Origin of the sequence: Hansschlegelia zhihuaiae (genome assembly GCF_004103825.1) — a bacterium.
Taxonomy (GTDB): Bacteria; Pseudomonadota; Alphaproteobacteria; order Rhizobiales; family Methylopilaceae; genus Methylopila; species Methylopila zhihuaiae.
On sequence record NZ_RYFI01000001.1, the window covers coordinates 4,238 to 61,908 of the forward strand.

Below are 57,671 nucleotides of genomic sequence, written 5' to 3' on the forward strand. Positions count from 1 at the left end.
GCGGTTCGAGGAATGGGACGCCATGCGGCCCCAGACCGTCCATGTCTCCGCGACGCCGGGGACATGGGAGATGGAGCAGACCGGCGGCGTGTTCGTCGAGCAGGTGATCCGGCCGACCGGCCTGATCGACCCGGTAGTGGAGCAGCGGCCAGCGCGCAGCCAGGTCGACGACCTGCTGGGCGAGGTGCGCGAGGTCGCGGCCAGGGGTTATCGCTCGCTGGTCACGGTGCTGACCAAGCGCATGGCCGAGGACCTGACCGAATATCTCCACGAGCAGGGCGTCAGGGTGCGCTACATGCATTCCGACATCGACACGCTGGAGCGCATCGAGATCATCCGGGACCTCAGGCTCGGGGCCTACGACGTGCTGGTCGGCATCAACCTGCTGCGCGAGGGGCTGGACATCCCGGAATGCGCGCTGGTCGCGATCCTTGACGCCGACAAGGAAGGGTTTCTGCGGTCCGAGACCTCGCTGGTCCAGACCATCGGCCGCGCGGCCCGCAACGTCGACGGCAGGGTCATCCTCTACGCCGACCACGAGACCGGCTCGATGAAGCGCGCGATCGCCGAGACCGACCGCCGCCGCGAGAAGCAGCTCGCCTACAACGCCGAACACGGCATCACGCCGGAGAGCGTCCGACGGGAGATCGGCGACATCATGAACTCGGTCTATGAGCGCGACCGGGTCACGGTCGACAAGGGCTTCTCCGAAGACGCGCCGAAGATCGGCCACAACCTCAAGGCCACGATCGCGGACCTCGAAAACCGGATGCGCAAGGCCGCGGCCGATCTGGAGTTCGAGACCGCGGCGCGGCTGCGCGACGAGATCAAGCGGCTGCAGGAGACCGAACTCGCGCTCGCCGACGACCCGATGGCGCGGCAGGCCGCGGTCGAGACCCGCGCCGGCGCCTATTCGGGCGAGCGCAAATATGGCCGCTCGGCCAACACGCCGCCGAAGGGCTCGAGGCTCGCCGCCCCGAACCTCGACGACATGGGGCCGGGCACCGACCGCGTCACGCCGCTCGCCGAGGGCGACGCCCCGCGCCGCGAGCGGCCCGACATGATGACCAAGAACTTCCGGCCCGGCGGGCGGCGGCAGGGGCCGCGGCGGCGCGGGTGACGCGCGTCGCAGTCGGCGCTTTTTTTCATGTGTCAGATTCGGCAGGAATCTGAGAAAGCCGCGCAGACATCTACAAGACGCGGCCTTCCCGACCCGCTTCCATCCCGTCAGGGGGAACCGGAGGGAAGAAACATGCAATTACACTTAAATCTCAGAGCCGCGCGTGAAGCGGCCCGACCAGCGCTGGCGATCCTCGCCGTCGCCGCCGTGAGCGGACTAGCGTCTCAGTCGGCCCTGGCCGACGACAAGAAGAGCGAGCCGATCGTCATCCAGGACCAGGGCGCCTTCGCGTTCGCGGGCAAGACGATCTCGAACAATGACGGCGGGACGCTGCACTGCGACCACGGCTATGCGCAGTACAACATCCCGGTGAAGCCGCGCGACCTGCCATTGGTGATGTGGCACAGCGCGAGCTCGATCACCTGGGAGCACTCGCCAGACGGCCGCGACGGCTTCCAGCAGATTTTCCTTCGGAAGAAATACCCGGTCTACATCATCGACCTGCCGCGGCAGGGAAAGGCCAGCTGGGCCTGCGTGCCGACGGCCTATGAGCCGGAGATTGGACGCGACCAGGCGACCTTCGAAGGCTGGCGCTTCGGCACCTGGCCGCTCGGCGGCAAGCCCAAGTTCTTCGACGGGGTTCAGGCGCCCACGAACGATCCGCAATGGCTCGACCAGTTGCTGCGCGCGCGCTACCCCGAGTTCGAGGACGCCGCAGCCGACCAGTTCGAGGCCGACTCCGTCGCCGACCTCCTGAAGAAGATCGGGCCGTCGGTGCTGATCACCCACTCCGGCTCCGGCGTGCGCGGCTGGGTCACGGCGCTCACCACGCCGAGGGTGAAGGGCATCGTCTCCTTCGAGCCGAGCGTGTTCCGCTTCCCGAAGGGCGAGGCGCCGAAGCCGATCAAGAGCGCGGCGAATGGCGACGTCATCCCGCCCGGCGAGGAGGTCTCGGAGAAGGAGTTCAAGAAGCTCACGCGGATCCCGATCCAGATCATCGTCGGCGACTACGTCCCCAACAAGCCGAGCGAGCTGGCGGGGCCCGAGCGGCGCCGCATCACGGTGGTCTACGCCAAGGCCTTCATCAAGGCGATCAACGACCGCGGCGGCGACGCCGAGCTGGTCGAGCTGCCGAAGAAGGGCCTGACCGGCAACACGCATCTCATGATGCTCGACCTCAACAACGACAAGGTCGCGGAGATCGTGGCGGACTTTCTCAAGAAGAAGAATCTCGACAAGCGGACCAGCGCCGACTGAGTCGAGCAGGGGCGCCCGCTGAGCTCGGGCCATCCTTTCAAGCGTGAACTTCGGGCCGTCCGCGCTGCGGGCGGCCCATTTTCGACGGACACGCGCGTCCGGACAGCGGTCCGTTCGAATGTGCGCAAGTTTCTGACAAGCGCGCAGGATCATGAAATACGCCGCGCGGCCGGCTCCCTAAGACCTCCCCATCAACAAAACAAAAAAGGGGGAGGACCGATGTCAGACCACGACCATGAAGTGCCGGGTCACGACCATCACGATTGCTGCGGCGGCGCCACGCGCCGCGGCGTGCTGGGGGCCGGCCTTGCGGTCGGCGCCGGCGCGTTCCTGTCGCAGATCGTGTCCGGGGAGGTGAAGGCCGCGCCCTCGGACGCCACGCTGTCGGCGCTCGCACGGGCCGGCTCCTCAGCCCCGATCCTGCTCAAGGGCGGGATCGTGCTGAGCATGGATCCCAAGGTGGGGAACTTCGAGAAGGGCGACGTGCTGATCCGCAACGGCAAGATCAAGGCCGTCGGACCGAAGATCGACGCCCATGCGCTCGAGATCGACGCCCGGGGCATGATCGTCATGCCGGGCTTCATCGACACCCATCACCACCAGTACGAGACCGCGCTGCGCAGCATACTGGCCGACGGCCTGCTGTCCTCGACCGAGGACATGCCGGTGAGCTACATCTCGCTGATCCAAGGGGTCTATACGCCGCTTTACACGCCCGACGACGCGTATATGTCGGTGCTGGTCGCCTCGCTTAGCCAGCTGAACAACGGCACGACGACGACCGTCGACACCTCGCAGGTCAACAACTCGCCCGAGCATACCGACGCCATGGTCAAGGCGTTGCGGGACTCCGGCCGCCGCGCGCTGTTCGCCTATTCCGGGGGCGTCGGTCCCGACGCGAAGTTCCCGCAGGACATCGTCCGGGTGAAGGAACAGTACTTCTCCTCGAAGGACCAGCTTCTGACGCTCGGGCTCGGAACCGGCACGGACCAGACCCTGTGGGCGCTCGCCCGCTCGATCGACGTGCCGATCATCTCGCACATCGTCGGGCCGTTCGGCTCGGAGCCCGGCCTGATGGCGGCCTACAAGGCCGGCGCGATGGGGCCGGACAACGAATACATCCACTGCACCGAGCTGTCCGACGACATGTGGAAGGCGATCGCCGACACCGGCGGCAAGGTCTCGATCGGGCCCGCCATCGAGATGCAGATGCGCCACGGCATGCCGCCCTTCCTCAAGGCGCTGAGCCTCAAGGTTCCGCTCAGCCTCAGCGTCGACGTCGAATGCAACATGACGGCCGACATGTTCACCATCATGCGCTCGGCCTTCACGCTGCAGCGCGCGCTCGTCAACCAGAAGCGTCTGAACGGCCAGACCAGGACCCAGCCGCTGCTGACCTGCAACGACACGATCAAGCTCGCGACGCTCGGCGGCGCCGACTGCGCGCATCTCGCCGACAAGGTGGGCTCGCTGACGCCGGGCAAGGAAGCCGACGTCATCCTGCTCAACGCCAATCTCATCAACGTCTTCCCGCTCAACAACGCGCCCGGCGCGGTGGTGACGCTGATGGACACCAGCAATGTCGACACGGTGTTCGTCGCCGGCAAGCTGAAGAAGTGGCGGGGCCGCCTGGTCGACGTCGACATCGGCGCGTTGCGGCGGCGCATCGACGCCTCGCGCGACAGCCTGCTGGCCAAGGCGGGGCTCAGCCTCGACCTGTTCGGCTCCTGTTGCCAGGCCAAAGGCGCGCTGGATTAGGGCGTTATCCGACCGGTTTGGATCGGGGTTGGATTCCCGAGGGCGTTCTATCGCGATTCAGACTGCCGGCCGGAAGGAGGCCGGCAGTCATGGCGACGCCTCTTTCGACAGGGTGTTCAAGGTCACCGGCATGGACGTCTTTGAAGTCCACGTGCGCTGTACGCCGATAAATGTTCGCTACGCGCCAAGTCGAAATAGTTCCGGACGTTTATCGTAGTCATGCATATGTGCAAATATAATCTACCGGTTGGCGGCAATAATAATGCACATGCGCAAGGATAGGCTATCAGCGAATAGCCAAAATAATGAAACGCCTGCCAGCGCCGCATCGGTCGACGGCCCGTCGCGCGAGGCGCCCGTTCGTTCACAAAAAACTCGATACGGGAGGAAATGCAGATGCGTCGGAGATCGAGATTGATGGCTGCCGCGGTCGCGGCCGTCGCGGCGACCATAATGCTTGGAAATCAATCGGTGCGCGCCCAGTCCGGCGGCATCGATCCGGACACCTGGGTGTACGGGCCGCGCAACGACGACACGACAGGCGGCCTGATCTGGAACCCCGCCAAGAAGCAAATGAACAAGGGTAGAATCGTCATCGGCCGCACGGTCAGCACCTCTGACCTCAGCGCGATGAATGAGACGTACTGCTCCCAGGCGAGTCAGGGCAACGCCGACTTCACCTGGACCGAGATGCAGCATTCGGCGATCGACTGGGGCGACGCCTGGCGGATGTGGGCCTATGGATCGTCGGACAAATGCGCCGGCCGGAAGGCTGTGCCGGGGGTCCGCGTCGCCTACACCGACGAGCGCGAGATCCAGCATGCGCTCGATGGCGGCGCCATGGTGCTGGTCGTGCCGACGGTCGACACCGTGGAGGAGGCCCGCGAAGTCGTGCAGTGGGCCTATTTCCCGCCCATGGGACGACGCAGCCAGGGCGGCAGCCAGACCGCGACCGTGCTCGCTCCCTGGCTCCCCGCCGACGTGAGCTACCGACAGACGTTCAACAACAACCTCGTGCTGATCGTGATGATCGAAACCATCGAGGGCGTGAAGAACGCGGCCAAGATCGCCCAGGTTCCGGGGATCGACGGCGTGTTCGCGGCCTCGAGCGACCTCGGCAACTTCTCGGGCTATATCGAGGGAGACCCGCAATACGAAAAGCTGATCAAGCACATCAGCAAGAGCACGCTGGGGGCGGGCAAGCGCCTGTGCGGGCCGGTGCGCTGGAAGGGCGTTCGGCCGGGATTCACCTGCTTCCAGGAATGACCGCGCGCGCCTGACGGGTCGAGCGACGACACGACCGTCGCTGGTCGACGGAGGCTGCGTCCGGCGTTTGACCGGACGCAGCCGGATCATTTTCGCGAGCGCCAGAAGCGCGCTCCGCTGTCGGACGCCGGTTTTCCCTCACGCCACGACTGGGGCGACGAGCCCTGCGATCCAAGTAGCTGGTGGACGCCAGACCACCGTCGGGCATGACGGCTGGGGCCCTACCCCTCCGTCGCCTGCAGCTGGTAGCGGCCAGGCGTCGTCCCGACCGCGCGGCGGAACGCGTAGGTGAAATGGCTTTGGTTGCAGAAGCCGACCGCCAGCCCGATCTCGGCGAGCGGCAGCCGCTTTTCCCGCAGCAGCCTTTCGCTCTCCCGGATGCGCTCCTGCATGACGAAGCGGTGGGGGCTGAGGCCGGTCGCCTTCTTGAACATGCGGGCGAACTCGAAGGGGCTCTGCCCGAGCAGCGCCGCGAGGCCCGCGAGGCTGATCTCGCTGTCGAGGTGTGACCGCACCCAGTCGCTGACCCGGGAGAGCTGCTCCGCCGACAGCCGCCGGTCGACCAGTTCGACCGAGCCCGCGCCCGAGTAGCGCGCCCGCAGATAGGACAGCAGCGAGAGCGAGGCGTATTCCGAGAAGGTCGGTCCCGAGGGGCAGCCGCGGTCGAGCTCGGCCAGCATCTCGTCGATGAAGCAGGACACCACTTTGTCCTCCTTCTTCACGAGATGCAGGAAGTTCGGCTTGGCGAAGCGCCTGTCGTCCCCGAACAGGCGGCCGACCAGCGGCCCGCTCAACTCGACCACGATGCGCTGGCGCTCACCCTCCACGCGGGGCGACTGGATCTCGTAATGTCTCGGACAGACGAACACTGTGCCGCGCGCCAGCCGGTAGTCGTGCGGCGTCCGCCCGGTCCCGTAGCGGACCCTGCCGGGGCCAGTGTGGATCATCAGGATGTCGCTCGGCAGCCAGACGCATCCGACCGGCTCGGTCCGCGCGGAGAGCTTCTCGATCAGGAAGCCCGACCATGGCGTGCGGTCGCTCGAGACGGGCGGATCGTCGACGCCCAGGCTCTCCTGAACGCCGTCCACGATTCTCTGGATGCGCCTCACGGTCTTTAGGCTCCGCCCTTGCCGCCCGACGAGAACAATAAATGACGACTGCGTGCGCAGCGCGCGTCAAATCTCTTTCTTGTTAACGACGAGATCCTGTCGCGCTTCATTGTCCTCGACTTACCCGTTCGAGTAGAAAACCGCATGATGTCTCCCGCGCGCCGACTCGAATATCGGGGAGATCATCGCCAGTGCGAGAACAAGACTTTTGCGCTGCACAAAATATATATCGCGGTGCGAGATTGGGGGAATCGGCGACCCCCTGCGGGCTGCGTCTTCACGCGGGGCGAGCCCGACGCGCCGACATCTCATGCGTGTAAGTACGTATTGAATACACGTAATGATTGTTTAACGTCTCGGCTTCAGCCGGGGCGCGCAGGTGGCGGACGAGGTCGGATCATTCATCGCCCGCTGGACCGGCCGGGAGGGCGGCGCCGAGCGGGCCAACTACCAGATGTTCCTGGCCGAGTTCTGCGACATCCTCGGCGTCGCGCGGCCCGAGCCCGCAGGGGCCGAACGGGAGCGCAACGATTACGCCTTCGAGCGGGCCGTGCTGCCGCGCGAGGCCGAGGGCGGCCGCAAGCGCATCGATCTCTACAAGCGCGGCTGCTTCATCCTGGAGGCCAAGCAGTCGCGCCTGCCGGGGGCCGCGAAGGCGCTGCCCGAACAGGCGTCGCTCTTCACGGACACGGCGCCGCTCGGCCGCCGCTCGGCGGCGCGCGGCTGGGACGTGATGATGCAGAACGCCCGCCGGCAGGCGGAGACTTACGTCTTCCTGCTCGATGCCGACCATCCGGCGCCGCCCTTCGTCATCGTCTGCGACGTTGGCCATTGCCTCGAGCTCTACGCCGACTTCAGCGGGACCGGCCGCGCCTATGGCTATTTCCCGCATCGGCAGGGCTTTCGGATCTATCTGGAGGACCTGCGCGGGCCCGAGGCCCGTCAGCTTCTCGCCACGGTCTGGACCGATCCGCTCTCGCTCGACCCGGCGCGGCAGGCCGCAAAAGTCACGCGCGACGTCGCGAGCCGCCTCGCGGCGGTGTCGAAGGCGCTGGAGAAGCATCGCCGCGCCGAGGACGTCGCGCATTTCCTCATGAGGTGCATCTTCACGATGTTCGCCGACGGGGTCGACCTCCTGCCGCGCGGCTCGTTCACGGCCTTGCTGGAGGAGTGCCTCGAAAATCCGGACGGCTTCGCCCCGATGCTGACGGAGCTCTGGGCGCGCATGGACGAGAAGGACGGCGAGCGCTTCTCCACCGCGCTCGGCCGGCATGTGCGCCACTTCAACGGCAATCTGTTCTCCGGCGCCCGCGCCTTCCCGCTCGCCCGCGAGGAGATCGGCGAGCTGCTGGCGGCGGCGAGATACAGCTGGACCGAGGTCGACCCCGCGATCTTCGGCGCCCTTCTCGAACAGGCGCTCGACAAGGACGAGCGGCGGCGGCTCGGCGCGCATTACACGCCGCGCGCCTATGTCCAGCGTCTGGTCGAGGCGACCGTGATGGTCGCGCTGCGCGCCGATTGGCAGGCGGCGCTCACGATGGCGGAGGCCGCGAAGGAGGCCGGCGACGAGAGGCGGGCCGTCGCCATCGTGCGCGCTTTCCTCAGGAAGCTCTGCGCCACGCGGGTGCTCGACCCGGCCTGCGGCACCGGCAATTTCCTCTATGTCGCGCTGGAGCTGATGAAGGCGCTCGAGGGCGAGGCGCTGGAGACGCTGGCGAAACTCGGCGAGCCCGAAAGCATGGAGTTCGACCGCGAGACCGTAGACCCGCACCAATTCCTCGGGCTGGAGCTCAACCCCCGAGCGGCGGCGATCGCCGAGCTCGTGGTTTGGATCGGCTACCTCCAGCAGCACTACCGCACCCGCACCGGCCACCCGAGCGAGCCGATCCTCCGCGCCTTCAAGACCATCAATTTCGGGTCCGGCGCCCCCTACGACGCCGTGCTGACCTGGGCGGGCTTCCCGCTTCCGAAGGTCGAGACCAAAGCCGGCCGGCGGGTCGAGACCTATCCGAACGCGCGGCGGCCGGAATGGCCGGAGGCGGAGTTCATCGTGGGGAACCCGCCGTTCATCGGCGGGAAGGACATTCGATCACGGCTCTCGGCCGGCTACGCCGAAGCGCTTTGGCGCGCGCATCCGGAGATTAACGAAAGCGCGGACTACGTCATGTTCTGGTGGGATCGGGCGGCCGACCTCCTCACCCGAGAAGGCGCCGCGTTGCGCCGGTTTGGACTGGTCACCACCAACTCGATCAGCCAGGTGTTCCAGCGCCGCGTCATGGAACGACGCCTTGCGGCCAAGACGCCGTTGTCGCTCGTCTACGCCGTGCCCGACCATCCCTGGACCAAGGCGACCGCCGGCTCCGCCGCTGTCCGGATCGCGATGACGGTCGCGGAGGCCGGATCGGCCGACGGCGTCCTGGCGGAGACGACGTCTGAACGCGGCCTCGACACCGATGCGCCGGAGATCGCGATGCACGTCCGGCTTGGGCGGATCAACGCCGACCTGAGTATCGGCGTCGACTCAACCCAAGCGAAGAAGCTGATGGCGGCCGAAGGCTTGTGCTCGCCCGGAGCCAAGCTTCACGGCGCCGGCTTCCTGATCTCTCGCAGCAAAGCCGCCGAGCTGGGATTGGGCAGGCGACCGGGATTGGAGCGCCATATCCGGCCCTACCGCAACGGTCGGGACCTGACGTCTCGTCCACGCGACGTGCTGGCCATCGATTTGTTCGGCCTCTCGGCGGAAGACATTCGACGGCGATTTCCGGAGGCTTACCAACATCTCGCTTTAACGGTGCGCCCCCAGCGCGAAGCGCAAGTCGCAAGGTCGGCGACCGCGGACGCTGTCGCCTATCTCGAGAAATGGTGGCTATTCGGAAAACCTAGACCCGAACTTCGCGCAGCGCTGGTCAGACTGCCCCGTTACATCGCCACGGTCGAAACCGCGAAGCATCGCGTCTTTCAGTTCCTCGATTCAGTAATCCTTGCGGACAACATGCTCATCGTCGTGGCCGACAACGACGCGGCGACGCTCGCTGTCTTGTCGAGCTCTGTCCATCGGGTCTGGACGTCTGCTTCAGGTGGATCGCTCGAGGACAGACCCCGCTACACGAAGTCTCAGTGCTTCGATCCCTTCCCCTTCCCCGACCCCTCGCCCGCCCTCCGCGCGTCGCTCGCCGCCGCGGGCGAGGAGCTCGACGCTCTGCGCAAGAGCGTGCAGGCGGAGCATCCGGACATCACGCTGACCGCGCTCTACAACGTGCTGGAAAAGCTTCGCGCCGGGGCGGCGCTGACCACAAAGGAGGAGAGCGTCAAGACACGGGGGCTCGTGCTGATCCTGAAGGAGCTGCACGATGCGATCGACCGGCTGACCCACGATGCCTATGGCTGGCCGCGCGATCTCGCCGAGGGCACCGTGCTGGAGCGGCTCGTCGCGCTCAACGCCGAGCGGGCGCGGGAGGAGGCCGCGGGCTTCGTGCGCTGGCTGCGGCCCGACTATCAGGCGCCCCGCTTCGGCAAGGGGGCGGTGGCGAGGACCGGCGAACTCTCCCTGCCGAAGGCCGCGGTCGCCCGGCCCGATAGGCCGTCCTTTCCAAAGAATCCCTATGAGCAGCCGCTTGCAATCGAGGCCGCGCTCGCCGCGGCCGGCCGGCCGCTCGCTTCCTCGGACATTGCGGGCGCGTTCCGCGGAGCAGGAGCGGCGCGCCGCGAGCGGGTCGATCAGGCGCTCGCGACGCTCGCGCTCTACGGGCGCGTCACGGCTCTCGGCGACGGGCGCTATGTCGCCGCGCGGGGGCATGGGGAAGCGCGCTAGGGAGATCATCTCTTCTTCGACCAACGCCGAAAGCCACCCGCGCTGGCATTCCGGGCTTGTCCCGGAACCCATTTTCCTCTGCGCGTCAATCCCTTGGCGTCGTCTGAGGAAATGGGTCCCGGCGCTCCGGCCGGAACGACGGACGGGGTTTCACCGGCTCGATCTGAAGGCTTTTCGCTTTAGCAGTCGCGCGTGGCGGAGGGCGTTCGGCCGTCCGGGCAGGTCGGGTTGCCGTCGCCGCCCGCGTCGCTCTTCGCGCCGCGATCGCCAGCGCCGCCCGACCGGCCCCCGCCGGAGCCCGAACCCGACGACGATCCGGACGCGCCTGCTCCCGCCGCGGAGCCTGCGCCCCCGCCTGCTCCCGCGCCGCCGCCGGAGCCGGAGTCGCTCGCCCCGCCCGAAGAGCCCCCGCCGCTCGAGGCGCCGCCGGACGCTCCGCCCCCCGAACCGCCTCCCCCACCACCGCCTCCGCCGCCGCTTCCCCCGCCTCCGGCGAGGGCGAGACCGAGGCTTGCGAGCAGCGCGACGGCTGCGAGCGACGGCGCGGCGGTCTTGCTCAGGATCGACATGGGAAAATCTCCTCGGGTCGCGGAGTCATGGACATGCGGGGCGGCGGAACCCGTTCCGCTCCAGGCGAAGCACGCTGGTCGCGGCTCATTCCGGGCAGGCGCCGTTGGCGGGCGGGCGGCCGTCGTCGCATTGCTTGATCAGGCCGGGCGTTCCGGCGGGCGCGCCGGGCGCAGGGCCCTGCGTGTTCTCGCCGGCGGGCTTCGCCGCGCCCGGCGCGCCATCGCCGGGCCGAGCGTCGCCCGGGCCCTTGGCGGTCCCGGATTCCGTGTTGTCCTGACCCATGCCGCTGCCGCTGCCGCGCCCAGACGCGCCAGAGCCGCGCTCCTGCGCGGCCGCGCCGGCGAGCGCGGCCGCCACCGCCATGGCCGCCAATGACGGGGCGGCGAGCTTGCGCGTGAAAGCCATGGGACCGATCCTCCTGATCCGTTTCTCTTTGGCCAACGAGCGCGCCGGGTCATCGTTCCTGCCGGCTTCCTCTGTCTCGCCCGGACCTCGCGCATGATCCGCGTCACCGAAACGCTCTCCCTCGACGAGGAGGAGCTCGAATTCTCCTTCGTGCGGGCCTCCGGACCCGGCGGCCAGAACGTCAACAAGGTCTCGACCGCGGCCCAGTTGCGCTTCGACGCGCGCCGCTCGCCGTCGCTTCCGAACGACGTCGCGATCCGGCTGATGCGGCTCGCCGGCGCGCGGCTCACCAAGGACGGCGTGATCGTGATCCTGGCCCAGTCGCGCCGCACCCAGGGCGAGAACCGCGAGGACGCGATCGAGCGGCTGGTCGCGCTCGTCCGGCAGGCCGCGGAGCGGCCGAAGCCGAGGCGGGCGACGCGGGTTCCGGCCGGGGCGAAGGCCCGCCGGACCGACGCCAAGGCGCGCCGCGGCGCGGTCAAGGCCCTGCGCGGCCGCCCGATCGAGTGACAGGCTGGGGCGTTCCGGTCACATCAGCCATGCGTTTGCTGGAAAATGGCCGGAAGCCGTTGCATTTTCAGGCCGCTCCGCTTAAGTGCCAGCCGTTCCGAAACAGTGAGAGGCCTGCACGCTTCATATGATGAAGGAAGACACCTTCCAGTCCCGCCAGGACAACGCCCGCGACGCCAAGCAGAAGCTCTTGGAGCGGTTCCGCGCCATCGCCAGCGACCCGGCGATCGAGGCCAAGAAGGCCGAGCGCGCAGCCGTGGTCGCCGCCCGTGAGGCGCGCCTCGCCGCAAAGGCCGAGGAGCAGCGCCGGGCCGCCGAGGCGAAGGCCGCGGAGGAGCGTCGCATCGCCGAGGAGAAGGCCGCCGAGGAGCGCCGGATCGCCGAGGAGAAGGCCGCCGAAGAGGCGCGCCTCGAGGCCGAGCGGCTCGCCGCCCGCCCGAAGATCATCGCCGCGTCCAAATATGCGCTCGCGGCCCGCGCCATCGCGGGCATGAACGCGCCGCGCGGCGGCGACCGCGACGAGCCGCGCCGCAAGGCGTCCTGAACCCAACGCCCTCGCGTCGCGCGAGGGTGGAGAATCAAAGAGCCCGCCGACGGATCGTCGGCGGGCTCTTTTCGTAAGCGGCGGCTGGCCGGGCGCCGGCCGCGCCTGGGATCAGGCCGCCTTGCGGTTCAGGCCGCCTTCCGCAAGCGTGTTGAGCTTGCTGTCGGCCGCCTTCTCGTCCTTGAGGGTCTTCTCGAGCACCGACGCGCAATCGGCGCGGCCGAGCTGGCGCGCCCACGCGATCAGCGTGCCGTAGCGGGTCATCTCGTAGTGCTCGACGGCCTGGGCCGAGGCGATCAGGGCGGCGTCCAGCACGTCCTTGTCCTCGATCTCGCCCGCGACTTCGTTCGCCTCCGAGATGATGCCGTTGATCGCGGGGCACTTCGCCGACTTCTTCTCGGCGCCGTGCATCTCGAACACCTGCTCGACCCGACGGACATGCTCCTCGGTCTCGCGCAGATGGTGCTCGAACGCCTGCTTCAGCTCGGGCGCCGTCGCCTTCTCGATCATCTTCGGCAGCGCAGACAGAATCTGCTGCTCCGCATAATACACATCCTGCAGCTGGTGAACGAAGAGGTCATCGAACGTCTTGATGTCTTTGGTGAACAGGCCCATGGGGGAGCTCCTCTATGTCTTTTGCTTTAGGGGGTCCGGCGGTGACTGGGTTCGCCGTGTCCTCACATGCAAAAATGCTTTGTCGGCCGGATCGTTCCAAGCCTCGCCACGCGTTCTGTCGCAGCGCGCGGCGCCGCCTTCGCGACGCAATCCTGCAGGATCAGGTAGCGACGGCGGGTCCGGGGTTCGGACGATACGACGGAGGCGGGACATGAGGTTTCGGGGGATTCTTGGGCTGGCTTCGGCCGCGGCGGGCGCGGCGATCTGGCTCGCCGCCACGCCGGCTCATGCGGCCGACGCGGCGCCGTCCGCGGTCGCCGTGTCGGGCGAAGGCATGGTCGCGACGGCGCCCGACATCGCGATCGTCACGACCGGCGTGGTCACGCGCGCCGGGGCCGCGGGCGCGGCGCTGAAGGCCAACGCCGCCGCGATGACCAAGGTGCTGGCGGCGATCAGGGCCGCAGGGATCGAGGAGCGCGACGTCGGGACCTCGGGCCTGAGCGTCCAGCCGCAATATGACTATGGCGACGGCGGGACGCCGCAGGCGCCGAAGCTCGTCGGCTACGAGGTCCGCAACGTTGTGACGGTGCGATCACGCGCGGTCGACCGGCTCGGCGAGCTGATCGACTCGCTGGTGCAGGCCGGCTCGAACCAGATCGAGGGCCTCGCCTTCGACGTCTCCGACCGCGAGGCGAGGCTCGACGAGGCGCGCCGCGCCGCGATCGCCGACGCCAGGCGCAAGGCCGCGCTTTACGCCGAAGCCGCGGGCGCGCGGCTCGGCGGCGTGCTGTCGATCGAGGAGGACCCGTCGGCGGACGAGCCGGTCCGCCCGTTCGCGGGGCGCGCCAAGGCCCTCCAGGCGGCCGCTCCCGCGACGCCGATCGCCCGCGGCGAGCAGGAGCTCAGGGCGCGCGTGACGGTGCGCTGGCGGCTCGAGGGCTGATCTCGGAAGCTTCGCGCCGGTCATTCCGCGTTAAGGACGCCGTCGGATACTTGGGTCCGCAAGAATCGCCGCAGAAGGCGGCGTCGGGGATGAAAGCGGATTCACCATGACGTTCGGATTTGGACGCCCGGCTCAGCTCGAGGCGAAGAGCGCCCCCGCCGGCGCGACCGACAACGCCGCCAGCCTGGTGGCGCAGGCGAGCCTGATCGCCGCGCTCGACGCGATGAAGCGCGGCGCGCAGCCGGCGGAGTGGCCCGAGGGCGACGCCGGCGCGGCGCTCAAGGCCTTCGCGGCCGAGCTCGACCGCCGCGGACGCGCCGACGTCGACGCCATCGTCTCGTTCGCCGCCGAGGCGGCCGCCACCGGCGCGTCGGTCGGCTGGGTCACCCATGACGTCCGCCAGGTCGCCGACGGCGCCTCGACGATCGCAGGCGCGGTCGAGGAACTGGCCGCCTCCATCTCCGAACTCTCCGCCATGAGCCGCTCGGGCGCGGACGACGCCGTCGCGGCCCGCGACGAGACCGGCGCCTGCCTCGACGAGATGCGCCAGGCGGCCGGCTCCATGGACGCGATCCGTGACCGTGTCGCGGCGATCGCCGACCGCATCGGGGTGCTGGAGGACGCGGTGCGCCAGATCGCCGACATGGCGGGCGCGATCGAGGCGATCTCGAGCCAGACCAACCTGCTCGCGCTGAACGCCACCATCGAGGCGGCGCGCGCGGGCGACGCCGGCCGCGGCTTCGCGGTGGTCGCGCAGGAGGTGAAGTCGCTGTCGGGCCAGACCGCCAAGGCGACCGAGCAGATCCGCGCCCGCATCGCGACGCTGATGGAGGAGACCGACGCGATCAAGCGCGCGACCGCAGAGAGCGGCGACGCGGTCGCGACCGGCGAGGCGACGATCCGCGCGACCGGCGGCAAGGTCGAGGAGGTCGGCCGGCACGTCTCGGTCATCACCTCGAACATGCACGCGCTCGCCGACGTCCTCGGCCAGCAGCGCGCCGCCACCAACGAGATCTCCGAGAACGTCACCCGCATCGCCTCGACCGCCGCCAAGACCCGCGGCGAGATCGACGAGGCGCTGGGCAAGCTGCTGGCCGCCGAGGACGCCGCGATCGCCGGCCTCGACGCCGCGGCCGCGCGCAACGTGCCGGCCTATGACTGCCTGCGCATCGCGGCCGACGCCGCGGTCGCGCGGCGCCGTCTCGGCTCCATCCTCGTCGGCCTCAACCCGCCAACCTTCGACTGCGAGAGCTTCGGCGCGCGGCTCGACGCGGCGCCGGCCGCGAGCCGCCCGGCGGAGCTGATCCGCGCCCGCGACGCGGTTCGCCGCGAGGCGGCCCGCATGATGGCGGCCGTCAAGACGCAGGACTGGGGCGCGGCCTCCGACGCCTTCCAGGCCGCCGAAAAGGCGCTCGACGCGACCAAGAAGGCCGCGGCCGACGCCGCGCGGATGTGGTGAGATCGGCGGTCGGCTGAGCCCGACCGTCAGACCGCCTCGAGCTCTTCGAAGGAGACCGCCAGCTCCGCCGGCGCATGCGCCGGCGCGAGCCGTTCGGCCGCTCCGCGCTCGACCACCGAGCCATAGCGCCCCGACGACAACCCGCCATGCACATGCACGACGCGGCGCTTCACGTCGATCACCCAGAGCTCCCTGACGCCATAGGCGGCGTGGATAGCGGCTTGCGCTTCAGGTCGTAGTCCAGCGAGGAGTCGGCGACCTCGACCGCCAACAGGACGTCGGGGCCCTTGAGGAGTCCGCCACCTCGACGGCCAGCAGGATGTCCGGCCCCGTCACCGCGCTCCTCCGGACGAAGCGCGGGAAGACAATGAAGTCGGGCTCCAAATAGGTCCGCTCGTCGAGGCGCAGTCCGGTCTCCGGAGCGATGGTCACAGCCGCCGGCGCCCGCTCGCGCCAGAACTCCAAGATGGCCACCTTGACGTCCTCGTGCCGGCCCCCCTTCGGCGACATCGGCACGATCTCCCCGTCCAGCACCTCCAGACGCTCGTCCTCCCCGATCAGGCCGACCTCGACCATGCGCATCACGTCCGCCACCGAGAAGCGGCGGCGGGGCAAGCCTTCGACGAGGGCGGTGGGGGCGTTCATGAGGGCATTCTACCGCGACGGGCGAGGACTCGCGAGCGTCTGGCTCGAAAGCGTCAGAAGGCTTATCCGGCCTCGGAAATGAGACTGATCGCCGGCTTCAGGGAGCGGCCCTCAACGACATGTCCGAACAGATCCCTGGCCGCCTCGTCCCGCACCTGGAAGCCGATCGACGTCCCGGCCAGGCTCGCCATCTGAAGGTCGCTCTTCGTGTCCCCGACCACGACGGTGCCGCGCCGGTCGATCCCGAGCTCGGCCTGCACCTTCTCCAGCGCGCGGTCCTTGTAATTGTCGTCGACCTCGACCCTCACCGTCCCGTCGAACGCGCCGTCGTCGCCGACGCCCAATCTGTTGGCGCGGAAGGCGTCCACGCCGAGCTCCTCATGCGCCCGGCGCGCGAGGTGCCAAGCCCCGGAGGTGATGATCGCCGTCCTGTACGAAGAGCGCTTCGCGTGAGCGATCAACTCTCTCACGCCGTCGAAATACGTTCTGCGGTCGATCATCCGGAAATATTCGGCGCTCGGCCTCCCCTTCCACAAGGCGGCGGTCAGTTCTCCGAGCCTCGTATAGTCGCTGGCTCCGAATCTGCGCCAGAGATCGAGCGCGGCCTCGGCCGTCCCCATGCGGTGATGGAATTCGAGCCAGAAATTGGCGCCCCTGAAGACGACGCCGTCCATGTCGAACACGAGGAGCTTCATCGGCGCGCCTCCTCCTCTCGCCCGACCGAGTATGAGAGAGGATTCGGCGCGCGTGAATCCCCTCCGCGGCCGCCGTCGCCCCAAAGGTAAGCGCCGGGCGTAAAGCGGCGTTCAACTTAGCAGCGGCCGGACATGACGAATATAGCCCGACAACGAATGTCGCTTCCCGAGGCCCAACACGTAGTTCGCGACAAGGTAGGCCGCATCCCACGCCTCCTCCGTCGCGGGGCCACGCATTTCCACGTCCCCGACGAAATCAACCAGCACGAGATAGGCGTCGAGACCGCTCTCCCGCAGAAACCAAAGATGCGCGATGCGATTGGCGAGCTGGTAGAAGCCATCTGTCCACGGCGCGAGCGGCTTGGCGCCGAGGCTCTCCGCCGCCCTTGCCAGAGAAGCAGCGATTTTTTCGAAGGACCGCTCGCCGGCCTGCGTGCCCGGCGAGCACACCTCGCCGACATGCGCCTTGGCTTCGATCAGCAGGACCTGGCCGGCGTCGGTCGTCCCAAGCGCGTCCCATTGCGGCCCTCGCGACGGCCAAAACTCGGCAAGGTCAGGCGCGAGTTCGGGACGACCTATCTTCGCGACGAACGCCGCGTCGCGATATTCGGCGTAGCCGTCGTCGCGCAGCGGCGAAAGCCATCTGATCGTCCTGGCTCGGGGAAGCTTTGCGAGGACCAGCGGATCGAATGACGACGCCTCGTCGTTGATCGCCCGCTGGATCCATTTGAGGCTCCCTCGCGCGCCTTCGGGTTGGACCACGCGCACGAGGGAATGCCTCAGTTGTCCAGGAAGCTCCGGAGCTTCCGCGACCTCGACGGGTGCTTCAGCTTCCTCAGCGCCTTCGCCTCGATCTGGCGGATACGTTCGCGCGTCACCGAGAACTGCTGCCCCACCTCTTCGAGCGTGTGGTCGGTGTTCATGCCGATGCCGAAGCGCATGCGCAGCACGCGCTCCTCGCGCGGGGTCAGCGAGGCCAGCACCCGCGTGGTCGTCTCGCGCAGGTTCGACTGGATCGCGGCGTCGATCGGCAGGATCGCGTTCTTGTCCTCGATGAAGTCGCCGAGGTGACTGTCCTCCTCGTCGCCGATCGGCGTCTCGAGCGAGATCGGCTCCTTGGCGATCTTCAGGACCTTGCGGACCTTCTCGAGCGGCATCGCGAGCTTCTCGGCGAGTTCCTCCGGGGTCGGCTCGCGGCCGATCTCGTGCAGCATCTGCCGGCTCGTGCGGACGATCTTGTTGATCGTCTCGATCATGTGGACCGGGATGCGGATCGTCCGCGCCTGATCCGCGATGCTCCGGGTGATCGCCTGCCGGATCCACCAGGTCGCGTAGGTCGAGAACTTGTAGCCGCGGCGGTACTCGAACTTGTCGACCGCCTTCATAAGGCCGATGTTGCCCTCCTGGATCAGGTCCAGGAACTGCAGGCCGCGGTTCGTGTACTTCTTGGCGATCGAGATCACGAGACGCAGGTTCGCCTCGACCATCTCCTTCTTGGCCTGCCGGGCCTCGCGCTCGCCCTTCTGCACCATCTGGACGATGCGGCGGAACTCCTGGATCTCGAGGCCGGTCTCGGTCGCGAGATTGTGGATGTCTCCGCGGATATCCTTGACCAGATCCTTTTCAGAGGCGACGAAGCCCTTCCAGCCCTTGGTGCCGAGATTGGCGACGCGGCGGATCCAGTTCGGGTCGAGCTCGTAGCCCTGGTACTGCTTAAGGAAGTCGACGCGGTCGACGCCATAGCTGTCGGCGAGCCGCAGCAGTCGGCCCTCGAGCGCGACCAGCCGCTTGTTGATGTCGTAGAGCTGCTCGACCAGCGCATCGATGCGGTTCTGGTTGAGCGACAAGGACTTCACATTGACGATGATGTCGTCCTTGAGCTTCTTGTATTTGCGGTCCTGCGCCGGCGACAGCGTCCTGTTCTGCAGCCGGTTCTCGACGTTCTGATCCTGCAGGCGGCGCAGCTTCTTGTAGTCGTCGGCGATCGCGTCGAAGGTCTCGACGACCTTCGGCTTGAGCTCGGTCTCCATCGCGGAGAGCGAGACGTTGTTCTCCATGTCATCGTCGTCGATCTCGCCTTCGGGCGCGGCCTCGGCTTCACCTTCGCCGTCGGCCTTGTCCTCGCTCTCCTCGGTCGCGCCGTCCGCGGGAGCGGCGCCGGACTTCGCGTCCGGACCGGCGTAGGTCGCCTCAAGGTCGATGATCTCACGCAGCAGGATCTTGGCGTCGTTGAGCTCGTCGCGCCAGATGATGATGGCCTGGAAGGTGAGCGGGCTCTCGCAGAGCCCCGCGATCATCGCCTCGCGGCCGGCCTCGATGCGCTTGGCGATCGCGATCTCGCCCTCGCGCGACAACAGCTCGACCGAGCCCATCTCGCGCAGATACATGCGCACCGGGTCGTCGGTGCGGTCGGTCGGCTCGGCCTTTTGCTGGACCACGACCGCGGCAGGACGGGCTGTTTCGACGAGCTCGCCGCCCTCGGCCTCGTCGTCGTCGCCGCCCTCGTCGCGCTCCTTGTCCTCCGCGTCCTCGGACTCGACCACGTTGATGCCCTGCTCGTTCAGCATCGCCATGATGTCTTCAATCTGGTCGGTCGTGTTCTGCTCCGAAGGCAAAACCTCGTTCAACTCGTCATAGGTCACGTAGCCGCGCTTCTTCGCGGCCTTGATCATGCGGCGGACGGCCTGATCGTTGAGGTCGAGCAGCGGGCCGCTCTCCGTCTCCGGGGCGCCCGTCTCGACCTCGTCTTTCGCCTGCAATTTCGTCGCCATATCGTCTTCGTCTCCGGGCCCGGACGTCCGCCGACCAGCCCCACGCGCTCGCTCACATCATCACGCCGCCTGACGGCGAAAAGCCGACGGCGGCGGTCCTACGCAAATTTCAGCTACCGCGGATTCGCCTTTCGCCCGCGTTAACCAAACAGCCCGCCGCTCCGAAAGCCGCCGACGCATCCCTCTATAGGTCAAGCGGTCGACATGGCTACATCGGACGGACCGTCCGCCCCGACGCGCCGCCAAATCCCTCGATCGACGCCTCGGCCCCCTCCGCGGTCGCGAGCTGGCGCTGGATCTCGACGATCCGACGGAAATTGCCGTCGGTGAAATCCCGCCCAAAGTCCTGCTCGGCTGCGCGGAGCTCCGTATGTAACGCTCGCACCTTGACATGCAAGGCGGCGGCGTGCCGCCAGGCCATGGAGACGTCGGCGGCATCGGCCGCAGCGCCCACCCACCAGTCGCCGGCGAGCAGCGCGGCCTCCGCCCGGGCGAGCGCCGCGCTCTCCGCGCCGCCCTCGAGCGCCGCGCGCATCGCCTGGCGGTCCTGCGCGCCGGCCGCATAAGCCTCGAGCGCCGCGCGCCTGAGGCGGTCGAGCTCGCGGGTCGTGATCTCGATCTCCGCGAAGGCCTCGGCCAGCTCGTCGAGCAGGACCGGATGATTGATGAGCGCGAGCGTCAGCGCGACCTCGCGGCCCGAAAGGCGGCCCGCCCCCTGCCCCATCATCGGGCTCTGCCTGAGATTGGCCGACGGCGCGAGCGGCGGCGCGTCAGCGGCGGTCGGGGTCCAGCCGCTGCGTCCGCCCGATGTCCCTGCGCCCCGCCGGCGGCCCCTCGCAGCCGCCCGGCGCGCGCCGCCCTCCGCCCGGCCGAAGCGGGCGAGCCGGCCCTCGATCGCGATCTGGTAATGGCGCCGAACGGTCTCGTCGCGGATCGAGGCGAGCCCGTCCTTCAGCCTGCGCTCGAAGGCGGCGGCGCGCTCCGGCGTGTCGGTCGGGCCAGCGTCGAATTCGCGCGCCCACAGCATGTCGACCAGCGGGGCCGCGCCCGCGAAGGCGGCTTCGACCGCGGCGCGCCCCTCCGACCGGACGAGGTCGTCCGGATCCTTGCCCTCGGGCAGGAAGGCGAAGCGCAGCGAGCGGCCGGGCTGCAGCAGCGGCAGCGCGGTCTCGATCGCCCTGAAGCCCGCGCGCCGGCCGGCCTTGTCGCCGTCGAAACACAGGATCGGCTCCGGGGCCATGCGCCAGAGCAGTTCGAGCTGGTCGGCGGTCAGCGCCGTGCCGAGCGGCGCGACCACATGGCCGATCCCCGCGGCGCCAAGCGCGATGACGTCGACATAGCCCTCGACCGCGACGACCGTGCCCACCGTATGCGCGGCGACCCTAGCGCGGTGGTGGTTGTAGAGCGTCGCGCCCTTGTGGAAGAGCGGCGTCTCGGGCGAGTTCAGATATTTGGCGGGCGCGTCGGCCTGCATGGCGCGGCCGCCGAAGGCGATGACCTTTCCGCGCACGTCCTCGATCGGGAAGATGATGCGGTCCCGGAAGCGGTCGAACGGCTCGGGGATGTCGTCGCCCGCGACCATCAGCCCCGCCTCGACCATGTCGGCGACCGGGACGCCGCGGGAGCTCAGATGCCGCTTCAAAGCCGTCCGGTCGCCGGGCGCGAAGCCCAGCCGGAAGGCCGCCTGCGTCTGGGGCGCGAGCGCGCGTCCGGCGAGATAGCCGCGCGCCGTGGCGCCGCCGCGGCTCTGCAGCTCGGCCTCGAAGAAGGCCGCGGCCATCTCCATCACGTCGAGCAGGCTCGCCCTCGCCTCGGCGCGGCGCGCCTCCTCGGGGCTCTCCTTGGGCATCGGCACGCCGGCCATCTCGGCGATCCGCTCGACGGCCTCGGGGAAGGTCGCGCCCTCGACCTCCATCAGGAAGTCGAAGACGTCGCCATGCTTGCCGGACGAGAAGCAGTGGTAAAAGCCCTTCTGGTCGTTCACGAAAAAGGAGGGCGTCTTCTCCTTGTTGAAGGGCGACAGGCCGGCGTATTCCCGCCCCTGCCGTCTCAGCTTGACGCGCCGGCCCACGACGTCCGAGACCGGAAGCCGCTGGCGAAGTTCGTCGAGGAAGGCGGGCGGGAAGCGCATGGGCGCGGCAAGGTCCGGCTCGGATCGATCGGGTTTTATATAACACTGCGTGAGTCGCCGGGAGCCGATGCGCGGTCGCGCCCGTTATTCACAGGGCGTCGAGCGTCATCCCGGACGGGCTCAGGGCGATCCGGGGTCGCCCTGCTTGAGCGTCGCATCTTTCCCGCGATCCCGGCTCTCGCTGCACTTGGCCGGGACGACGATCTCCCGCCCGCCCGCCGATTGACGCCCGCCCCCGCTTCCTCTAGACACCCGCCCATCGCGCGGGGCCCAAAAGCCCCGCGTGGTTTTTTGCGCACCCGTGGTCCGGCGTTCTCGCGACGACCGGGCCTGTCGGCTTCCAGCAGGAAGCAGCAGGAGGGCGCGTTCCTCAATTCCGACAGGAGGACGCGATGTCGAAGCGACACGCCTCGAAGTACAAAATCGATCGCCGCATGGGCGAGAACATCTGGGGCCGCCCCAAGAGCCCCGTCAATCGCCGCGAATACGGCCCCGGCCAGCACGGCCAGCGCCGCAAGGGCAAGCTCTCGGACTTCGGCGTGCAGCTGCGCGCCAAGCAGAAGCTCAAGGGCTATTACGGCTCGATCTCGGAGAAGCAGTTCCGCCGGGTCTACGCCGAGGCGACCCGCATGAAGGGCGACACCTCCGCGAATCTGATCGGCCTGCTGGAGCGCCGGCTCGACGCCGTCGTCTACCGCGCGAAATTCGTGCCGACCGTGTTCGCCGCCCGCCAGTTCGTGAACCACGGCCACGTCAAGGTGAACGGCCGCCGCGTCAACATTCCGAGCTATCTCGTGAAGGTCGACGACGTGATCGAGGTCAAGGAGGCGTCGAAGCAGCTCGCCATCGTGATCGAGGCCGCGGCCTCCGGCGAGCGCGACGTGCCGGACTTCCTCGAGGTCGACCACAACAAGATGACCGCGAAATATGTCCGCGTCCCGGCCCTGACCGAGGTGCCCTACCCGGTGCTGATGGAGCCGAACCTGGTGGTCGAGTACTATTCGCGCTGACCACGATCGATCGTGATCCGACAAGGCCGCCTCAGGGCGGCCTTTTTCGTTTATGCTCGACCCCGTTCCGATCCGGGAGGCGTTTGGATGGGCCCGCTGATCTACAAGATCGTCGAACATGACGGCGGTTGGGCCTACAGGCTCGGCGACGTGTTCTCCGAGACCTTCCCGACCCGCGAGCTCGCCCATGAGGCGGCCGAGATGGCGGCCGAGGAGCAGCGCTCACCGGGGGAGGACGAGGAGATCGAATGGGAAGACGAGCGCGGCTCCTGGCACGACGAACACTCGGACGGGCGAGACCGGCCGGAGACCGCCGTCGAGGACTGAAGCGCTGCGCCGAGCGCGTTTTTGAAGCGCTTTCTTGGATCGACGGTTCTGCGTGCTTCGAGACGCCCGCGAAGACGCGGGCTCCTCAGCATGAGGACCGTAGAGGGCGCCAAAGCGCAGGCCGTCCTCATGCTGAGGAGCCGTCCGTCAGGACGGCGTCTCGAAGCACGCAGGACATCGCCGCAATATCCAAATAGGCGCCGGAAAACCGGCTTCGGTCTGGCGTCAGGTCGTGAAGCCGAGCAGCATGCTGGCGAAGCCGCCGGTCAGAACGAACAGCGAGACCAGCGCGTATCCGACCTCGTAGCGCTGCTTCGCCCGCAGGAATTGCGCGGGGCCGCCCTCGACCGGCCTCGCGATCCAGAGCATGGCGAGCCCAAGCGCGACCAGCCCCGCTCCCACGACCTCGAACAGAATGTGCTCCAGCATGACTCGCCCCGCCGGTTTCCCGATGCAGGGACCTTACCCTGCGCCCGGCCTCGCGCGCCATCGGAACTTCCGTCGGCTCGACCGCGATCGGCCGTTACGCGGCGAGAGTCCTGCGTCCCAGCCGCACCCGCACGATCTCGGGCGGCACGCCGAAGCGCACCGGGATGATCGACATGCCGATGCCGCCGGAGACGATCATGTGGCGCCCCTCCTCGACGATGTGGCCGTAGCGGAAGCGCTCGCCATAGCCCGAGGGGATCCAGGGGTTGGGGAAGCCCGGAATGTGGACCTGCCCGCCATGGGTGTGGCCCGCGAGGGTCAGCGAGACGCGCGCGGGGACCTGCGTGAAGATGTCGGGCTCGTGGACGAGCAGCAGCACGGGGTCGTCGGTCGTGACCTGCGCCATCGTGCCGGGCAGGTCGTCCTCGCCCGCGAACGTGCCGCGGCCGCCGAGCCAGTGCGCGAGCTGGTCGCCGATCCCCGCCAACCAGAAGCGCTTGCCCGCATGATCGAGCAGCTCGGCCTCGTTCTCCATGACGCGGATTCGGGCGCCGTCGAGCGCTTGCCGGATCTCGCGGGAATTGTGCCACCAGTCATGGTTGCCGAGTATCGTCCAGAGGCCAAGCGGCGCCGAGAGGTCGGCATAGGCCGCCGCCCATTCGCGCGGCGGCACGCGGGCGCGCACGAAGCGGTTCGTCGCCTCATGGTCGCCGAGATGGACGACGAGGTCGGGCTTCAGCCGGTTGACGGTCTCGACGATGCGCGTCACCCGCGCCAGCGGGACATAGGGCTCGTTGACATGGACGTCGGCGATCACCGCGACGTCGAGCGCGAGGTCGTCGGGCCAGCCGGGCGGCGTCAGCTCGTAGGTCGTGACTCCGAGCAGCATGGTGGGCTCGATCAGCCCGGCATAGGCCCCGCCCGACGCCGAGACCAGGAATCCCGCGCCGGCGGCGGTGAGCAGAGAGCGGCGGGTGACGAGCGGCATGGGTTTCGGACACGAGGCTGACGAGCGGATATGCGCGGAGCCCGTCCCGCCTATCGCGGAGGCCGGCGCCGGTCGAATCACGTCATCGAACGTGGTTACGCGTCCTGTCCCTGCGCCTCGATCGCGTCGACGTGATGGCGGGCGCCGTCTTCGGAGAAGCAGCAGAACACGATGCGCTCGACGGACGTAGCCGTCTTCAGGGCGTCGAGCGTCGTCGCCACCGCGATCCTGGCGGCCCGCGCGGCTGGAAAGCCGTAGATCCCGGTCGAGATCGACGAGAAGGCGATGGATTTGAGCCCGGCCTCGTCGGCGAGCCGCATGGCTGTCGCGTAGCAGCCGGCGAGCAGACGGTCCTTCTCGTCCTTGTCGCCGCCCCAGACGGGACCGACGGCGTGGATTACGTGCTTCGCCGGCAGCCGGTAGCCGCGGGTCATCTCTGCGGAGCCGGTCTCGCAGCCGCCCAGCGTCTCGCATTCGGCGAGGAGCTCTCTTCCGGCCGCGCGGTGGATCGCGCCGTCGACGCCTCCCCCGCCGAGCAGCGTCTTGTTCGCGGCGTTGACGATGGCGTCGACGTCGAGCGTCGTGATGTCGGCGACCAGGACCTCGAGGATCGCGTCGCCGAGTTTGCGGGAAAGACGCGTCTCAGGCTGCTTCGCCATGATGCGAACCTCGAAGGTTCGTCATTCCCCGGCTTGTCGGGGAAATCCAGCCAAGTTGGTGAGGCGAGCGTCAGCAGAGCGCCCCGGACGAGCCGGGGCATGACGCAGAGCTAAGCCTTCACGCCGTCTGCTTGAGCTCGACGCCGGCCTCCTTGAGGTGGCTCTGGAGCTCGCCTGCCTGGAACATCTCGCGGATGATGTCGCAGCCGCCGACGAACTCGCCCTTGACGTAGAGCTGCGGAATCGTCGGCCAGTTGGAGAATTCCTTGATGCCCTGGCGCATCTCGTCGGAGGCCAGCACGTTCACGCCCTTATAGGGCGCGCCGAGATAGTCGAGAATCTGCACGACCTGGCCCGAGAACCCGCATTGCGGGAACTGGGGCGTGCCCTTCATGAACAGCACGACGTCGTTCTCGGCGATCGCGGAGGCGATCTGGTCCCTGGCGCTCATCTCTCACATGCCTTTCGTGGCGTCTTGCTGGGCGATCGGGCCGGCGCTGGTCTGCAGCGCGAGCGCGTGCAGCTGGCCGCCCATCTGGCCCTTGAGGGCCTGATAGACGATCTGGTGCTGCTGCACGCGGCTCTTGCCGCGGAACGTCTCGGACACGACGGTGGCCGCGTAATGGTCGCCGTCGCCGGCGAGGTCGCGGATCGTCACCGAGGCGTCGGGCAGCGCGGCGCGGATCAGCTCTTCGATCTCGCGGGCGTCCATCGGCATCGGTCGTGGTCCTTCTTCGTGTCAGGCGTCGACGGCGGGGCCGGCCATATAGCGCGGGAACCAGCCTTCGTGGGCCTCGCGCAACTCGTCCAACAGGATGGGGGCTTCCTCGCCCGGAATCAATCGGTCGCCGCCCGTCGTCCCAATCCGCGTCGCGGTGATCCCTGCCTGCGCGGCCGCGTCGATCACGGTCGCGGCGTTCTGCTCGGACGTCGTCACCACATAGCGCGCCTGGTCTTCGCCGAACCACCAGCCATGCGGGGTCGCGCCCGCCGGCGGCGCGTAGAGGCGAGCGCCGATTCGGCCCGCGAGCGCCATTTCGGCGACCGCGACCGCCAGGCCGCCGTCCGACACGTCATGGACCGCGGTCGCGACGCCGGCCGAGATCATCGAGCGCACGAAATCGCCGTTGCGCTTCTCGACTGAAAGGTCGACGGGCGGCGGCGCGCCCTCCTCGCGTCCAGCCACCAGCCAGAGCCAGCAGGAGCGGCCGATCCAGCCCTTGGCGTCGCCGATCACGATGACGGCCTCGCCTTCGCGCTTGATCGCGATCGTCGCGCTCTTCGCGACGTCATCCAGCAGGCCGACCGCCCCGATGGTGGGCGTCGGCAGGATCGCGCGCCCTTGCGTCTCGTTGTAGAGCGAGACGTTGCCGGACACGACCGGGAAATCGAGCGCCCGGCAAGCCTCGCCGATGCCCTTTATGCAGCCCACGAGCTGGCCCATGATCTCGGGCTTCTCGGGATTGCCGAAATTGAGATTGTCGGTCACCGCCAACGGCTTCGCGCCGACGGCTGTCAGATTGCGCCAGGCTTCCGCGACCGCCTGCTTGCCGCCCTCGAAGGGGTCGGCCTCGCAATAGCGCGGCGTGACGTCGGCGGTGAGCGCGAGCCCCTTCGGGCCGCCCTCGACCCGCACCACCGCAGCGTCACCGCCCGGCTTCTGGACGGTCTCGCCGAGGATGATGTGGTCGTACTGCTCCCAGACCCAGCGCCGCGAGGAGAGCTCCGGCGAGCCGACCAGCGCCATCAGCGCCTCGCGCGTATCGAGCGGCGCGGCGACCGAGGAGGCCACGATCTCCGCCGCCTTCGGCGTCTCGACATGCGGCCGGTCATATTCGGGCGCCTGGTCGCCGAGCTCCTTGATCGGGAGATCGGCCTTGAGCTCGCCGTTCAGGAACACCTTGAAGCGCAGGTCGTCGGTCGTATGCCCCACCACCGCGAAGTCGAGGCCCCATTTGGTGAAGATCGCCCGCGCGACGTCCTCCTTCTCGGGGTGAAGCACCATGAGCATGCGCTCCTGGCTTTCCGACAGCATCATCTCGTAGGCCGTCATGCCGGTCTCGCGGACCGGCACGGTCTCGAGATCCAATCGAATCCCGAGGTCGCCCTTGGCCCCCATCTCGACCGCCGAGCAGGTGAGGCCGGCCGCCCCCATGTCCTGGATCGCCACCACGCTGCCCGACGCCATCAGCTCGAGGCACGCCTCCAGCAGCAGCTTCTCGGCGAATGGATCGCCGACCTGCACGGTCGGGCGCTTCTCCTCGGAGGCCTCGTCGAACTCGGCCGAGGCCATGGTCGCGCCATGGATGCCGTCGCGGCCGGTCTTGGAGCCGAGATAGACGACCGGGAGTCCGACGCCAGTCGCCTTGGCGTAGAAGATCGCGTCGGCCTTGGCGAGGCCGACCGCCATGGCGTTGACCAGGATGTTGCCGTCATAGCGCGGATGGAAGCCCACGAGCCCGCCGACCGTCGGAACCCCGAAGGAATTGCCGTAGCCGCCGACGCCCGCGACGACGCCCGACACGAGATGGCGGGTGCGCGGATGGTCGGGCGCGCCGAACCGGAGCGCGTTGAGCGCCGCCACCGGCCGGGCGCCCATGGTGAAGACATCCCGAAGAATGCCGCCGACGCCGGTCGCCGCGCCCTGATAGGGCTCGATGAAGCTCGGGTGGTTGTGGCTCTCCATCTTGAACACCACGGCGTCGCCGTCGCCGATGTCGACCACGCCGGCGTTCTCGCCCGGCCCCTGGATGACCTTCGGGCCGGTGACCGGCAGGGTCTTCAGCCAGATCTTCGAGCTCTTGTAGGAGCAGTGCTCGTTCCACATCGCCGAGAAGATGCCGAGCTCGGTGAAGCTCGGCTCGCGGCCGATGAGCTTCAGGATGCGGTCATACTCGTCCGGCTTGAGCCCGTGGCTCGCCACGAGTTCGGGCGTGATGGCGGGTTCGGCTGAGGACATCGGACCTTGCAGGTTCGCACTTGGGGGCGCGGCCTTGCTAACCCACCACGGCGCCGCGCGCCAGCGCCGCTCAGCCCTTCACCCTCTCGATCATCGCCATCGCGCCGGCCGGATTGCGGACCTTCGCGCCGGAGATGAAGAAGCAGAACACGTCGCGCGGCGCCTTCGCCGTTTGGTCGCCCGTCAGCGTCGGCAGGTCGTCCGGGACGCCGCCAGCCGCATAGGTCTTGAGGCGCTTCGCCCAGGCGTCGAGTTCGTCGGCCGGGTAGCCGGTCTCGACGTCCTCGCGCGAGCGCTCGAGCCTGAGATAGACGAAGTCGGCGGTGACGTCGGCGATCGTCGGATGGTCCGGATCGTCGATCACCACCTGCGTCACCTCGGCCTTCGCCTCGCGCAACAGCGCGACGAAGGCGGGGTCGGCGAAGCTTTCGTGCCCGGCCTCGATCACGTGGCGGAGCGTCACGCCGTCATGGCTCGCCGGCAGCAGCTTGAGGAAGGCCGCGACGTCGTCCTTCTCGAAGCGTTTGGTCGCGGGCAGCTGCCAGAGGATCGGACCGAGCTTGCCGCGCATCGCGGTCGGCTCGGTGGCGAAGAAGCGCTCGATCGATTCCGCGCCTTCGGCCAACACGCGGCGGCTGGTGCAGAAGCGCGACGCCTTCAATGGGAACCTGAAGCCCTCCGGCGCCTCTGCGGCCCATTTGCGGAAGGTTTCGGGTTTCTGCCCGCGATAGAAGGTGCCGTTGATCTCGATCGCGGTCAGGCGCTCGGCCATGTAGGCGAGCTCCCGATCCTTCTTCAGGTCCTTGGGGTAGAAGGTCCCGCGCCAGGGCTCGAACGTCCAGCCGCCGACGCCGACGAAGATGCGGCCCTTGTCCGCACCCCGGGCCATCAGGCGGCCTTGGCCAGCCCCGAGAACAGCGCGAGCCCGTCGGTCCCGCCGACCGCCGCGTCCACGAGGTTCTCGGGATGCGGCATCATGCCGAGCACGTTGAGCTTCTCCGAATAGATGCCGGCGATGTCGTTGACCGAGCCGTTAGCGTTGGCGGTCCCGCCGAGCGAGCCGTCGGCCGCGCAATAGCGGAAGGCGACGCGGCCCTCGCCCTCCAGCCGCTCGAGCGTCTCGGGGTCGGCGAAATAGTTGCCCTCGCCATGCGCGCAGCAGACCTCGATGATTTGGCCTTCGGCGTATGTGCGGGTGAAGGCGGTGTCGGCGCGCTCGACCTTCAGGTGCTGGGACTTGCAGATGAAGCGGAGGTCCTTGTTGCGCGTCAGGATGCCCGGCAGCAGGCCGCTCTCGACCAGAATCTGAAAACCGTTGCAGATGCCCAGCGCGAGGCCGCCGCGCTCGGCGTGGGCGCGCACCGCGTCCATCACCGGAGCGCGCGCCGCGATCGCGCCGCAGCGCAGATAGTCGCCATAGGAGAAGCCGCCCGGCAGCACCACGAGGTCGGTCCCCTCGGGCAGCGACGTCTCGGCGTGCCAGACCATTGCGGGCGCGTGGCCGGTGGCGCGCGTCAGCGCCTTTGCGACGTCACGCTCGCGGTTCGAGCCGGGGAAGACGAGGACTGCGGCTTTCATGGCAGGTCAGCCCGCGATCTCGTATCGGTAGCTTTCGATCACGGTGTTGGCGAGGAGCCTCTCGCACATCGCCTTCAGCGTCGCTTCGGCTTCGGCCGGGTCGGAGGTCTTGAGCTCGACGTCGAACAGCTTGCCCTGCCGCACGCTCTCGACGCCCGCGACCCCGAGCGAGCCCAGCGCGCCCTCGATCGCCTTGCCCTGCGGGTCGAGAACGCCGGTCTTCAGCGTGACGGTGACGCGCGCCTTCATGTCGGCATCTGCTCCGGTTGGTGATCTCGGACGCCATCGTTTAGGCGCTCGCGCCGCGAAGCGCCAGACGGACTAACGAAAAGCCGTCGTCTCACGGCGCAGCGTCAAGCGCCGCGCCGATCGCCTCGATCGCGCGGGCGCGCACGGCGCCGGCCTTCGCGCCGTCCATCGACGAGGCCACGATGCTGACCATGCCGGGCTGCCGCTTGTCGAACAGGGTGGCCATCATCAGCGTGAGCCCGCTCGGGCATTCGCCCCGCATCTCGACGCGGGAGCCCGTGTCGCCGGCCTTCGAGGCGGTGAAGTCGGAGAACTCGCAGGCCTTGTTGGCGGAGTTGTTCTTGAAGCCCTTTTCGTAGCCGGCGAGCGTCCCTTGCGGATCGGCGATCACCTGATCGCGCGCGGCGTCGGGCGCCGGACGGATGGCGACCGCGAGCTCGCCGGCGGGCGGACAGGCGGGCGTCCCGCAGACGAAACGCACGAGATCAGGCGCCGCGCTCTTCGCCCGCCAGTCTCCGCCGAGGGGATTGGGCAGTTTCGAGAGGTCGACGGCCAGACCCGGCGATGCGAACCCGGCCACGACAGCAGCACTGATAAACAGCGAACGGATGACACCAGTCATGAGCTTCCCAACACGGCGCGCACCAGTGTTGCCTAGCGCCGGACAAGTTCCGCGTCGAGCTGAGCTGTCAGCCAGCGCCCAACCCGCTCCTGAGCGCTCTTCGCGATATTGGCGTAGGCTGAAAGGACAATCACGGCAGGATCAGCAGCCGCAAATTGGTTACCGACCATCCAGTTCCGAACGCCGTCAGCGCGTCGTGCCGCGTGAGAACCAGCTCACGCGGCTCAGCGCTAACCCAAGACGAAAACAGGGTGGCGACACCGCATGTCGCTGCATACCGCCACCCTGTCTTCATATAGTCGAACCCAATTAAAAGCGCCGGTGTCGATCGCGTTCAGTCCTTCGACGTCACCAGCACCGGCCCGCGGCCGTTCGGGATCTCCGATTCGGGCAGAATGCCGAGCCGGCGCGCCACTTCCGAATAGGCCTCGACCAGCCCGCCCATGTCGCGGCGGAAGCGATCCTTGTCGAGCTTGTCGTTCGACTTGATGTCCCACAGCCGGCACGAATCGGGGCTGATCTCGTCGGCCACGACGATGCGGACCGTGTCGTTCTCCCAGAGCCGGCCGGTCTCCATCTTGAAGTCGACCAGACGAATGCCGACGCCGAGGAACAGGCCGGACAGGAAGTCGTTGACGCGGATCGCCAGCGCCATGATGTCGTCGATCTCCTGAGGGCTCGCCCAGCCGAAGGCCGTGACGTGCTCCTCGGAGACCATCGGGTCGTTCAGCGCATCGTTCTTGTAGTAGAACTCGATGATCGAGCGCGGCAGCTGGGTGCCTTCCTCGAGACCGAGCTTGGTCGCGAGCGAGCCGGCCGCGACGTTGCGCACCACGACCTCGAGCGGGATGATCTCGACTTCGCGGATCAGCTGCTCGCGCATGTTCAGCCGGCGGATGAAATGCGTCGGCACGCCGATGTCGTTCAGATTCTGGAAGATGTATTCCGAAATCCGGTTGTTGAGGACGCCCTTGCCGTCGATGATCTCGTGCTTCTTGGCGTTGAAGGCGGTCGCGTCGTCCTTGAAGTGCTGGATGAGGGTGCCGGGCTCGGGGCCCTCATAGAGCACCTTCGCCTTGCCTTCATAGATGCGGCGGCGGCGGTTCATCGGCGTGTACCGTGGCTTGAGGAAATCCATGTCACCTGTGCCGGTTGTTCTGGCCTGACCGGAGAGGGTCGTACAATTCCGGCGCGCGCGGCTCAGGGATCGTCGTCGCAAAGCGACGCCCGCGCGAGCGCGGAACATAGGCGATCAGGCCCTGCCGCACAACGAGGGCGGAGCTCTGAAGACTCGGCTATAAGGACGCGGCCGCCGCCTGCGTCTCACGTCACATCAGCAGCAGCAGGCTCCGCCCCGCCACCGAGAGCGGCTCCTTCCCGCCGCTGATCTCGCGGGGCTCCGCCTCCGGCTGGTCCGTGTCGACCAGAACGCTCCAGCCCTCGCCGCCGTCGCGCTCGGGCAGGACGAAGGGCACCGGCCCGTCATGGCTGTTGAAGATCAGGATCGCCTCCTCGCCGTCCAGGATCTTCAGGTGAAGCCCGATGCAGTCGGCGTTGGGGTCGTTCCAGTGTTCGGGCTTCTGCTCGCCGCCGCCGGGGTTGAGCCAGACGACGCCCATGCCGTCGCGGAAGCTGGCGCGGCGCAGGATCGAATGGTCGGCGCGGAGCCTCGTGAGCTTTTGCGCGAAGGTGAGCAACTCCTGGTTGTTCTGGTTGAGATCCCAGTTCACCCAGGAGATCTCGTTGTCCTGGCAGTAGCCGTTGTTGTTGCCCTTCTGCGTGCGGCCGAACTCGTCGCCTGCGAGGATCATCGGCGTGCCGTGAGAGAACAGGAGCGTCGCGAGGAAGTTGCGTTTCTGGCGCTCGCGCGTCGCGACGATCCCTTCGTCGTCGGTCTCGCCCTCGACGCCGTAATTGTAGCTGCGGTTGTCGGAGTGGCCGTCCTTGCCGTCCTCGCCGTTCGCCTCGTTGTGCTTGTCGTTGTAGGTGACGAGGTCGTGCAGCGTGAAGCCGTCATGGGCCGTGATGAAGTTGACGCCGGCCCACGGCCTGCGGCCATGACGATCATAGACGTCGCCCGAGCCGGTGACGCGAGCCGCGAAATTGCCCAGGCTGTCCGCGCTCTTCTTCCAGTAGTCGCGGACCTCGTCGCGATATTTGTCGTTCCATTCCGCCCAGCCCGGGGGGAAGCCGCCGACCTGGTAGCCCCCGGGGCCGATGTCCCAAGGCTCGCCGACGAGCTTCACACGGCGCAGCACGGGGTCCTGGTTGACGGCGTCGAAGAAGCCGCCGCGCGGGTCGAAGCCGCCCGGCTCGCGGCCGAGGATCGTGCCGAGGTCGAAGCGGAAGCCGTCGACATGGCACTCCTCGACCCAGTAGCGCAGCGAGTCCGTCACCATCTGCAGCACCCGCGGATGGCTGGTGTTGACCGTGTTCCCGGTGCCGGTGTCGTTGATGTAGTAACGGTGCTGGTTCGGCATCGTCCGGTAGTAGCTGAGGTTGTCGATGCCCTTGAAGGAGAGCGTCGGACCGAGCTCGTTGCCTTCCGCCGTGTGGTTGTAGACGACGTCGAGGATGACCTCGATGCCGGCGTTGTGGAACGAGCGCACCAGATGCTTGAAACTCGCGAGCCGAGCGCGGCCGGACTTGTTCTCGCCGCCGGCGTAGCGCTGCATCACCGAGAAGAAGCCGACCGTGTTGTAGCCCCAGAAGTTCCGGAGCCCCTTGGCCTCGAGATGCTGGTCGTCGAGGAAGGCGTGGATCGGCAGCAGCTCGACCGAGGTCACGCCGAGCGCCTTGATGTGCGCCACCACATCGCGATGCGCGAGGCCGTCGAAGGTCCCGCGGATCTCCTCCGGCACGGCCGGGTGCAGCATCGTGTAGCCGCGCACATGAGTTTCGTAGAACACGGTGCGGTCCCACGGCACGTCGGGCTTCACGTCGTGAGCCCAATCGAATGCAGTGTCCGGCACCTCGCATTTCGGCATGAAGGGCGCTGAATCCCGCTCGTCGAAGCTGAGGTCCTTGTCCTCGGCGTCGAGCCGGTAGCCGAAATGCGCGTCGTTCCAGCGCACGGAGCCGACCAGCGACTTGGCGTAGGGGTCGAGCAGCAGCTTGTTCGGGTTGAAGCGATGGCCCTCTTCCGGCCGATACGGGCCGTGCACGCGGTAGCCGTAGCGCTGGCCGGGGATGATCCCCGGAAGATAGCCGTGCCAGATCTCGTCGGAATATTCCGGCAGCGTAATCCGCTCGACCTCATTGTCCTTATCGTCGAACAGACAGAGGTCGACCCGCTCGGCATGGGCCGAAAACAGCGCGAAATTCGTGCCCTCGCCGTCGAAGGTCGCGCCAAGCTGCGTCGGCCGCCCGGCTTCGGCCCGGCGGTCGGTCCTGATGTCGCTCATGAAACTCCGTCGTCCTTTCTCCGAAGGCGGGGACGCCTCCGAAATCCCGTCACCGTCCGAGGAACGGCGCGCAACGCCCCCCGTTCCTGGTGAGCAGGCGATCAGCTAGGGCCGTCGCGGCCGTCCGACAGCGGGACGGGCGGCGTTTCAGGCCTTCGCCCTGGAGGGCTTGCCTCCCTTGCCGGCCTTCGGGATCTTGTCCTCCTTGGCGGCCTTCTGGATCTTGGCGGCTTTCTCCACCTTCGGCTTTCCGGCGGCGAGCCCCGGAGCCGGAGCGGCGGCCGCGCCTTCGACGTCCTTCTCCGAGGCGGAGGGCTTTCGCTTCATCAAGGCCTCGGCCTTCTTGCCCGCGGCCTTCTTCGCGCCCTTGACCGTCGCCTTCCCGACGTCGGCCGCGACAGCGCCGGCTGCGCCCTTGGCGGCCGGTTTGGGCGTCTTCTCGCTTTTCGGGGTCTTCGTCTTCTCGAGCGCCGCAGCTCCGGCCTGATCGGCCGCGCTCACGCGCTTCTCGGCTTCGCTCCAATGTCGCCGCCCCTGACCTTCGGGGCGTCCTTCCTCGACCCAAATTCGGTAGGCCTCGTCGCGGATTCGAGTTTCACGATCGTTCATTCCGCCCTCCTCGCCGGCCCGTCAGGGGGTTGCCGGGAACAACAGTCGACCGATGTGTGAGGTTCCGGAAGGTCCGCCTCTGCCCCGAGGCCGCCGCCCGCATCGCCGAATCAACCCGCTGACGCCGTTCGGAGAATCGCATGCCTGACGCCTCTGTCGACGCCGCCGAAGCCGCCGGGCGGCCAAGGATCGCGATCGAGGCCGTCACGCCCTCGGTCGACGCCGGACGGTTTCCGGTCAAGACGATCATCGGCCGCGCCGTGACCGTCGAGGCCGACATCTTCGCCGACGGACACGAGGTGCTGCGCGCCGAGATTCTATGGCGCGGGCCTGACGACGCCGACTGGCGGCGCGAACCGATGGCCGAACTCGTCAACGACCGCTGGCGCGGCGCCTTCACGCCGACGGGGATCGGTCCGCACAGCTATGCGATCGAGGCCTGGCGGGACGATTTTGGGACATTCCGTCGAGACCTCACCAAGAAGCGGGAGGCCGGAATCGACGTCGCGCTCGAGACCGACGAGGGCCTTCAGCTCCTCGAGGACCATGCCTCCGCCGCGCCGGCCGAGCTCGCGCGGCCGGTGGCCGACGTCGTGCTGCGGACCCGGCCGTCGGACGTCTCGGCGCGCGTGACCGCACTGCTCGACCACGCGACGGCGGCCGCGGCGAAGGCCGCTGACCCCCGGGCGCATGCGACGCGCAGCGCGCCACTTCCGCTCGAGGTCGAGCGGATCCGAGCCGAATTCGCGAGCTGGTACGAGCTGTTCCCGCGCTCGGAGAGCGGCGATCCCGCGCGCCACGGCGCCTTCCGCGACGTGATCCGGCGCCTGCCCATGATCCGCGACATGGGCTTCGACGTGCTCTACTTCCCGCCCATCCACCCGATCGGCAAGACCAACCGCAAGGGTCCCAACAACACGCTGACGCCCGGTCCGCAGGACACCGGCTCGCCTTACGCGATCGGCTCCGAGGAGGGCGGACACGACGCCATCCATCCGGAGCTTGGCACGCTCGAAGACTTCCAGGCGCTGGTGAGGGCGGCGAAGGAACACGGCCTCGAGATCGCGCTCGACTTCGCGATCCAATGCTCGCCCGACCATCCCTGGCTCAAGGAGCAGCCCGGCTGGTTCAAGTGGCGGCCCGACGGCTCGATGAAATACGCCGAGAACCCGCCGAAGAAGTATCAGGACATCGTCAATGTCGACTTCTACGGCCCGGACGCTGTGCCGGGCCTGTGGGAAGCGCTGCGCGATGTCGTGCTGTTCTGGGCCGAGAACGGCGTGAAGACCTTCCGGGTCGACAACCCGCACACCAAGCCGTTCCCGTTCTGGGAGTGGATGATCGCCGAGGTGAAGCGCAAGCACCCCGACGCGATCTTCCTGTCGGAGGCCTTCACCCGCCCGAAGGTGATGTATCGCCTCGCCAAGATTGGTTACTCGCAGTCCTATACCTACTTCACCTGGCGCAACCACAAGCACGAGCTCGCCGCCTATCTGACGGAGCTAACCACCACTGCGCCGAAAGATTTCTTCCGGCCGCATTTCTTCGTGAACACGCCGGACATCAACCCGTTCTTTCTGCAGACGTCTGGCCGGCCGGGGTTCCTGATCCGCGCGGCGCTCGCTACGACGCTTTCAGGGCTCTGGGGCATGTATAACGGCTTCGAGGTCTGCGAGAGCGCGCCGCTGCCGGGCAAGGAGGAGTATCTCGACAGCGAGAAGTACCAGATCCGCATCCGCAACTGGAACCAGCCCGGGAACATCATCCAGGAGATCACGCGGCTGAACCGCATCCGCCGCGAGAACCCCGCGCTGCAGAGCCATCTCGGCGTCGAGTTCTTCAACTGCTTCGACGACCAGATCCTCTATTACGGCAAGCCGCGGCCCTCGGCGGACGGCGCGGAAATCCAGGACATGATCCTGGTGTTCGTGACGCTCGACCCGAACTACGAGCGCACCGCGCCTTACGAGCTGCCGCTCTGGCGCTTCGACCTACCTGACGACGGCACGGTCGCGGTCGAGGACCTGATGCGCGGCAACAGCTTCACGCTGACGGGCAAGAACCAAACGATCTATCTCAATCCGAACGAACTGCCATTCCATGTCTGGAGGCTGACGAAACAGGGAGCCGCCATATGAACGCGCCCGTCGCGCACGCCGCGCTCGCCAAGCCGACCGGAACGGTCGTCTCGAGGGAGGGCGTCGATCCGCTCTGGTACAAGGACGCGATCATCTACCAGTTGCACGTCAAGTCGTTCATGGACTCCAACGACGACGGCATCGGCGACTTTCCCGGCCTGATCTCGAAGCTCGACTACATCGCCGATCTCGGCGTCAACGTGATCTGGCTGCTGCCGTTCTATCCGTCGCCGCGCCTCGACGACGGCTACGACATCTCGGAATACACCGGAGTTTCGCCGGACTACGGCACGCTCGCCGACGTCAAGCGTTTCGTCTCCGAGGCGCATAAGCGCGGAATCCGGGTGATCTCCGAGCTCGTCATCAACCACACATCGGATCAGCATCCCTGGTTCCAGCGTGCGCGGACCGCCAAGCCAGGCTCGGCGCACCGGAACTTCTACGTGTGGTCGGACCACGACACGCTCTATTCCGGCACCCGCATCATTTTCCTCGACACCGAGCGCTCGAACTGGACCTGGGACCCGGTGGCGGGGGCCTATTTCTGGCACCGCTTCTACAGCCACCAGCCGGACTTGAACTTCGACAATCCCCAGGTGCTGAAGGCCGTCTTCAAGGTGATGAAGTTCTGGCTCGACATCGGCATCGACGGCCTCAGGCTCGACGCCGTGCCGTACCTGATCGAGCGCGACGGCACGTCGAACGAGAACCTGCCCGAGACCCACGACATCCTGAAGAAGATCAGGGCCGAGCTCGACCGCACCTATCCGGACCGCTTCCTGATCGCGGAAGCCAATATGTGGCCGGAGGACACCAAGGATTACTTCGGCGAAGGCGACGAATGCCACATGGCGTTCCACTTCCCGCTGATGCCGCGCATGTACATGTCGATCGCGCGCGAGGACCGCTTCCCGATCACCGACATCATGCGGCAGACGCCGGAGATTCCGGACAACTGCCAATGGGCGATCTTTCTCCGGAACCATGACGAGCTGACGCTCGAAATGGTGACCGACAAGGAGCGCGACTACCTCTGGAACACGTATGCGACCGACCGGCGGGCGCGCATCAATCTCGGCATCCGGCGGCGCCTCGCGCCGCTGATGGAGCGCGACCGGCGCCGCATCGAGCTGATGAACTCGCTGCTGCTGTCGATGCCCGGCACGCCAGTGATCTATTACGGCGACGAGATCGGGATGGGGGACAACATCCATCTCGGCGACCGCGACGGCGTGCGCACGCCGATGCAGTGGTCGATCGACCGCAACGGCGGCTTCTCGCGCGCGGATTTCGCCTCGATCGTGCTGCCGCCGATCATGGACCCCCTCTACGGCTACTTCGCCATCAACGTGGAGGCGCAGGGGCGCGACCCCCACTCGCTGCTGAACTGGATGCGCCGCATGCTCGCCACGCGCCGCCAGCACCTCGCCTTCGGACGCGGTTCGCTCCGCTTCCTGTTCCCCTCGAACCGGCGAATCTTGGCCTATCTCCGCGAGCATGACGGAGACGTCATCTTGTGCGTGGCCAATATGGGCCGCAGTCCTCAAGCGGTAGAGCTCGAGCTCTCGGAGTTCGAAGGCCGCGTGCCGATCGAACTCACGGCCGGCTCCGTCTTCCCGCCGATCGGCCAACTGACCTATCTGCTGACGCTGCCGCCTTACGGCTTCTATTGGTTCCTCCTCGCCGAGGAGGCCAACTCGCCCTCTTGGCACACGCCGGCTCCCGAACCCATGGCTGATTACGAAACCCTCGTGCTGCGCGCCGGCGTCGACGACGCGATGCAGGTCGAGGCGCGCAAGACGCTCGAGACGGCGGTGCTGCCGAACTACCTCGCCAAGCGCCGCTGGTTCTCGGGAAAAGACCAGAAGCAGGTCATCCCGCGCATCAAGGCGATGAGCCGCTTCGAGGGCCGAGGCCAGCCCATCGGGCTGATCGAGGTCGAGGTCACGGGCGGATCTGAGCCCTCCCGCTGGCTGCTGCCGCTCGCCGTGGTCTCCGAGGACGAGCCGATCTCGGCGCTCGCCAGCCGCCTGGCGCTCGCCCGCGTGCGCCGCGGCCGCGAGGTTCAGCTCCTGACCGACGCCTTCGCGCTGCCGGGCTTCGCCCATGCGGTCGCGAAGTCGCTGAAGGACGCCGCGCGCCTGAAGAGCGGCGAAGGCGAGATCGTGTTCGAGCAGGCCGAGGGCGTGAAAATCCCGACCCTGCCCGAGGACGCCGAGATCAACTGGCTGTCGGCCGAACAGTCGAATTCCTCGCTGATCGCCGGCGACCTGATGATGATCAAGGTCTTGCGCAAGATCGCGCCGGGCAAGCACCCCGAAGCCGAGATGGGCCGCTATCTCACCGAGAACGGCTACGGCAACGCCGCGCCCTTCCTCGGCGAGATGGTGCGGGTCGCAGCCGATGGGACGCGCGCCACGCTCGCCATCATCCAGGGTTATGTCCGCAACGAGGGCGACGCCTGGAGCTGGACGCTCGCTCATCTCACCCGCGCGCTCGACGATTTCGGCGCCCGCGGCGGCGGCGAGATGTCGGAGGACGAGCGCTTCTCCGAATACACCGCCTTCGCAGCGACGCTCGGGACCCGGCTCGCCGAGCTTCATGCGGTGCTTGCGCGCGACAGCGACGACCAGGCTTTCGCGCCGGCCCCCGCCTCGACCGCCGACGTCAAGAGTTGGCAGGCGCGCGCGAGCGGGCTGCTGACCGGCGCCATCCAGGCGTTGCGCGGCAAGGAGCTTTGGGAGGACCCTGCCGCCAGGCAGCGCGCCGACTGGCTGATCGAGCGCTGGGAGCCGCTGCAGGCCGCGATCGGCCGGCTCGCGGAGACAGGCGTGGGCTCGATCATGACGCGGATCCATGGCGACCTGCATCTCGGTCAGATCCTTGTCGCGACCGGCGACGCCGTCTTCATCGATTTCGAAGGCGAGCCGGCGCGACCGCTCGACGAACGGCGCGGCAAGGCTTCGCCGCTGCGCGACGTCGCGGGCGTGCTGAGGTCGTTCGATTACGCGGCCGCCATGGTCGGACGCAACGAGCAGGCCTCTCCGCATGTCAGCGGCGCGCGGCGCGACGATTTCCTCGAGCGTTTCCGCGCCGATGCGGCTGCGGCCTTCCTCGACGCCTATCGAAAAGGCGTCGAAAAATCGGGCGGCGCCGTGTCGGCCGATCTGCTCGACATGTTCCTGATCGAGAAGGCCGCATACGAGATCGGTTACGAGGCGGCGAACCGGCCGACCTGGATCGACGTTCCTCTCGGAGGTCTCTGCGCCCTCGCCGCGCGTCTCGCGCCAGAACAAGGAGGCCGATCATGACGATCGCCCGGATGTCCGCAAGACCCGTCGAAACGCCGAGCCATCCGACGCCCCTCGACCGCGGGACGCTGGACGCGCTCGCGCACGGGACGCACCGCGACCCGTTCGGGGTGTTGGGACGCCGCGACGACGGCGACGGGCCTTATATTCGAGCCGTGCTGCCGGGAGCGCAGGGCGTCGAGGCGGTCGACGCCAGGACCGGCGATTCGATCGGCCGGCTGATGGAGATCGAGAACACCGGCGTGTTCGAGGGCTGGGTGAAGGGCGCCGATCCCTACCGGCTGAAGATCGCCTGGCCGGGCACTGTCCAGGAGACCGAGGACCCCTACTCCTTCGGCTTGCTGCTCGGCGAGCTCGATCTGCATCTGCTCGGCGAGAGCCGCCATTTCGAGCTGGCCTCGGCGCTCGGCGCGAATGTGATGGAGTTCGACGGGGTCGCGGGCGTGCGCTTCGCGGTCTGGGCGCCCAACGCCCGCCGCGTCGCCGTGGTCGGCGACTTCAACTCGTGGGACAAGCGCCGCCACCCGATGCGCCTGAGGCACCCGTCCGGCGTCTGGGAGTTGTTCGTCCCGCGCATCGGACCGGGCGAGCGCTACAAATTCGCGATCCTCGGGCCGGACGGCGCCGAACTGCCCGACAAGGCCGACCCGGTGGCCAAGTCAGCCGAGAGCGCGCCCGGCACGGCGTCCGTGGTCGCGGCCCCGACGGCCTATGAGTGGACCGACGACGCCTGGATGGCGGCTCGCTCCGCCAAGCATTTACCCGACGCCCCGCTGTCGTTCTACGAGGTCCATCTCGGCTCCTGGATGAAGGACGGCCGAACGGTCGACTGGAATTTCGCGATCGACAAGCTCGTGCCCTATGCGGCCCAGATGGGCTTCACCCATATCGAGCTGCTGCCGGTCGCCGAGCATCCGTTCGGCGGCTCGTGGGGCTACCAGCCGCTCGGCCTGTTCGCGCCGACCGGCCGCTACGGCAAGCCCGAAGACTTCGCCCGCTTCGTGAACGCCGCCCATGCGGCGGGCGTCGGCGTGGTGGTGGACTGGGTGCCGGCCCATTTCCCGACCGATCCGCACGGCCTCTACCGTTTCGACGGCACCCCGCTCTACGAGCACGCCGACCCGCGCGAAGGGTTCCATCAGGACTGGAACACTGCGATCTACAATTTCGGCCGGCGCGAGGTGCAGAACTTCCTGATCGCGAGCGGGCTGCACTGGCTCGAGCAGTTCCATGTCGACGGGCTGCGCGTCGACGCCGTCGCCTCGATGCTCTACCGGGACTATTCGCGGAAGGAGGGCGAGTGGGTCCCGAACCATCTGGGCGGGCGCGAGAACCTCGAGGCGATCGGCTTCCTGCAGCACTTCAACGCCGTCGTCCGCGAGCGCGTCCCCGGCGCGATGACGATTGCCGAGGAATCCACCGCCTGGCCCGGCGTCACCCGTTCCACCACCGAGGGCGGCCTCGGCTTCGACTACAAGTGGAACATGGGCTGGATGCACGACACGCTGAACTACATGGAGCAGAATCCGATCTACCGCTCCTACAATCATGACGGCATCACGTTCGGGCTGGTCTACGCCTTCTCGGAGAAGTTCGTGTTGCCGCTCAGCCATGACGAGGTGGTGCACGGCAAGGGGTCGCTGATCGGCAAGATGCCGGGCGACGCTTGGCAGAAATTCGCCAATCTGCGCGCGCTCTACGGCCTGATGTGGAGCCATCCGGGGAAGAAGCTGCTGTTCATGGGCGGCGAGATCGCCCAGTGGAGCGAGTGGAACCATGACGCGCAGATCGACTGGCCCGCGCTCGATGACCCGAACCATGCAGGCGTCCAGCGGCTGATCCGGGACCTCAATCGCATCTACGTCTCCGAGCCCTCGCTCTACAGGCGCGACTGCGAAGAGGCTGGCTTTCGCTGGGTGATCGGCGACGACCGCGCGAATTCGGTCTTCGCCTTCCGCCGCCACGGCGCCGACGGCGACCCGCCGATCCTGGTGGTTGCAAACATGACGCCGGTGCCGCGGCACGGATATCGTATAGGAGTCCCCGTGGCCGGCCGCTGGAGCGAGATCATCAACACCGATTCCGGCCTTTATGGGGGTTCGAACGTCGGCAATGGCGGCGGACTGGAGACGACGCCTGTCGAAAGCCATGGCGAAGCGCAGTCGCTCGAGCTGTCGCTGCCGCCGCTCGGGGTGGTGGCGCTGAGGGCGGGGTGACGTGACGGCTGCTGGGGACTAGAGCTTGGGGGGACTGACGGTGCGTGCTTCGAGACGCCCGCTTGCGCGGGCTCCTCAGCATGAGGAGCGTCGCGGACGCCGGACGTCGGCGAGACGTCTCGGCGTTCCTGCCCTTTCCGCCATCCTGATCGCTCCTCATGCTGAGGAGCGGCGCAGAGCGCCGCGTCTCGAAGCACGCAGACCGGCGACGCAGCCCCGATGAGCGTCCTGGAAGCCGGCTCGCCCTATCCGCTCGGGGCGACCTGGGACGGGCTCGGGGTGAATTTCGCGGTCTTCTCGGCGCATGCCGAGCAGATCGACCTCTGCCTGTTCGACCCATCCGGACGCCGCGAGATCGCGCGCGTCGCGCTGCCCGAGAAGACCGACGAGGTGTTCCACGGCTATCTGCCGGAGGCGCGCGCCGGCCTGCTCTACGGGTTCCGCGCCCACGGCCAGTACGACCCGCAGCACGGCCACCGCTTCAATCCCAACAAACTGCTGCTCGACCCCTACGCCAAGCAGATCGCCGGCGAGGTGCGCTGGTCCGACGCGCTCTACGGCTACCGCCTGCACTCGCCGCGCGGCGACCTCTCCTATGACCGGCGCGACAGCGCGCCCGGCATGCCGAAGGCGGTGGTGGTGGACGACGCGTTCAACTGGGGCGACGACCGGCGGCCCAACACGCCGTGGCACGAGACCGTCATCTACGAGGCGCATGTCCGCGGCCTCACCATGCTGAGGCCGGACATCCGCCATCACGAGCGCGGCTCATTCGCTGCGCTCGCCAGCCCGCCGATGATCGAGCACTACAAGCGGCTCGGGATCACGGCGGTCGAGCTGCTGCCGATCCACGCCTTCGTGCAGGACCGCCGGCTCGTCGAGCAGGGCCTCCGGAATTACTGGGGCTACAACACGATCGCGTTCTTCGCGCCCGAGCCCCGCTACCTCTCGGACGGCTCGCTCAACGAGATGAAGGTCGCGATCCGCCGGCTGCACGCCGCCGGGATCGAGGTCCTGCTCGACGTCGTGTACAACCACACGGCGGAGGGCTCCGAGGAGGGCCCGACCCTGTCGTTCCGCGGCCTCGACAATCTGAGCTACTACCGGCTAGAGGAGCATGACTGGCGGCGCTGCGTGAACGACACTGGCACCGGCAACACCGTCAATCTCAGCCATCCGCGCGTGCTGCAGATGGTGATGGATTCGCTGCGCTACTGGGTCGAGGCCTATCGCGTCGACGGCTTCCGCTTCGATCTCGGCGTCACGCTCGGCCGCGAAGCGCACGGCTTCGACCCGGGGTCCGGCTTCTTCGACGCTGTCCGGCAGGACCCCGTCCTGCAGCGCGTCAAGCTGATCTCGGAGCCATGGGACATCGGGCCCGGCGGCTACCAGCTCGGCGCCCACCCGCCGGGCTTCGCCGAATGGAACGACAAGTTCCGCGACTCGGTGCGCCGCTTCTGGCGCGGCGACGCCGGTCAGCGGCCCGAATTCGCCGCCCGGATCGCCGGCTCCTCGGACCTGTTCGACAAGCGTTCGCGCAAGCCCTGGGCTTCGGTGAACTACGTCGCGAGCCATGACGGCTTCACGCTCGCGGACGCGACCGCTTATGTCGAGCGCCACAACCGCGCCAATGGCGAGGACAATCGCGACGGCCACGGCGAGAACTTCTCCTCGAACTGGGGCGTCGAGGGGCCGAGCGCCGATCCCCAGATCCGCGCGACCCGCGCCCGCGTCGCCCGCGCCATGCTCGCGAGCGTGTTCTTCGCGCAGGGCACTCCGATGCTGCTCGCGGGCGACGAATTCGGCCGCACCCAGAACGGCAACAACAACGCCTACGCCCAGGACAACGAGACCTCGTGGGTCGACTGGCGGCGGGCCGACACGCCGGAGGGCGCGGCGCTCACCGCCTTCGTCGAGCGCCTGATCGCGCTGCGCAAGGCGCACCCGATCCTGCGCTGCAAGCATTTCCTCCACGGTCGCGAGCAGCCGGCGCCCGGCGTGCTCGACATCGCCTGGTTCGACGAGCGCGGCCACGAGGTGCCCTCCGCGGCCTGGAACGACCATGGCGAGCGCACGTTGATCCTGCGACGCGCCGCGCGGCGGGAGGACGGCGCGGTTCCGCTGATCTCCCTCATGCTCAATCCGACCGAAGAGGCCCGCGCCTTCACGCTGCCGCCGCCCTCGCTCCCCACGTCGCTGCTGCTCGACACGTCGCGCCCCGACGCGCCCGAGCAGCCGATCGACGGCGACAGGGTCGAGGTCGCGGCGCGATCGGCCCTCCTGCTGATGTCGCTGCACCCTGCCCCGCCGCCCCCCCGGACGAGGCCGTCGGAGACCGGAGCCTGACCGTTTGACCGCCAGTTTCGAGCGCCGCCTGCCGCTGGGAGCCACCTACGCCGAGGGCGGCACGACGTTCCGGTTCTGGGCGCCCGCCCATGCGGAGGTCCGGCTCGAGATCCGCGACCGCGATCCCATCCGGATGGAGCGCGACGACGAGGGCTGGTTCTCGCTCACGCTCGACGCGCCCGCGGAGGCCCGCTACCGCTACCACCTCCCAGACGGGCTGACCGTGCCGGACCCGGCCTCGCGCTTCCAGGACGGCGACGTTCATGGCTGGAGCGTGCTGGTCGACCCCCGAGCCTATCGCTGGCGGACGCCCGACTGGGCCGGACGGCCATGGCGCGAAGCCGTGATCTACGAGCTCCATGCCGGCTGCTTCGGCGGCTTTGCGGGCGTGGCCGAGGCTTTGCCGCTGCTCAAGGAGCTCGGGATCACGGCGATCCAGTTGATGCCGATCGCGGATTTTCCGGGGAGCCGGAACTGGGGCTACGACGGGGTGCTGCCTTACGCCCCCGACGCCGCCTACGGGACGCCGGACGAGCTGAAGGCGCTCGTCGACAGAGCGCACGGGCTCGGGCTGATGATGCTGCTTGACGTCGTCTACAACCACTTCGGGCCGGACGGGAACTATATCGGGGCCTACGCCCCGCCCGTCTTCCGCGAGGATTTGGAGACGCCGTGGGGTGGCGCGATCGACTTTCGCCTGCCGGAGGTTCGCTCCTACTTCACCGAGAACGTCCTCTACTGGCTGATCGAATACCGCTTCGACGGGCTACGCTTCGACGCGGTCCACGCCATCTCGGAGCAGGACTGGATCGACGAGACCGCGCGCGCCGTGCGCGCTTCGCACGAGCTGCGCGACCGCCGCGTCCACCTGATCCTCGAGAACGAACGGAACGAGCAGAGCCATCTCGCAGCGGACGTCGACGCGCAGTGGAACGACGACTTCCACCACGTCTTCCACGTCCTGCTGACGGGAGAGCATGAAGGATATTACGAAGACTTCTCAGATGATACGGCGGGCAAGCTCGCGCGCTGCCTGAAGGATGGGTTCGTCTATCAGGGCGAGGTGATGGGCCATATTGGCGAGCCCCGCGGCACCCCGAGCGGCCATCTGCCCGCGACCGCCTTCGTGTCCTTCCTGCAGAACCACGACCAGATCGGCAACCGCGCCTTCGGCGACCGGCTGACGACGCTCGCGCCGCCCGAAGGCGTCGAGGCCGCGACCGCCGCGATGCTGCTCTGCCCGCAGGTCCCGATGATCTTCATGGGCGAGGAGGTGGCGAGCGAGACCCCCTTCCTGTTCTTCACCGACCATGAGGGCAAGCTCGCCGAGGCGGTGCGCGAGGGACGGCGCAAGGAATTCGCGAAGTTCGCGGCGTTCGCAGGCGCTGAAGTCCCCGATCCGAACGCCGAGAAGACATTCGAGGACTCCATCCCCGAACCGCATCCCACGCGGGCGGAGGCGCGCACCGCGCTGTTCAGGACGCTGCTGGCGATCCGCGCGGCCGAAATCTCGTCGCGCGTCGTCCGGCCCGAGGCTGAGGCCGAGGCGATCGGCCCCAAGGCCGTGAAGGCGACTTGGAGCTTCGAGGGCGGCGCGCGGCTGACGCTGCTGATCAACCTCGCGGATGAAGCGCTCGACATCGCGCCGGTCGAGGGCCCCCCGCTCTACGAACCGAGGCCCGGGGCCGCCGACGCCGCCCGCGCCGGCCGTCTGGACGGCTTCACCACGATCGCGCTGATGGAGCAGCCCGCTTGAGCCACGACGATCTCGTCCGCGAGCTCGCGACCCGCGCCGGCTTCTCTGTCGACTGGACGGACCAGTCGGGCGCCGCCCAGACCGTGTCGCCGGAATCGCTCAGGCGCCTGCTCGGCGTCATGGGTCTCGGCTGCGAGAGCGAAAGCGAGACGAAGGACGCCATCGCGCGTCTCGACCGGCTCGACGCCGTCCCGAAACCGCTCGTCACCGCCCGGGTCGGCGAGCCCTATCCCGTCGACGCAAGCCCCGGAGCCGCCGCGAAGCTGACCCGCGAGGACGGCGAGGTCTTCGACTTCAAGCTCGCCGAAAGCGAGGGCCGGGCGCTCGGCCGGCCGATCCTGGAGCCGGGCTACCACCGGCTGGACGTCGGCGGAACGTCCATCGCCCTCGCGGTCGCGCCGCCGCGCGGCCGCACCATCCTGGACGCCGGGCGCGGTCGCCGGATGTGGGGCCTCGCCGCGCAGGTCTACGGCCTCACCCGCAAGGGCGATGGCGGGATCGGCGATTTCGGCGGCGTCGCGGCGCTCGCCGAAACCGCGGCGCTCGCAGGCGCCGACGCGCTCGCTCTGTCGCCGGTTCACGCCAACTTCACGGCCGACCCGAACCATTACGGCCCTTATTCGCCGTCGAGCCGGCTGTTCCTCAACCCGCTGCACGCCGATCCGGACTTCATGTTCGGCGAGGCGCGGGTCGAGGAAGCGGTCAAGGCGGCCGGCGTCGTCGCGTTTCGCCGCCGGCACGAGACCGCAGGGCTGATCGACTGGCCGGCCGCTGCGGCCGTCAAAATCGCGACGCTGCGGACGCTCTATGCGAGCTTCCGCGCCGTCGAGCTCTGCGAGACCCCGCCCGGCCGCCTCGCCCTCGACTTCGCGCTGTTCCGCAAGGAGGGCGGCGACCTGCTCGAGGCGCACGCCCGCTTCGAGACGATCCATGCCCGCCGCTTCGGCGACGATCCCGGCCAGTGGGACTGGCGCAGCTGGCCCGAAGGCCTGCGCGACCCGAGCCATGGCGAGGTCTCGGCCTTCGCGGCGGCGAACGAGTACGAGGTCTCGTTCCACGTCTTCCTGCAATGGATCTCGGACCGCAGCTTCGCGGCCGCCCAGACCGTCGCGCGCAAGGCCGGCATGGCGATCGGGCTGATCTCGGACCTCGCGGTCGGCATGGACGTCGGCGGCAGCCACGCCTGGAGCCGGCACGACGACCTTCTGGTCGGCCTGTCGGTCGGCTCTCCGCCGGACCTGTTCAACCCGAACGGACAGGCCTGGGGGCTCGCCGCCTTCTCGCCGCTCGCGCTCAAGCGGACCGGATTCGCGCCCTTCCTCGCGACGCTCAGGGCCTGCATGCGGAACGCCGGCGGCGTCCGCATCGACCACGCGATGGGCTTCCAGCGCCTGTGGGTCTCGCCCGACGGCGCGGACCCGAAGGACGGCGCCTATCTCTCCTACCCGGTCGACGATCTGCTGCGGCTCACCGCGCTCGAATCGACGCGCAACGACTGCGTCGTGGTCGGCGAGGATCTCGGCACCGTGCCCGATGGCTTCCGCGGCAAGCTCGCGGAGGCCGGCGTCGCGGGCATGCGCGTGCTGCAGTTCGAGCGCGACGACCGGCGCGGCTTCTTCCCGCCGCCCTGGTATTCGGAGGATGCGCTCGCCATGACCACGACCCACGACCTGCCGACCATGGCGGGCTGGTGGTCGGGGCGCGACATCGAGGTGCGGTCGATCGTGCCCGGCGGGCAGTTCGGCGAGACGACCGAGAACGACCTTGCGACCCGCGAGAGCGAGCGCGGCGAGCTCTGGCGGGCCTTCGAGGAGGCCGGCGTGGCGGACGGACCGCGACCAGAGCCTGGCGATCCCGCGCCCGCCGTCGCCGCCTCCATCCGCTTCCTCGCGGCGACGCCCTCGAAGCTCGTGCTGCTGCCGCTCGAGGACGCGCTGGCGCAGGTCGAGCAGCCCAACCTGCCCGGCACGCTCGACGAGCATCCGAACTGGCGGCGCCGCCTTGAACGCCCCGCGCCGGAGCTGCTTTCGGAACCGGAAGCCGCCGAGCGGCTTTCAAGCCTCAACAGGAGACGCGCCGAGTGACCTCGCCTGCCATCGCCGCTCCGCCCCGCGCGACGATGCGGATGCAGTTCCACAAGGACTTCCCGTTCGAACGGGCGGTCGCGCTCGCGCCCTATCTCAGGCGGCTCGGGATCAGCCATCTCTATTCGTCGCCGATCCTCACCGCCCGCGCAGGCTCCAACCACGGCTACGATGTCATCGACCCGACGACCGTCAATCCGGAGCTCGGCGGCGAGGAGGGGTTTCGTGCGCTGGTCGCGGCGCTGCGCGCCGAGGGGCTCGGCGTGGTGGTGGACATCGTGCCGAACCATATGGCGGTGGGCGGCGACGACAATGTCTGGTGGCTCGACGTCCTGACCTACGGCCAGGGCAGCCGCTTCGGCCATTTCTTCGACATCGACTGGGAGCCCGCCGACCCGGCCCTGCACGGCAAGGTGCTGATCCCGACGCTCGGCAAGCCCTATGGCGAGACGCTGCGGTCGGGCGAGCTCAAGATCACCCGCGAGGGCCGGCATGGCGGCCTGACGCTACGCTACGCCGACCATCTCTTCCCGCTGCGCCCCGCCGACCGGATCGAGATCGAGACGGCCGGCCTAGAGGCCTATGACGGCGCGACCGAGGAGGGCCGCGCGAGGCTGCACGATCTGCTTGAGCGCCAGAACTGGCGGCTCGCGCATTGGATGGTCGCGGGCGACGAGATCAACTGGCGCCGCTTCTTCGACGTCAACGAACTGGCGGGGCTGCGCATCGCCGACCCGGCGGTGTTCGAGGCCACTCACCAGAAGCTGCTCGACCTTTATGCCGAGGGTCTGATCGACGGCTTCCGCGTGGATCACGTAGACGGGCTGATGGACCCGGGCGGCTATACGAGGCGCCTGCGCGAGCATCTCGACCAGCGCCAACCGGGGCGGCCGGGCGAGCTCGCAAAGCAGCGCGCTTACCTCGTCGTCGAAAAGATCCTCGGGCCCGGCGAGGAGCTCGCGACGGACTGGGAGGTCGACGGCGCGAGCGGCTACGATTTCATGGACGACGTGAGCGCGCTGCTGCACGCCCCGGCCGGCGAGGAGAAGCTCGGCGCCTTCTGGGCGGAGATCAGCGGCCGGCCGGCCGACTTCCATGCCGAGGAGGAGATCGCGCGGCGCGAGATCCTCGACCGCTCCTTCTCGGCCCAGCTCGACCAAGCGGCGCACGCGCTCCATGCGGTCGCCCGGCTCGACTACGAGACGCGCGACACGCCGCTCGCGGCGATCCGCCGGGCGCTGGTGGAGCTGCTCGCGCATTTCCCGGCCTACCGCACCTACGCCAACGCCGCCGAGGGCCGCACGGAGGCCGACCGGCCGATCTTCGCCCGCGCGCTCGAAAAGGCGCGCGAGACCATCCTGCCGGCGGACGCGCCGGTGCTCGACCAGCTCGACCGCTGGCTCGGCGGCGAGACGGCGCCCGAGGACCAGCGCGCCTTGCGCGACAAGGCGATCCGCCGCTTCCAGCAACTCTCCGCCCCCGTGGCGGCCAAGGCCGTCGAGGACACAGCCTTCTACCGTTACGGCCGCCTGCTCTCGCGCGCCGATGTCGGCTTCGACGTCGCGACCTTCTCGATGGACGTCGCGACCTTCCACGAGAAGGCGGCGGCGCGCGGCAAGGCGTTTCCGGACGCGATGCTCACCACCGCGACCCACGATCACAAGCGCGGCGAGGACGTCCGCGCCCGGCTCGCGGCGCTCTCCGAGATCCCCGACGAATGGGCGGCGGCGGTCCGGCGCTGGCGCGAGGCTTCCGCGCCGTTGCGCTCGGAAGCTGGCCCGTCCGCGGCTGACGAGGCGATCCTCTTCCAGACGCTCGTCGGCGCCTGGCCGCACGATCTCGAACCCGACGACGCGGAGGGCTGCGAGGCCTTCGCGAAACGGGTCGCCGGCTGGCAGGAGAAGGCGCTGCGCGAGGCGAAGCTCGTGACGGACTGGAGCGCGCCGAACGAAGCTTACGAGGGCGCGGCCCGCGACCTGCTCATGGGGGTGATGACCGGTCGAGATACGGATCTCCGCGCCGACGTCGCGGCCTTCGCAAAGCGTATTGGCCCGGCCGGCGCGGCCAACGGCCTGATCCAGACGCTCTTGCGCCTCACCCTTCCCGGCGTGCCCGACACTTATCAGGGGACCGAGTTCTGGGACCTGTCGCTGGTCGACCCGGACAACCGCCGCCCGGTCGACTACGCGGCCCGCCAGTCGGCGCTCGAGGCCGGCGGCGCCGTGCTCGACCTCGCGCCGCGCTGGCGAGATGGCCGGGTCAAGCAGGCGCTGATCGCGACCGTGCTGGCCGAGCGCGCGCGGCGGCCCGACCTGTTCGCCCGCGGCGCCTACGCACCGCTTGCCGTCGAGGGGCCGCACGCCGACGACGTCGTGGCGTTCTCGCGCGAGCTCGCCGGCGAATCTGTCGTCGTCATCGCGCTTCGTCGCCCGCTGAGCGCGCTTGGAGCGCCCCAAGGCCTCAGCTTGCGCGCAAATCTGTTGCAGAATGACGTCATCTCGTCGTCAAACGCCTTGGACGATCGGCTGATGACGGACCGTCTGACGGGTCGCGAATTCCGCCTCGGCGCCAAGACGTCCTTGGGCGAGGCGCTCGTCATGCCGGTCGCGTTTTTCACCGGCTGAGGCGTCGCATAGGCCGTTATGTGTATGTCAATTCCTTAGAAGCGTGATTCAATTGGGTGGTCGGCGTTTCGGCCGATGGGCGCAGTCTTCGCGGGCGCGTCGAGATTTACACGCTTAGGCGCACAGCAGCGGGGCGCGGCGCCATGGACGACCAACTCAAACTCTCCTTGTCCGAGCCGGACGCCGAACTTCTCGGCCAGGCGCTCGACGTCTACGCCACCACCCTGATGTGCGCGCCTCTCGGTCTCGGGCTCGAACTTCTGGTCGCGGTCCGCGCCCTGCGCGGTCGGCTGGAGGACGCCGCAAGCCGCCATGTCGCGGTGCGCGAGGCGGCCGAAGACCCGGACGGCAACGTGCTGATCTTCGCCCGCGCCTGACGCCCGGGTCGGATCGAGCCGCCGACGGCGCGTCGACGTCGTGGTCACGCGGCTGACATCATAGGGTTGCCTGAAGGCCTCCGCTTGTCATTTACTGCGATGCAGCAAGCGCAGCGTCGCGCTCCCCGGCTCGCACGGCCGCGCTGCGCTCGGGGCCATCAGCCTATGGAGACCGCGTATGACTGACGTCGCCGTCGCATCCCCGGACTCCCCCGTCGCCCGCCCGCAACGGGCCGCGGCGGCCGATGGAGCCGAACCGGGCGTCGACGTCGGCAAACTGCGCAAGGAGATCCTTGCCGAGCTGATCTATTCAGTCGGCCGCACGCCCGAGACGGCCAGCACCCGCGACTGGTTCGTGGCGACCGCGTTCGCGGTCCGCGACCGCATCGTCGACAAATGGGTCAAGGACCACGCCGGCCCGCAGCCGCAGAAGCGCGTCTACTACCTCTCGCTCGAATTCCTGATCGGCCGCCTGCTGTTTGACGCGCTCAACAATCTCGGATTGACGGAGCAAGTCACCGAAGCGCTCTCCGGCCTTGGCGTCGACATCGAAAAGGTGCGGGCCGCCGAACCGGACGCGGCGCTCGGCAATGGCGGGCTCGGGCGGCTCGCGGCCTGCTTCATGGACTCTATGGCGTCGATTGGCGTGCCGGCCTTCGGCTACGGCATCCGCTACGATCACGGGCTGTTCCGCCAGGGAATGCGCGATGGCTGGCAGCAGGAATATCCCGAGGACTGGCTGAGCTTCGGCAACCCCTGGGAGTTCGCCCATCCCGAGATCGACTATCGGATCGGCTTCGGCGGCTATGTCGAGCAGGTGATGGACGGCGCCGGGCCGCGCCATGTCTGGCGGCCGGCCGAGACCGTCGAGGCGGTGGCGTTCGACACGCCGGTCGCCGGCTGGCGGGGACGCCACGTCAACACGCTGCGGCTCTGGTCGGCCCGCGCCCCCGACCCGATCTCGCTCGACGCCTTCAACCGCGGCGACTATGTCGGCGCTCTCGCCGACCGTGTCCGCATCGAGTCGATCTCCAAGATCCTCTATCCGTCGGACGAGACCCCGGCCGGCCAGGAACTGCGGCTGCGGCAGGAGTATTTCTTCGCCTCCGCCTCGCTGCAGGATCTCATCCACCGCCACCTCCACGAGCATGGCGAAGTGAGGCGGCTGTCCGACCACGTCGCGATCCAGCTCAACGACACCCATCCCGCGATCGCGGTGCCGGAGCTGATGCGCATCCTGATCGACATCCACGGCCTGCCCTGGGGCGAGGCCTGGGACATCACGGTCGCGACCTTCTCCTACACCAACCACACGCTGCTGCCCGAGGCGCTCGAGAGCTGGCCGGTGCCGCTGATGGAGCGGCTGCTGCCGCGGCACATGCAGATCATCTACATGATCAACGCGCTCGAGCTCGAGGCCGCGCGCAAGCGCCGCCCGGGCGACGACGAACTGCTGTCGACCATCTCGTTGATCGACGAGAACAACGGGCGCCGCGTCCGGATGGGCGTGCTCGCCTTCACCGGCTCGCACAAGGTCAACGGCGTCTCGGCGCTCCACACCGACCTGATGAAGAAGACCGTGTTCCGGGAGCTGCACGCGCTCCATCCGGACCGCATCGTCAACAAGACCAACGGCATCACGTTCCGCCGCTGGCTCGCGCAGGCCAATCCGCGCCTCACAGCCACGCTGATCGAGGCGATCGGGCCAGGCCTGCTGGACGACCCGAACGAGCTCGAGAAGCTCGTGCCGCTTGCGGGCGACTCCGCCCTGCACGACAAGCTCGCCGAGGCGCGTCGCGCCAACAAGATCGACCTCGCCCGGGTGATCGCGGAGCGCAACGACGTCTGGGTCGACCCCGACGCCCTGTTCGACGTCCAGATCAAGCGCATTCACGAATACAAGCGGCAACTGCTGAACCTGCTCGAGACGGTCGCGATCTACAACGCGATGCGCGCCCAGCCGATGCGGGCCTGGATGCCGCGCGTGAAGATCTTCGCCGGCAAAGCGGCGGCGAGCTACCGGCAGGCGAAGCTGACAATCAAGCTCGCAAATGACATCGCGCGGACCGTCAACTCCGACCCGACGATGCGCGGCCTGCTCAAGGTCGTGTTCCTGCCGAACTACAATGTCAGCCTCGCCGAGTGCATCATCCCGGCCGCCGACCTCTCCGAGCAGATCTCGACCGCCGGCATGGAGGCCTCAGGCACCGGCAACATGAAGCTCGCGCTGAACGGCGCGCTCACCATCGGCACGCTCGACGGCGCGAATGTCGAGATCCGCGAGCATGTCGGCGACGACAACATCTTCATCTTCGGCCTGACGGCCGAGGAGGTGGAGGCGAGGAAGCGCCGCGGCTTCGACGCCCGCGCGGCGGTCGAGGCCTCGCCGATGCTGCGCCAGGTGCTCGACTCGATCCGCGACGGCGTGTTCTCGCCCGACGACCCGACGCGCTATCGCGATCTCGTCGAAGGGCTGCTCAACCACGACACCTTCCTGGTGACGGCGGATTTCGACGCCTATTTCGCGGCCCAGCGCCAGGTCTTCAAGAAATGGCGCGACCGTTCGTCCTGGATGCGCTCCAGCGTCATCAACACCGCCAAGGTGGGCTGGTTCTCGTCCGATCGGACGATAGGTGAATACGCAAGCGAGATCTGGAACGTGACGCCCTCGGTCGGCTGAGCCCGGCCGCTTCGGCGGCCTTATCCGGACGCCGATCGAGGAGACGTTCCGCATGCCCCCGTTGAGCCCGCTCGGCCCGCCTTACGCCAGGACCGCGATGGCGTTCGTGCTGGCGGGGGGGCGCGGCTCGCGGCTGATGGAGCTGACCGACCGACGCGCCAAGCCCGCGGTCTATTTCGGCGGCAAGTCCCGGATCATCGACTTCGCGCTGTCGAACGCGCTGAACTCCGGCATCCGCCGCATCGGTGTCGCGACACAGTACAAGGCCCACAGCCTGATCCGGCATCTGACCCGCGGCTGGAACTTCTTCCGCACCGAGCGCAACGAGAGCTTCGACGTGCTGCCCGCGAGCCAGCGCGTCTCCGAGGACGCCTGGTATCTCGGCACGGCGGACGCGGTCTATCAGAACATCGACATCGTCGAGGACTACGCGCCGCGCCACATGGTCATCCTGGCAGGCGACCACGTCTACAAGATGGACTACGAGCAGATGCTCGCCCAGCATGTCGAGAGCCGCGCGGACGTGACCGTCGGCTGCCTCGAGGTGCCGCGGGCCGAGGCGTCGGGCTTCGGCGTCATGCATGTCGACGAGACCGACCGGATCGTCGAGTTCCTCGAAAAGCCTAAGGACCCGCCCTCGATGCCCGGCAGGCCCGACATGGCGCTCGCCTCGATGGGCATCTACGTCTTCGACACGCCCTTCCTGTTCGACCTGTTGCGCAAGGACGCCGCCGACCCGAACTCCTCCCGCGACTTCGGCAAGGACATCATCCCGGCGGTGGTGAAGGGCGGCAAGGCGGTGGCGCACCACTTCGCCAAATCCTGCGTGCGGTCGAGAACCGAGCAGGAGCCGTATTGGCGGGACGTCGGCACGGTGGACGCGTATTTTGAGGCGAACATCGACCTCACGGACTTCGTGCCCGCGCTCGACATCTACGACAAGGACTGGCCGATCTGGACCTTCGCGGAGATCACCCCGCCCGCCAAGTTCATCCATGACGACGACCACCGGCGCGGCCGAGCGATCTCCTCGCTGGTGGCGGGCGGGTGCATCGTGTCCGGCGCGGGCGTGAAGGAGTCGCTGCTGTTCACCGGCGTGCGCGCGAATTCCTATTCGGAGATCGAGCGCGCCGTGATCCTGCCTTACGTCGACATCGGCCGTTCTGCGCGGCTGAAGAACGTCGTGATCGACGCCAGGGTGAAGATCCCGGAGGGGCTCGTGGTCGGCGAGGACCCGGCGCTCGACGCCGAGCGCTTCCGCCGCACCGAGAAGGGCGTGTGCCTGATCACCCAGGCGATGGTGGACAGGCTGTAGCCTCCCTGCCGCCTTTAAGCATCGCACGAGGTCGTGGTTGCGCCGGATGCCCGGGGCGCAGAGAGTGCGCCCACCACGTCTTCCGCTCGCCCTGATGCCCCTCCCCGTTCTCGCAGTCGCCTCTGAAGCCTATCCGCTGATCAAGACCGGCGGGCTCGCCGACGTCGTGGGCGCGCTGCCCGCGGCGCTGAAGCCGCACGGCGTCGACGTCACGACGCTGCTTCCCGGCTACCCCGCGGTGCTCGACCGGCTCGGGACCGCGGAGGCGGTGGCGCGATTCGGAGACCTGTTCGGAGGAGCCGCGACGCTGCTCGCCGCCGAGGTCGAGGGGGCGGAATTCCTGATCCTCGACGCGCCCCATCTCTACGCCCGGGAGGGTGGTCCCTATGTCGGGCCGGACGGAAGCGAGTGGTCCGACAACGCCTTCCGGTTCGCGGCCCTCGGCAAGGCCGCGGCCGACATCTGCTGCGGCGCAGCAGGGCTGCCGCTGCCGCAGATCGTGCATCTGCATGACTGGCAGGCGGGCCTCGCCGGCCCTTACCTGACCCACGGGATCGAGGCGCGGCCGAAGATCGTCGCCACCATCCACAACATCGCCTTCCAGGGCTGGTTTCCTGCCTCGTTCGCGGCGCGGCTCGGCCTGCCCGAGGAGGCGATGTCGATCGAAGGCGTCGAATATTTCGGCGGCGTCGGCTTCCTCAAGGCGGCGCTGTGGTACGCCGACCGCATCACCACGGTGTCGCCGACCTACGCCTGCGAGATCCTCGAGCCGGATGGCGGAATCGGCCTCGACGGCCTTCTTTCGGGGCGCGCCGAAATCGTGTCAGGCGTGCTGAACGGGATCGACGTCGGAATCTGGAACCCGCAGACGGACGAGCGCGTGCCCGCGCGCTACTCGGCGGAGAGCCTTGCGGACCGCGCCGAGAACAAGCGCGCTCTGGCGCGCCGCTTCGGCCTCGACGAGCAGTCCGGCCGGTTGACCTTCGGCGTCGTCAGCCGGCTGTCGAGCCAGAAGGGCCTCGACCTGCTGGCCGAAGCCGTGCCGACCCTGCTCTCGCTCGACGCCGACCTCGCGCTGATCGGCGCCGGTGACGCCTGGCTCGAGGACCGGTTCCGGACGCTCGCCGCCGAGAACCCCGGCCGCGTCGGGACCTTCATCGGCTATGACGAGGACCTTGCGCATCTCATGCAGGCGGGCGCCGACGCGATCCTCGTGCCGTCGCGCTTCGAGCCCTGCGGGCTGACCCAGCTCTGCGCGCTGCGCTACGGGGCGGTGCCCGTCGTCGCCCGGGTGGGCGGCCTCGCAGACACCGTGATCGACGCGAACCCGGCGGCGCTCGCCGCGGGCGTCGCGACCGGCGTGCAGTTCTCGCCGGTCTGTCAGTCGGCGCTCGAGGCCGCGTTGCGCCGGACCGCGGCGCTCTGGGCCGACAAGGCGCAGTGGCGGCGATTGCAGGCGAACGGCATGGCGACCGACGTGTCCTGGGACGCGAGCGCGAAGGCCTATGCGGCGCTGTTCAGGGAGCTGGCCGGCAGCTGATCGGCCTCAGCCCCGCCAGCGGCAGGAATAGCGCGCCCGGTACCAGCCCGGCGTCGCCGTAACGCTGTCCACGATGTCTGCGACCAGGCAGGCGGTCACGCCCCCTGCATGCTTTTCGCGGCTGATGCGGCAGTTGGCCGGCTCCGCCTGAAGGCAAAGCGCCACGACAATCTCGATCACGCCCATGCGAGGCTCCGAACAGTTTGTCAAAAGCTAAAGGCTTCAGCTTCGACGTCTGTTCCGCCGGGACCACGCAAGTTTTCACCGGATCAAGCTCTCCACAGCATCTTACCTCTTGCTTTCGAGAACGAGGGAAAGGGCGGCGGAGACAGCAGAACGCCTCTCCCGCGCGAACGGGAGAGGCGATTTAAGCCGCGGGACCAGCGGCGTTGGGGAAGCGGCCGCGGCCTACTCCGCGGGCGCGAGCGCGACCTCGGCGCCGGGGGCCTCGAGCTCATGCGCGATGTCGCCCTGCTCCATCTTGATCTGGCTGACCAGGAAGTAGACCAGGAACGCCGCCGCGATCAGCGTGAACAGCCACTCGAAGCCCGCGAAGGGATAGACCGCGCCCATCTCGGCGAGGTTGGCGAGGGAGGTGACGCCTGTGCTCATGCGATATCTCCTATGACAGGTGGGCGAGGACGCGTCAGGACTTGGCCTCGGCGCGCTGGATGGTTTCGAACTGCGCCTCGAGACCGGACAGGCCGGGATATGTCTCGGGGATGCGCTTGCCGTCGAGACCGTGGATCTCGACCGCGGGCGGCACGCGCAGCATGCCGAGCGACTTCAAGAGCTTGCCCAGCACCCAGCCCGGAGCCAGGCCGAAGCCGAGGGCGAAGAC

48 protein-coding genes (1 of these 48 cut by a window edge) are annotated in these 57,671 nt (G+C 68.3%); 22 read left to right on the forward strand and 26 right to left on the reverse strand.

The window, feature by feature from the left end; all coding sequences use genetic code 11:
• The 4 genes from EK403_RS22810 to EK403_RS00030 all read left to right on the forward strand — a co-directional run.
• Positions 1 to 1,120: helicase-related protein (locus tag EK403_RS22810; RefSeq protein ID WP_245479420.1), on the forward strand; the 1,120-nt coding region annotated here is incomplete at its 5' end.
• A gap of 132 nt (positions 1,121 to 1,252) precedes the next feature.
• Positions 1,253 to 2,377, forward strand: coding sequence for an alpha/beta hydrolase (locus EK403_RS00020; RefSeq protein WP_128775472.1), 1,125 nt, complete (start codon positions 1,253 to 1,255; stop codon positions 2,375 to 2,377).
• Between the two features lie 219 nt (positions 2,378 to 2,596).
• Positions 2,597 to 4,135, forward strand: a complete 1,539-nt coding sequence (locus tag EK403_RS00025; protein ID WP_128775473.1) for an amidohydrolase family protein — start codon at positions 2,597 to 2,599, stop codon at positions 4,133 to 4,135.
• 417 nt (positions 4,136 to 4,552) lie between these two features.
• Complete coding sequence (locus tag EK403_RS00030) at positions 4,553 to 5,401, forward strand: aldolase/citrate lyase family protein (protein WP_164919442.1); 849 nt, start codon at positions 4,553 to 4,555, stop codon at positions 5,399 to 5,401.
• 221 nt (positions 5,402 to 5,622) lie between these two features.
• On the opposite strand, the gene EK403_RS00035 is transcribed toward EK403_RS00030, so the two are convergent.
• Complete coding sequence (locus EK403_RS00035; RefSeq protein WP_128775475.1) at positions 5,623 to 6,510, reverse strand: AraC family transcriptional regulator; 888 nt, start codon at positions 6,508 to 6,510, stop codon at positions 5,623 to 5,625.
• A gap of 379 nt (positions 6,511 to 6,889) precedes the next feature.
• Between EK403_RS00035 and EK403_RS00040 the strand changes: the two genes are divergently transcribed.
• Positions 6,890 to 10,321, forward strand: a complete 3,432-nt coding sequence (locus EK403_RS00040) for a class I SAM-dependent DNA methyltransferase (protein ID WP_128775476.1) — start codon at positions 6,890 to 6,892, stop codon at positions 10,319 to 10,321.
• Between the two features lie 179 nt (positions 10,322 to 10,500).
• Here the strand turns inward: EK403_RS00040 and EK403_RS22655 are convergent, their stop codons facing one another.
• Positions 10,501 to 10,890 carry a hypothetical protein gene (locus EK403_RS22655; protein WP_206659453.1) on the reverse strand — a complete coding sequence of 130 codons (390 nt, stop codon included), beginning with the start codon at positions 10,888 to 10,890 and terminating at the stop codon, positions 10,501 to 10,503.
• Positions 10,891 to 10,975: 85 nt separating this feature from the next.
• Positions 10,976 to 11,296, reverse strand: a complete 321-nt coding sequence (locus EK403_RS22070) for a hypothetical protein (RefSeq protein ID WP_164919441.1) — start codon at positions 11,294 to 11,296, stop codon at positions 10,976 to 10,978.
• A 93-nt stretch (positions 11,297 to 11,389) separates the two neighbouring features.
• Here EK403_RS22070 and arfB point away from each other — a divergent pair, with 93 nt between their 5' ends.
• A complete protein-coding gene (gene arfB, locus EK403_RS00050; protein WP_128775477.1) occupies positions 11,390 to 11,806 on the forward strand; it encodes an alternative ribosome rescue aminoacyl-tRNA hydrolase ArfB in 417 nt (138 codons plus the stop codon).
• 127 nt (positions 11,807 to 11,933) lie between these two features.
• Positions 11,934 to 12,350 (forward strand): DUF6481 family protein, encoded by a 417-nt coding sequence (locus EK403_RS00055; protein WP_128775478.1) that lies wholly within the window; start codon positions 11,934 to 11,936, stop codon positions 12,348 to 12,350.
• A gap of 111 nt (positions 12,351 to 12,461) precedes the next feature.
• On the opposite strand, the gene EK403_RS00060 is transcribed toward EK403_RS00055, so the two are convergent.
• Complete coding sequence (locus EK403_RS00060; RefSeq protein WP_128775479.1) at positions 12,462 to 12,965, reverse strand: YciE/YciF ferroxidase family protein; 504 nt, start codon at positions 12,963 to 12,965, stop codon at positions 12,462 to 12,464.
• A 211-nt stretch (positions 12,966 to 13,176) separates the two neighbouring features.
• Between EK403_RS00060 and EK403_RS00065 the strand changes: the two genes are divergently transcribed.
• Both EK403_RS00065 and EK403_RS00070 read left to right on the forward strand, forming a co-directional pair.
• Positions 13,177 to 13,908, forward strand: a complete 732-nt coding sequence (locus EK403_RS00065; protein ID WP_128775480.1) for an SIMPL domain-containing protein — start codon at positions 13,177 to 13,179, stop codon at positions 13,906 to 13,908.
• A gap of 106 nt (positions 13,909 to 14,014) precedes the next feature.
• Positions 14,015 to 15,367: a methyl-accepting chemotaxis protein gene (locus EK403_RS00070; protein WP_128775481.1), complete on the forward strand. Its 1,353-nt coding sequence runs from the start codon at positions 14,015 to 14,017 to the stop codon at positions 15,365 to 15,367.
• A gap of 26 nt (positions 15,368 to 15,393) precedes the next feature.
• Here EK403_RS00070 and EK403_RS22815 read toward each other — a convergent pair whose 3' ends face one another.
• From EK403_RS22815 to dnaG, 6 genes are all read right to left on the reverse strand, one after another.
• Positions 15,394 to 15,549, reverse strand: a complete 156-nt coding sequence (locus EK403_RS22815; RefSeq protein WP_245479421.1) for a hypothetical protein — start codon at positions 15,547 to 15,549, stop codon at positions 15,394 to 15,396.
• Between the two features lie 46 nt (positions 15,550 to 15,595).
• Positions 15,596 to 16,012: a Uma2 family endonuclease gene (locus EK403_RS00075; RefSeq protein ID WP_245479422.1), complete on the reverse strand. Its 417-nt coding sequence runs from the start codon at positions 16,010 to 16,012 to the stop codon at positions 15,596 to 15,598.
• Between the two features lie 62 nt (positions 16,013 to 16,074).
• Positions 16,075 to 16,707, reverse strand: coding sequence for an HAD family hydrolase (locus tag EK403_RS00080; RefSeq protein WP_128775482.1), 633 nt, complete (start codon positions 16,705 to 16,707; stop codon positions 16,075 to 16,077).
• 111 nt (positions 16,708 to 16,818) lie between these two features.
• Complete coding sequence (locus EK403_RS00085) at positions 16,819 to 17,475, reverse strand: hypothetical protein (protein ID WP_128775483.1); 657 nt, start codon at positions 17,473 to 17,475, stop codon at positions 16,819 to 16,821.
• An 11-nt stretch (positions 17,476 to 17,486) separates the two neighbouring features.
• The gene (rpoD, locus tag EK403_RS00090; protein ID WP_128775484.1) at positions 17,487 to 19,478 is read right to left on the reverse strand and encodes an RNA polymerase sigma factor RpoD; all 1,992 of its coding nucleotides are present in this window, start codon (positions 19,476 to 19,478) and stop codon (positions 17,487 to 17,489) included.
• 208 nt (positions 19,479 to 19,686) lie between these two features.
• On the reverse strand, positions 19,687 to 21,609 hold the full coding sequence (gene dnaG / locus EK403_RS00095) for a DNA primase (RefSeq protein ID WP_128775485.1): 1,923 nt from the start codon (positions 21,607 to 21,609) through the stop codon (positions 19,687 to 19,689).
• Positions 21,610 to 22,001: 392 nt separating this feature from the next.
• Here dnaG and rpsD point away from each other — a divergent pair, with 392 nt between their 5' ends.
• Together rpsD and EK403_RS00105 are read left to right on the forward strand one after the other, a co-directional pair.
• Positions 22,002 to 22,619, forward strand: a complete 618-nt coding sequence (gene rpsD / locus EK403_RS00100) for a 30S ribosomal protein S4 (RefSeq protein WP_128775486.1) — start codon at positions 22,002 to 22,004, stop codon at positions 22,617 to 22,619.
• Positions 22,620 to 22,706: 87 nt separating this feature from the next.
• The gene (locus EK403_RS00105) at positions 22,707 to 22,946 is read left to right on the forward strand and encodes a DUF2188 domain-containing protein (protein ID WP_128775487.1); all 240 of its coding nucleotides are present in this window, start codon (positions 22,707 to 22,709) and stop codon (positions 22,944 to 22,946) included.
• 225 nt (positions 22,947 to 23,171) lie between these two features.
• Here the strand turns inward: EK403_RS00105 and EK403_RS00110 are convergent, their stop codons facing one another.
• The 13 genes from EK403_RS00110 to EK403_RS00170 form a co-directional block, all read right to left on the reverse strand.
• Complete coding sequence (locus tag EK403_RS00110; RefSeq protein WP_128775488.1) at positions 23,172 to 23,375, reverse strand: hypothetical protein; 204 nt, start codon at positions 23,373 to 23,375, stop codon at positions 23,172 to 23,174.
• 94 nt (positions 23,376 to 23,469) lie between these two features.
• A complete protein-coding gene (locus EK403_RS00115) occupies positions 23,470 to 24,363 on the reverse strand; it encodes a metallophosphoesterase (RefSeq protein WP_128775489.1) in 894 nt (297 codons plus the stop codon).
• Between the two features lie 95 nt (positions 24,364 to 24,458).
• The gene (locus EK403_RS00120) at positions 24,459 to 25,022 is read right to left on the reverse strand and encodes an O-acetyl-ADP-ribose deacetylase (RefSeq protein WP_128775490.1); all 564 of its coding nucleotides are present in this window, start codon (positions 25,020 to 25,022) and stop codon (positions 24,459 to 24,461) included.
• 118 nt (positions 25,023 to 25,140) lie between these two features.
• A complete protein-coding gene (gene grxD, locus EK403_RS00125) occupies positions 25,141 to 25,473 on the reverse strand; it encodes a Grx4 family monothiol glutaredoxin (RefSeq protein ID WP_128775491.1) in 333 nt (110 codons plus the stop codon).
• A 3-nt stretch (positions 25,474 to 25,476) separates the two neighbouring features.
• The gene (locus tag EK403_RS00130; RefSeq protein WP_128775492.1) at positions 25,477 to 25,740 is read right to left on the reverse strand and encodes a BolA family protein; all 264 of its coding nucleotides are present in this window, start codon (positions 25,738 to 25,740) and stop codon (positions 25,477 to 25,479) included.
• A 21-nt stretch (positions 25,741 to 25,761) separates the two neighbouring features.
• Positions 25,762 to 27,981 carry a phosphoribosylformylglycinamidine synthase subunit PurL gene (gene purL, locus EK403_RS00135; RefSeq protein ID WP_128775493.1) on the reverse strand — a complete coding sequence of 740 codons (2,220 nt, stop codon included), beginning with the start codon at positions 27,979 to 27,981 and terminating at the stop codon, positions 25,762 to 25,764.
• Positions 27,982 to 28,051: 70 nt separating this feature from the next.
• Positions 28,052 to 28,870 (reverse strand): DUF72 domain-containing protein, encoded by an 819-nt coding sequence (locus EK403_RS00140; protein ID WP_128775494.1) that lies wholly within the window; start codon positions 28,868 to 28,870, stop codon positions 28,052 to 28,054.
• Positions 28,870 to 29,559 carry a phosphoribosylformylglycinamidine synthase subunit PurQ gene (purQ, locus tag EK403_RS00145; RefSeq protein ID WP_128775495.1) on the reverse strand — a complete coding sequence of 230 codons (690 nt, stop codon included), beginning with the start codon at positions 29,557 to 29,559 and terminating at the stop codon, positions 28,870 to 28,872. The genes EK403_RS00140 and purQ overlap by 1 nt, the downstream gene beginning before the upstream one ends.
• A gap of 6 nt (positions 29,560 to 29,565) precedes the next feature.
• Positions 29,566 to 29,808, reverse strand: a complete 243-nt coding sequence (purS, locus tag EK403_RS00150; RefSeq protein WP_128775496.1) for a phosphoribosylformylglycinamidine synthase subunit PurS — start codon at positions 29,806 to 29,808, stop codon at positions 29,566 to 29,568.
• Between the two features lie 91 nt (positions 29,809 to 29,899).
• Positions 29,900 to 30,388 carry a hypothetical protein gene (locus EK403_RS00155; protein ID WP_128775497.1) on the reverse strand — a complete coding sequence of 163 codons (489 nt, stop codon included), beginning with the start codon at positions 30,386 to 30,388 and terminating at the stop codon, positions 29,900 to 29,902.
• 376 nt (positions 30,389 to 30,764) lie between these two features.
• Positions 30,765 to 31,568: a phosphoribosylaminoimidazolesuccinocarboxamide synthase gene (gene purC, locus EK403_RS00160; protein ID WP_128775498.1), complete on the reverse strand. Its 804-nt coding sequence runs from the start codon at positions 31,566 to 31,568 to the stop codon at positions 30,765 to 30,767.
• Between the two features lie 190 nt (positions 31,569 to 31,758).
• On the reverse strand, positions 31,759 to 33,834 hold the full coding sequence (gene glgX, locus EK403_RS00165; RefSeq protein WP_128775499.1) for a glycogen debranching protein GlgX: 2,076 nt from the start codon (positions 33,832 to 33,834) through the stop codon (positions 31,759 to 31,761).
• 147 nt (positions 33,835 to 33,981) lie between these two features.
• On the reverse strand, positions 33,982 to 34,443 hold the full coding sequence (locus EK403_RS00170; RefSeq protein ID WP_128775500.1) for a DUF2934 domain-containing protein: 462 nt from the start codon (positions 34,441 to 34,443) through the stop codon (positions 33,982 to 33,984).
• A 140-nt stretch (positions 34,444 to 34,583) separates the two neighbouring features.
• Here EK403_RS00170 and EK403_RS00175 point away from each other — a divergent pair, with 140 nt between their 5' ends.
• The 11 genes from EK403_RS00175 to glgA all read left to right on the forward strand — a co-directional run bounded on the left by EK403_RS00175 (position 34,584) and on the right by glgA (position 56,830).
• Complete coding sequence (locus EK403_RS00175) at positions 34,584 to 36,581, forward strand: alpha-1,4-glucan--maltose-1-phosphate maltosyltransferase (RefSeq protein WP_128775501.1); 1,998 nt, start codon at positions 34,584 to 34,586, stop codon at positions 36,579 to 36,581.
• Entirely contained in the window at positions 36,578 to 39,892 is a 3,315-nt protein-coding gene (gene treS / locus EK403_RS00180) for a maltose alpha-D-glucosyltransferase (RefSeq protein ID WP_128775502.1), read from the forward strand. The genes EK403_RS00175 and treS overlap by 4 nt, the downstream gene beginning before the upstream one ends.
• On the forward strand, positions 39,889 to 42,108 hold the full coding sequence (gene glgB / locus EK403_RS00185) for a 1,4-alpha-glucan branching protein GlgB (protein WP_428979559.1): 2,220 nt from the start codon (positions 39,889 to 39,891) through the stop codon (positions 42,106 to 42,108). Before treS ends, glgB begins: the two co-directional genes overlap by 4 nt.
• Before the next feature lie 219 nt (positions 42,109 to 42,327).
• On the forward strand, positions 42,328 to 44,454 hold the full coding sequence (glgX, locus tag EK403_RS00190; RefSeq protein WP_128775503.1) for a glycogen debranching protein GlgX: 2,127 nt from the start codon (positions 42,328 to 42,330) through the stop codon (positions 44,452 to 44,454).
• Between the two features lie 4 nt (positions 44,455 to 44,458).
• Positions 44,459 to 46,210, forward strand: coding sequence for a malto-oligosyltrehalose trehalohydrolase (treZ, locus tag EK403_RS00195; protein WP_128775504.1), 1,752 nt, complete (start codon positions 44,459 to 44,461; stop codon positions 46,208 to 46,210).
• The gene (gene malQ / locus EK403_RS00200) at positions 46,207 to 48,294 is read left to right on the forward strand and encodes a 4-alpha-glucanotransferase (RefSeq protein ID WP_128775505.1); all 2,088 of its coding nucleotides are present in this window, start codon (positions 46,207 to 46,209) and stop codon (positions 48,292 to 48,294) included. Before treZ ends, malQ begins: the two co-directional genes overlap by 4 nt.
• Positions 48,291 to 50,918: a malto-oligosyltrehalose synthase gene (gene treY, locus EK403_RS00205; RefSeq protein ID WP_245479423.1), complete on the forward strand. Its 2,628-nt coding sequence runs from the start codon at positions 48,291 to 48,293 to the stop codon at positions 50,916 to 50,918. Before malQ ends, treY begins: the two co-directional genes overlap by 4 nt.
• Before the next feature lie 143 nt (positions 50,919 to 51,061).
• Positions 51,062 to 51,295, forward strand: a complete 234-nt coding sequence (locus EK403_RS00210) for a hypothetical protein (RefSeq protein WP_128775506.1) — start codon at positions 51,062 to 51,064, stop codon at positions 51,293 to 51,295.
• Positions 51,296 to 51,473: 178 nt separating this feature from the next.
• Positions 51,474 to 53,975: a glycogen/starch/alpha-glucan phosphorylase gene (locus EK403_RS00215; RefSeq protein ID WP_128775507.1), complete on the forward strand. Its 2,502-nt coding sequence runs from the start codon at positions 51,474 to 51,476 to the stop codon at positions 53,973 to 53,975.
• Between the two features lie 52 nt (positions 53,976 to 54,027).
• Entirely contained in the window at positions 54,028 to 55,290 is a 1,263-nt protein-coding gene (gene glgC / locus EK403_RS00220; protein WP_128775508.1) for a glucose-1-phosphate adenylyltransferase, read from the forward strand.
• Between the two features lie 91 nt (positions 55,291 to 55,381).
• Positions 55,382 to 56,830 carry a glycogen synthase GlgA gene (gene glgA / locus EK403_RS00225; protein WP_428979564.1) on the forward strand — a complete coding sequence of 483 codons (1,449 nt, stop codon included), beginning with the start codon at positions 55,382 to 55,384 and terminating at the stop codon, positions 56,828 to 56,830.
• Between the two features lie 6 nt (positions 56,831 to 56,836).
• On the opposite strand, the gene EK403_RS00230 is transcribed toward glgA, so the two are convergent.
• The 3 genes from EK403_RS00230 to EK403_RS00240 form a co-directional block, all read right to left on the reverse strand.
• Positions 56,837 to 57,016, reverse strand: a complete 180-nt coding sequence (locus EK403_RS00230; protein ID WP_128775510.1) for a hypothetical protein — start codon at positions 57,014 to 57,016, stop codon at positions 56,837 to 56,839.
• 222 nt (positions 57,017 to 57,238) lie between these two features.
• Positions 57,239 to 57,442, reverse strand: a complete 204-nt coding sequence (locus EK403_RS00235; RefSeq protein WP_128775511.1) for a hypothetical protein — start codon at positions 57,440 to 57,442, stop codon at positions 57,239 to 57,241.
• A gap of 34 nt (positions 57,443 to 57,476) precedes the next feature.
• Positions 57,477 to 57,671, reverse strand: partial view of an ammonium transporter gene (locus EK403_RS00240; RefSeq protein WP_128775512.1) — the 3' portion only. The gene runs 1,218 nt beyond the window's last position; the window shows 195 of its 1,413 coding nt (coding positions 1,219-1,413); the start codon falls outside the window, past its right edge — the gene reads right to left on this strand; it ends in the stop codon at positions 57,477 to 57,479.

Coding starts and splice junctions, on each gene's coding strand:
- EK403_RS22655 (WP_206659453.1), bottom strand. CDS start 10,890: ATGTCGATCCTGAGCAAGACCGCCGCGCCGTCGCTCGCAGCCGTCGCG.
- EK403_RS00130 (WP_128775492.1), bottom strand. CDS start 25,740: ATGCCGATGGACGCCCGCGAGATCGAAGAGCTGATCCGCGCCGCGCTG.
- EK403_RS00235 (WP_128775511.1), bottom strand. CDS start 57,442: ATGAGCACAGGCGTCACCTCCCTCGCCAACCTCGCCGAGATGGGCGCG.
- EK403_RS00170 (WP_128775500.1), bottom strand. CDS start 34,443: ATGAACGATCGTGAAACTCGAATCCGCGACGAGGCCTACCGAATTTGG.
- EK403_RS00020 (WP_128775472.1), top strand. CDS start 1,253: ATGCAATTACACTTAAATCTCAGAGCCGCGCGTGAAGCGGCCCGACCA.
- purS (WP_128775496.1), bottom strand. CDS start 29,808: ATGAAGGCGCGCGTCACCGTCACGCTGAAGACCGGCGTTCTCGACCCG.
- EK403_RS00025 (WP_128775473.1), top strand. CDS start 2,597: ATGTCAGACCACGACCATGAAGTGCCGGGTCACGACCATCACGATTGC.
- EK403_RS00230 (WP_128775510.1), bottom strand. CDS start 57,016: ATGGGCGTGATCGAGATTGTCGTGGCGCTTTGCCTTCAGGCGGAGCCG.
- EK403_RS00110 (WP_128775488.1), bottom strand. CDS start 23,375: ATGCTGGAGCACATTCTGTTCGAGGTCGTGGGAGCGGGGCTGGTCGCG.
- EK403_RS00120 (WP_128775490.1), bottom strand. CDS start 25,022: ATGGCGAAGCAGCCTGAGACGCGTCTTTCCCGCAAACTCGGCGACGCG.
- EK403_RS00065 (WP_128775480.1), top strand. CDS start 13,177: ATGAGGTTTCGGGGGATTCTTGGGCTGGCTTCGGCCGCGGCGGGCGCG.
- EK403_RS00115 (WP_128775489.1), bottom strand. CDS start 24,363: ATGCCGCTCGTCACCCGCCGCTCTCTGCTCACCGCCGCCGGCGCGGGA.
- glgB (WP_428979559.1), top strand. CDS start 39,889: ATGACGATCGCCCGGATGTCCGCAAGACCCGTCGAAACGCCGAGCCAT.
- purC (WP_128775498.1), bottom strand. CDS start 31,568: ATGGATTTCCTCAAGCCACGGTACACGCCGATGAACCGCCGCCGCCGC.
- EK403_RS22070 (WP_164919441.1), bottom strand. CDS start 11,296: ATGGCTTTCACGCGCAAGCTCGCCGCCCCGTCATTGGCGGCCATGGCG.
- dnaG (WP_128775485.1), bottom strand. CDS start 21,609: ATGCGCTTCCCGCCCGCCTTCCTCGACGAACTTCGCCAGCGGCTTCCG.
- EK403_RS00210 (WP_128775506.1), top strand. CDS start 51,062: ATGGACGACCAACTCAAACTCTCCTTGTCCGAGCCGGACGCCGAACTT.
- EK403_RS00140 (WP_128775494.1), bottom strand. CDS start 28,870: ATGGCCCGGGGTGCGGACAAGGGCCGCATCTTCGTCGGCGTCGGCGGC.
- EK403_RS00215 (WP_128775507.1), top strand. CDS start 51,474: ATGACTGACGTCGCCGTCGCATCCCCGGACTCCCCCGTCGCCCGCCCG.
- EK403_RS00105 (WP_128775487.1), top strand. CDS start 22,707: ATGGGCCCGCTGATCTACAAGATCGTCGAACATGACGGCGGTTGGGCC.
- treS (WP_128775502.1), top strand. CDS start 36,578: ATGAACGCGCCCGTCGCGCACGCCGCGCTCGCCAAGCCGACCGGAACG.
- purL (WP_128775493.1), bottom strand. CDS start 27,981: ATGTCCTCAGCCGAACCCGCCATCACGCCCGAACTCGTGGCGAGCCAC.
- rpoD (WP_128775484.1), bottom strand. CDS start 19,478: ATGGCGACGAAATTGCAGGCGAAAGACGAGGTCGAGACGGGCGCCCCG.
- purQ (WP_128775495.1), bottom strand. CDS start 29,559: ATGAAAGCCGCAGTCCTCGTCTTCCCCGGCTCGAACCGCGAGCGTGAC.
- arfB (WP_128775477.1), top strand. CDS start 11,390: ATGATCCGCGTCACCGAAACGCTCTCCCTCGACGAGGAGGAGCTCGAA.
- glgX (WP_128775499.1), bottom strand. CDS start 33,834: ATGAGCGACATCAGGACCGACCGCCGGGCCGAAGCCGGGCGGCCGACG.
- EK403_RS00030 (WP_164919442.1), top strand. CDS start 4,553: ATGGCTGCCGCGGTCGCGGCCGTCGCGGCGACCATAATGCTTGGAAAT.
- EK403_RS00075 (WP_245479422.1), bottom strand. CDS start 16,012: ATGAACGCCCCCACCGCCCTCGTCGAAGGCTTGCCCCGCCGCCGCTTC.
- EK403_RS00175 (WP_128775501.1), top strand. CDS start 34,584: ATGCCTGACGCCTCTGTCGACGCCGCCGAAGCCGCCGGGCGGCCAAGG.
- EK403_RS00055 (WP_128775478.1), top strand. CDS start 11,934: ATGATGAAGGAAGACACCTTCCAGTCCCGCCAGGACAACGCCCGCGAC.
- glgX (WP_128775503.1), top strand. CDS start 42,328: ATGAGCGTCCTGGAAGCCGGCTCGCCCTATCCGCTCGGGGCGACCTGG.
- grxD (WP_128775491.1), bottom strand. CDS start 25,473: ATGAGCGCCAGGGACCAGATCGCCTCCGCGATCGCCGAGAACGACGTC.
- EK403_RS00060 (WP_128775479.1), bottom strand. CDS start 12,965: ATGGGCCTGTTCACCAAAGACATCAAGACGTTCGATGACCTCTTCGTT.
- EK403_RS00070 (WP_128775481.1), top strand. CDS start 14,015: ATGACGTTCGGATTTGGACGCCCGGCTCAGCTCGAGGCGAAGAGCGCC.
- EK403_RS00080 (WP_128775482.1), bottom strand. CDS start 16,707: ATGAAGCTCCTCGTGTTCGACATGGACGGCGTCGTCTTCAGGGGCGCC.
- rpsD (WP_128775486.1), top strand. CDS start 22,002: ATGTCGAAGCGACACGCCTCGAAGTACAAAATCGATCGCCGCATGGGC.
- glgC (WP_128775508.1), top strand. CDS start 54,028: ATGCCCCCGTTGAGCCCGCTCGGCCCGCCTTACGCCAGGACCGCGATG.